This window comes from Pseudomonas sp. 3MA1, from assembly GCF_029237275.1.
Lineage (GTDB): Bacteria > Pseudomonadota > Gammaproteobacteria > Pseudomonadales > Pseudomonadaceae > Aquipseudomonas > Aquipseudomonas fluorescens_AP.
Genome location: NZ_JAACFX010000018.1, coordinates 1 through 56,245, shown reverse-complemented (window position 1 = coordinate 56,245; position 56,245 = coordinate 1). Strand labels below are relative to the sequence as shown.

At 64.7% G+C, this 56,245-nt stretch carries 48 protein-coding genes and 1 riboswitch (1 of these 49 cut by a window edge); of the genes, 33 read left to right on the top strand and 15 right to left on the bottom strand.

The features are described 5' to 3' along the window. Both GWQ44_RS29820 and GWQ44_RS29815 read left to right on the top strand, forming a co-directional pair. Nucleotides 1-1,451 carry the 3' portion of a NahK/ErcS family hybrid sensor histidine kinase/response regulator gene (locus tag GWQ44_RS29820; protein WP_275928987.1) on the top strand. 277 nt of this gene lie to the left of the window's left edge, so the window shows 1,451 of its 1,728 coding nt (coding positions 278-1,728); its start codon lies off the left edge, out of view; the stop codon is at nucleotides 1,449-1,451. A gap of 149 nt (nucleotides 1,452-1,600) precedes the next feature. Continuing rightward, on the top strand, nucleotides 1,601-2,452 hold the full coding sequence (locus tag GWQ44_RS29815) for a VanW family protein (RefSeq protein ID WP_016963530.1): 852 nt from the start codon (nucleotides 1,601-1,603) through the stop codon (nucleotides 2,450-2,452). Here the strand turns inward: GWQ44_RS29815 and GWQ44_RS29810 are convergent. Beyond that, nucleotides 2,426-3,007, bottom strand: a complete 582-nt coding sequence (locus GWQ44_RS29810; RefSeq protein WP_235436967.1) for a YniB family protein — start codon at nucleotides 3,005-3,007, stop codon at nucleotides 2,426-2,428. The genes GWQ44_RS29815 and GWQ44_RS29810 overlap by 27 nt on opposite strands. A gap of 83 nt (nucleotides 3,008-3,090) precedes the next feature. On the opposite strand from GWQ44_RS29810, the gene GWQ44_RS29805 reads away from it, so the two are divergent. The 3 genes from GWQ44_RS29805 to GWQ44_RS29795 are packed head-to-tail and all read left to right on the top strand — an operon-like array spanning nucleotide 3,091 to nucleotide 7,316. Continuing rightward, nucleotides 3,091-3,759, top strand: coding sequence for an ABC transporter ATP-binding protein (locus GWQ44_RS29805; protein WP_275928986.1), 669 nt, complete (start codon nucleotides 3,091-3,093; stop codon nucleotides 3,757-3,759). A 1-nt stretch (nucleotide 3,760) separates the two neighbouring features. Beyond that, entirely contained in the window at nucleotides 3,761-6,241 is a 2,481-nt protein-coding gene (locus GWQ44_RS29800; protein WP_275928985.1) for an FtsX-like permease family protein, read from the top strand. Next, complete coding sequence (locus GWQ44_RS29795) at nucleotides 6,231-7,316, top strand: lipocalin-like domain-containing protein (protein ID WP_179597082.1); 1,086 nt, start codon at nucleotides 6,231-6,233, stop codon at nucleotides 7,314-7,316. Before GWQ44_RS29800 ends, GWQ44_RS29795 begins: the two co-directional genes overlap by 11 nt. 235 nt (nucleotides 7,317-7,551) lie before the next feature. On the opposite strand, the gene GWQ44_RS29790 is transcribed toward GWQ44_RS29795, so the two are convergent. Then, on the bottom strand, nucleotides 7,552-7,938 hold the full coding sequence (locus GWQ44_RS29790) for a hypothetical protein (RefSeq protein ID WP_275928984.1): 387 nt from the start codon (nucleotides 7,936-7,938) through the stop codon (nucleotides 7,552-7,554). Between the two features lie 200 nt (nucleotides 7,939-8,138). Between GWQ44_RS29790 and GWQ44_RS29785 the strand changes: the two genes are divergently transcribed. The 27 genes from GWQ44_RS29785 to GWQ44_RS29655 all read left to right on the top strand — a co-directional run bounded on the left by GWQ44_RS29785 (nucleotide 8,139) and on the right by GWQ44_RS29655 (nucleotide 39,180). Continuing rightward, nucleotides 8,139-8,495, top strand: coding sequence for a hypothetical protein (locus GWQ44_RS29785; protein WP_275928983.1), 357 nt, complete (start codon nucleotides 8,139-8,141; stop codon nucleotides 8,493-8,495). Between the two features lie 315 nt (nucleotides 8,496-8,810). Further along, nucleotides 8,811-10,367: a type VI secretion system protein TssA gene (tssA, locus tag GWQ44_RS29780; RefSeq protein ID WP_275928982.1), complete on the top strand. Its 1,557-nt coding sequence runs from the start codon at nucleotides 8,811-8,813 to the stop codon at nucleotides 10,365-10,367. A gap of 32 nt (nucleotides 10,368-10,399) precedes the next feature. Continuing rightward, the gene (gene tssB, locus GWQ44_RS29775) at nucleotides 10,400-10,906 is read left to right on the top strand and encodes a type VI secretion system contractile sheath small subunit (protein ID WP_016965108.1); all 507 of its coding nucleotides are present in this window, start codon (nucleotides 10,400-10,402) and stop codon (nucleotides 10,904-10,906) included. Nucleotides 10,907-10,933: 27 nt separating this feature from the next. Next, nucleotides 10,934-12,409 carry a type VI secretion system contractile sheath large subunit gene (tssC, locus tag GWQ44_RS29770; protein WP_016965107.1) on the top strand — a complete coding sequence of 492 codons (1,476 nt, stop codon included), beginning with the start codon at nucleotides 10,934-10,936 and terminating at the stop codon, nucleotides 12,407-12,409. A gap of 15 nt (nucleotides 12,410-12,424) precedes the next feature. Then, the gene (gene tssE, locus GWQ44_RS29765; protein ID WP_016965106.1) at nucleotides 12,425-12,832 is read left to right on the top strand and encodes a type VI secretion system baseplate subunit TssE; all 408 of its coding nucleotides are present in this window, start codon (nucleotides 12,425-12,427) and stop codon (nucleotides 12,830-12,832) included. A 13-nt stretch (nucleotides 12,833-12,845) separates the two neighbouring features. Beyond that, complete coding sequence (locus tag GWQ44_RS29760) at nucleotides 12,846-13,370, top strand: PAAR domain-containing protein (protein WP_275928981.1); 525 nt, start codon at nucleotides 12,846-12,848, stop codon at nucleotides 13,368-13,370. Between the two features lie 85 nt (nucleotides 13,371-13,455). Further along, nucleotides 13,456-14,364, top strand: a complete 909-nt coding sequence (locus GWQ44_RS29755; protein WP_275928980.1) for a DUF6402 family protein — start codon at nucleotides 13,456-13,458, stop codon at nucleotides 14,362-14,364. 89 nt (nucleotides 14,365-14,453) lie between these two features. Further along, entirely contained in the window at nucleotides 14,454-14,873 is a 420-nt protein-coding gene (locus tag GWQ44_RS29750; protein ID WP_275928979.1) for a hypothetical protein, read from the top strand. Between the two features lie 188 nt (nucleotides 14,874-15,061). Continuing rightward, on the top strand, nucleotides 15,062-15,361 hold the full coding sequence (locus GWQ44_RS29745; RefSeq protein ID WP_275928978.1) for a hypothetical protein: 300 nt from the start codon (nucleotides 15,062-15,064) through the stop codon (nucleotides 15,359-15,361). 233 nt (nucleotides 15,362-15,594) lie between these two features. Next, nucleotides 15,595-17,382, top strand: a complete 1,788-nt coding sequence (gene tssF, locus GWQ44_RS29740; protein ID WP_275928977.1) for a type VI secretion system baseplate subunit TssF — start codon at nucleotides 15,595-15,597, stop codon at nucleotides 17,380-17,382. Beyond that, nucleotides 17,346-18,353: a type VI secretion system baseplate subunit TssG gene (tssG, locus tag GWQ44_RS29735; RefSeq protein WP_042941084.1), complete on the top strand. Its 1,008-nt coding sequence runs from the start codon at nucleotides 17,346-17,348 to the stop codon at nucleotides 18,351-18,353. The genes tssF and tssG overlap by 37 nt, the downstream gene beginning before the upstream one ends. Before the next feature lie 11 nt (nucleotides 18,354-18,364). Then, complete coding sequence (gene tssH, locus GWQ44_RS29730; protein WP_275928976.1) at nucleotides 18,365-20,980, top strand: type VI secretion system ATPase TssH; 2,616 nt, start codon at nucleotides 18,365-18,367, stop codon at nucleotides 20,978-20,980. Nucleotides 20,981-20,990: 10 nt separating this feature from the next. Further along, entirely contained in the window at nucleotides 20,991-22,517 is a 1,527-nt protein-coding gene (locus GWQ44_RS29725; protein WP_016965100.1) for a sigma-54-dependent Fis family transcriptional regulator, read from the top strand. An 85-nt stretch (nucleotides 22,518-22,602) separates the two neighbouring features. Then, nucleotides 22,603-22,743 carry a hypothetical protein gene (locus tag GWQ44_RS29720; protein ID WP_047303353.1) on the top strand — a complete coding sequence of 47 codons (141 nt, stop codon included), beginning with the start codon at nucleotides 22,603-22,605 and terminating at the stop codon, nucleotides 22,741-22,743. Nucleotides 22,744-22,760: 17 nt separating this feature from the next. Continuing rightward, the gene (gene tagH / locus GWQ44_RS29715; protein ID WP_275928975.1) at nucleotides 22,761-23,960 is read left to right on the top strand and encodes a type VI secretion system-associated FHA domain protein TagH; all 1,200 of its coding nucleotides are present in this window, start codon (nucleotides 22,761-22,763) and stop codon (nucleotides 23,958-23,960) included. A 5-nt stretch (nucleotides 23,961-23,965) separates the two neighbouring features. Then, complete coding sequence (gene tssJ, locus GWQ44_RS29710) at nucleotides 23,966-24,469, top strand: type VI secretion system lipoprotein TssJ (protein WP_253130881.1); 504 nt, start codon at nucleotides 23,966-23,968, stop codon at nucleotides 24,467-24,469. Then, a complete protein-coding gene (gene tssK, locus GWQ44_RS29705; protein ID WP_016964839.1) occupies nucleotides 24,466-25,797 on the top strand; it encodes a type VI secretion system baseplate subunit TssK in 1,332 nt (443 codons plus the stop codon). The genes tssJ and tssK overlap by 4 nt, the downstream gene beginning before the upstream one ends. A 5-nt stretch (nucleotides 25,798-25,802) precedes the next feature. Continuing rightward, a complete protein-coding gene (icmH, locus tag GWQ44_RS29700; protein ID WP_047303358.1) occupies nucleotides 25,803-26,687 on the top strand; it encodes a type IVB secretion system protein IcmH/DotU in 885 nt (294 codons plus the stop codon). After that, complete coding sequence (gene tssM, locus GWQ44_RS29695; protein ID WP_275928974.1) at nucleotides 26,687-30,211, top strand: type VI secretion system membrane subunit TssM; 3,525 nt, start codon at nucleotides 26,687-26,689, stop codon at nucleotides 30,209-30,211. Before icmH ends, tssM begins: the two co-directional genes overlap by 1 nt. After that, nucleotides 30,211-30,939 carry a PP2C family serine/threonine-protein phosphatase gene (locus tag GWQ44_RS29690; RefSeq protein WP_016964180.1) on the top strand — a complete coding sequence of 243 codons (729 nt, stop codon included), beginning with the start codon at nucleotides 30,211-30,213 and terminating at the stop codon, nucleotides 30,937-30,939. The genes tssM and GWQ44_RS29690 overlap by 1 nt, the downstream gene beginning before the upstream one ends. Beyond that, nucleotides 30,936-32,009 (top strand): serine/threonine-protein kinase, encoded by a 1,074-nt coding sequence (locus tag GWQ44_RS29685; RefSeq protein ID WP_275928973.1) that lies wholly within the window; start codon nucleotides 30,936-30,938, stop codon nucleotides 32,007-32,009. The genes GWQ44_RS29690 and GWQ44_RS29685 overlap by 4 nt, the downstream gene beginning before the upstream one ends. 21 nt (nucleotides 32,010-32,030) lie before the next feature. Further along, the gene (gene tssI / locus GWQ44_RS29680) at nucleotides 32,031-34,082 is read left to right on the top strand and encodes a type VI secretion system tip protein TssI/VgrG (protein WP_275928972.1); all 2,052 of its coding nucleotides are present in this window, start codon (nucleotides 32,031-32,033) and stop codon (nucleotides 34,080-34,082) included. Nucleotides 34,083-34,093: 11 nt separating this feature from the next. Next, a complete protein-coding gene (locus GWQ44_RS29675) occupies nucleotides 34,094-34,882 on the top strand; it encodes a DUF4123 domain-containing protein (RefSeq protein ID WP_275928971.1) in 789 nt (262 codons plus the stop codon). Between the two features lie 116 nt (nucleotides 34,883-34,998). Then, the gene (locus GWQ44_RS29670) at nucleotides 34,999-35,445 is read left to right on the top strand and encodes a DUF3304 domain-containing protein (protein WP_275928970.1); all 447 of its coding nucleotides are present in this window, start codon (nucleotides 34,999-35,001) and stop codon (nucleotides 35,443-35,445) included. A 110-nt stretch (nucleotides 35,446-35,555) separates the two neighbouring features. Beyond that, nucleotides 35,556-36,002 (top strand): DUF3304 domain-containing protein, encoded by a 447-nt coding sequence (locus tag GWQ44_RS29665; RefSeq protein WP_275929014.1) that lies wholly within the window; start codon nucleotides 35,556-35,558, stop codon nucleotides 36,000-36,002. 110 nt (nucleotides 36,003-36,112) lie between these two features. Next, nucleotides 36,113-36,559, top strand: a complete 447-nt coding sequence (locus tag GWQ44_RS29660) for a DUF3304 domain-containing protein (protein WP_275929013.1) — start codon at nucleotides 36,113-36,115, stop codon at nucleotides 36,557-36,559. Then, the gene (locus tag GWQ44_RS29655; protein ID WP_275928969.1) at nucleotides 36,547-39,180 is read left to right on the top strand and encodes a DUF2235 domain-containing protein; all 2,634 of its coding nucleotides are present in this window, start codon (nucleotides 36,547-36,549) and stop codon (nucleotides 39,178-39,180) included. Before GWQ44_RS29660 ends, GWQ44_RS29655 begins: the two co-directional genes overlap by 13 nt. A 66-nt stretch (nucleotides 39,181-39,246) precedes the next feature. Here GWQ44_RS29655 and GWQ44_RS29650 read toward each other — a convergent pair whose 3' ends face one another. The 3 genes from GWQ44_RS29650 to GWQ44_RS29640 all read right to left on the bottom strand — a co-directional run bounded on the left by GWQ44_RS29650 (nucleotide 39,247) and on the right by GWQ44_RS29640 (nucleotide 42,910). Next, nucleotides 39,247-39,522: a DUF3077 domain-containing protein gene (locus GWQ44_RS29650; protein WP_275928968.1), complete on the bottom strand. Its 276-nt coding sequence runs from the start codon at nucleotides 39,520-39,522 to the stop codon at nucleotides 39,247-39,249. Between the two features lie 448 nt (nucleotides 39,523-39,970). Next, nucleotides 39,971-41,374 (bottom strand): FAD-binding oxidoreductase, encoded by a 1,404-nt coding sequence (locus GWQ44_RS29645; RefSeq protein ID WP_275928967.1) that lies wholly within the window; start codon nucleotides 41,372-41,374, stop codon nucleotides 39,971-39,973. 141 nt (nucleotides 41,375-41,515) lie between these two features. Further along, nucleotides 41,516-42,910, bottom strand: a complete 1,395-nt coding sequence (locus GWQ44_RS29640) for a VOC family protein (RefSeq protein WP_275928966.1) — start codon at nucleotides 42,908-42,910, stop codon at nucleotides 41,516-41,518. A gap of 277 nt (nucleotides 42,911-43,187) precedes the next feature. Here GWQ44_RS29640 and GWQ44_RS29635 point away from each other — a divergent pair, with 277 nt between their 5' ends. Next, entirely contained in the window at nucleotides 43,188-44,270 is a 1,083-nt protein-coding gene (locus tag GWQ44_RS29635; protein ID WP_275928965.1) for a diguanylate cyclase, read from the top strand. An 87-nt stretch (nucleotides 44,271-44,357) separates the two neighbouring features. Here GWQ44_RS29635 and GWQ44_RS29630 read toward each other — a convergent pair whose 3' ends face one another. From GWQ44_RS29630 to GWQ44_RS29585, 10 genes are all read right to left on the bottom strand, one after another. After that, entirely contained in the window at nucleotides 44,358-45,281 is a 924-nt protein-coding gene (locus tag GWQ44_RS29630) for an ABC transporter substrate-binding protein (RefSeq protein WP_275928964.1), read from the bottom strand. Next, on the bottom strand, nucleotides 45,274-46,026 hold the full coding sequence (locus GWQ44_RS29625; RefSeq protein WP_275928963.1) for a (2Fe-2S) ferredoxin domain-containing protein: 753 nt from the start codon (nucleotides 46,024-46,026) through the stop codon (nucleotides 45,274-45,276). The genes GWQ44_RS29630 and GWQ44_RS29625 overlap by 8 nt, the downstream gene beginning before the upstream one ends. 11 nt (nucleotides 46,027-46,037) lie before the next feature. Next, nucleotides 46,038-47,960, bottom strand: a complete 1,923-nt coding sequence (locus GWQ44_RS29620; RefSeq protein ID WP_275928962.1) for a TonB-dependent receptor — start codon at nucleotides 47,958-47,960, stop codon at nucleotides 46,038-46,040. Between the two features lie 151 nt (nucleotides 47,961-48,111). Next, a riboswitch (cobalamin riboswitch) is annotated at nucleotides 48,112-48,315 on the bottom strand. Nucleotides 48,316-48,425: 110 nt separating this feature from the next. After that, nucleotides 48,426-49,499 (bottom strand): arginine N-succinyltransferase, encoded by a 1,074-nt coding sequence (locus GWQ44_RS29615; protein ID WP_047303379.1) that lies wholly within the window; start codon nucleotides 49,497-49,499, stop codon nucleotides 48,426-48,428. A gap of 49 nt (nucleotides 49,500-49,548) precedes the next feature. Beyond that, nucleotides 49,549-50,565: an arginine N-succinyltransferase gene (locus tag GWQ44_RS29610; protein ID WP_047303381.1), complete on the bottom strand. Its 1,017-nt coding sequence runs from the start codon at nucleotides 50,563-50,565 to the stop codon at nucleotides 49,549-49,551. Between the two features lie 168 nt (nucleotides 50,566-50,733). Then, on the bottom strand, nucleotides 50,734-52,083 hold the full coding sequence (locus GWQ44_RS29605) for an APC family permease (RefSeq protein WP_047303382.1): 1,350 nt from the start codon (nucleotides 52,081-52,083) through the stop codon (nucleotides 50,734-50,736). A 184-nt stretch (nucleotides 52,084-52,267) separates the two neighbouring features. Continuing rightward, the gene (locus GWQ44_RS29600; protein WP_016965618.1) at nucleotides 52,268-53,020 is read right to left on the bottom strand and encodes an N-formylglutamate amidohydrolase; all 753 of its coding nucleotides are present in this window, start codon (nucleotides 53,018-53,020) and stop codon (nucleotides 52,268-52,270) included. Beyond that, nucleotides 53,004-54,359, bottom strand: a complete 1,356-nt coding sequence (locus GWQ44_RS29595; protein WP_275928961.1) for a glutamine synthetase family protein — start codon at nucleotides 54,357-54,359, stop codon at nucleotides 53,004-53,006. Before GWQ44_RS29595 ends, GWQ44_RS29600 begins: the two co-directional genes overlap by 17 nt. After that, on the bottom strand, nucleotides 54,356-55,000 hold the full coding sequence (locus GWQ44_RS29590; RefSeq protein ID WP_179597036.1) for an isochorismatase family cysteine hydrolase: 645 nt from the start codon (nucleotides 54,998-55,000) through the stop codon (nucleotides 54,356-54,358). Before GWQ44_RS29590 ends, GWQ44_RS29595 begins: the two co-directional genes overlap by 4 nt. Nucleotides 55,001-55,002: 2 nt before the next feature. Beyond that, nucleotides 55,003-55,857 carry a MurR/RpiR family transcriptional regulator gene (locus GWQ44_RS29585; protein WP_275928960.1) on the bottom strand — a complete coding sequence of 285 codons (855 nt, stop codon included), beginning with the start codon at nucleotides 55,855-55,857 and terminating at the stop codon, nucleotides 55,003-55,005. Nucleotides 55,858-56,245 lie beyond the last annotated feature (388 nt).

The window sequence follows — 56,245 nt, the reverse complement described above, 5'->3', positions numbered from 1 at the left end:
GCAATCTGTTCGTCGGCGGCGCCGCGGAACTGGCGGCCATCGGTGAGCAGTTGCAGCGCCAGCGCAGCCTGCTGGGTTATGAAACCCAATTGCGACGCAAGGACGGCAGCAGCATCGACGTGCTGATGAACCTGCTGCTCAAGCCCGACCAGGACGGGCTGGTGGAAGGGTTCGTCGCCGACATCACCGAGCGCAAGCTGGCCCAGCAGCGCCTGGAGCAGCTCAACGACCAGTTGGAGCAGCGGGTGGCGGCGCGCACCGATGAACTGCTGGAGGCCAACCGCAACCTGCAACAGCAGATCGCCCGGCGCGAGCGCATCGAGCGCGACCTGCGCGAGGCCCGGGACGCCGCCGAGGCGGCCAACCGCAGCAAGGACAAGTACCTGGCCGCCGCCAGCCACGATCTGCTGCAACCCTTGAATGCCGCGCGCCTGTTGATCTCCACCTTGCGCGAGCGGCGCCTGCCGGCGGCCGAGCAACTGCTGGTGGAGCGCACCCACCAGGCCCTGGAAGGCGCCGAGGACCTGCTCACCGACCTGCTGGACATCTCCAAGCTCGATCAGGCGGCGGTCAAGCCGGACCCGGCGGTGTATCGCCTGGATGAATTGCTCGCGCCGCTGGTCTCGGAGTTCCAGTCGGTGGCCGAGGCCGCGGGCCTGGAGCTGCGGGTGCGCTTCGGCGACTTTGCCCTGTTCACCGACTTGCGCTTGATGACGCGGATCCTGCGTAACTTCCTCAGCAATGCCTGCCGCTACACCGAGCGCGGCAGCATCCTGCTGGCGGCGCGCCGTCGCGGCGATCAGCTGCGGCTGGAGGTGTGGGACACCGGGCGCGGCATTGCCGCCGACCGCCTGGAGTCGATCTTCCTTGAATTCAACCAGCTGGATGTGGGCCGCGCCGCCGACCGCAAAGGGGTGGGCCTGGGGCTGGCGATCGTCGAGCGCATCGCCAAGATCCTCGGCTATCGGGTGCAGGTGGAGTCGCGGCCGGGACGGGGTTCACGGTTCAGCATCGAGGTGCCCCTGGCGGCCCGGGTGCCGTTGCCCATCAGTTTGCAGGTGCCGCAGCCGGGCGCCGGCAACCCGCTGCCGGGGCGGCGTTTGCTGGTGCTGGACAACGAGCTGAGCATCCTTGAGAGCATGGCCGCGCTGCTCGGTCAGTGGGGCTGCGAAGTGCTCACCGCCACCGATCAGGCGGCCGCCCTGGCGGTGCTCCAGGGCCGGGCGCCGGAACTGATCCTGGCGGATTTTCACCTGGATCACGGGGTCACCGGGTGCCAGGTGGTGCAGCAGCTGCGTGAGCATTTCCAGCAGCCGCTGCCGGCGGTGATCATCACCGCCGACCGCAGCGACCAGTGCCGCCGGGCCTTGCAGCAACTGGGGGCGCCGCTGCTCAACAAACCGGTGAAACCGGGCAAGCTGCGGGCCGTGCTCAGCCAGTTGCTGGGCTAGGGCCGGGCCTGTTCCACGGGGTACAACAGTACCGGGCGCTCGGGGCGGGGCTTCTGGCATGGGCGCGGGCTAGCCGCTAAGATGCCGCTCTTTTTTCAAGGACGAAGCCGGTTCCTGCGCCAGCGCGCCGGGCCGCCGTTGACCCATCGATGAAACCCCTGTCCTCGTATCACCCGCTGCTGTACTGGCTGCGGGTGCGCCACAAGCGCCTGATGCGCCACCTGGCCTGGCGCTGCTCCGGGCGCCGTTACGCCCGGCCCGAGCCCGGCAGCCCGCGCTTGCCCCATCGGCTGATCAAGCACACCTCGAAACTGATCCGCACCCTGGGCGACAGCGACCTGGCGCTGCAGCACAACAAGGTGATCAACCTCAGGCTGGCGGTGGCCTGCATCGATGGCGTGCGCATTGCCCCCGGCGAATATTTTTCCTTCTGCAAACTGGTGGGCCGGCCCAGTCGCCAGCGCGGTTTTGTCGAGGGCATGGAGTTGTCGTTCGGCGAGGCGCGCAGCGGCATCGGCGGTGGCATCTGCCAGCTGAGCAACCTGATTCACTGGATGGCCATGCACTCGCCGCTGGAGGTGGTGGAGCGGGCCAACCACAGCTTCGACCCGTTCCCCGACGAGGGCCGGGTGCTGCCCTTCGGTTCCGGCGCGGCGATCTTCTACAACTACATCGATCTGGTGCTGTACAACCCCGGCCCGCAGACCTTGCAGCTCAAGTTGCAGGTCGGCGCGCAGCAACTGGAGGGCGAGCTGCTCTGCGAGCGGCCGCGCGAGTATCGCTATCACGTCTATCAGCGGGCGCATCGCTTTGTGCGCGAGGGCGCCCGGGTGTACCGCGAGAACCAGATCTGGCGCGACATTCGCAGCAAGGGCCAGGATTCCGAGCTGCTGCGCCAGGAATGCCTGTATCGCAACCGGGTGGTGGTCAAGTACCCGGTGGCCGAGGCGTTGCTCGATCCGCCGGCGCCGGGCTCAGATGATACGCAGCATCCACAGTAGGCCCAGGTACACCGCCGCGCCGCCCAGGGGCCAGACCACCAGCAGGCGGGTCTGGCTGAAGAACGACGGCGCGGCTTCCACCAGGGTCGAGTCCTCCAGCTGTTGCAGGGTCCTGGCCGGTACGCCGTCCTCGACCGGGGCGTTGAGCTGGGCCTCGATCAAGGGTTCCACGGCTTCGACCTTGCGCATCAGCGTCCGGCCCGAGGCGAACAGGGCGGCGCCGACGAAGATCAGCAGGTAGATCAGCAGGAACTTCCAGTGCGAGGCGTTGCTCAGGCGCAGGAAGTCGGGGGTCGGGCTGTTGTCCCAGAACCAGTCCAGGGCCCGGGTGTTTTCCGAGACCATCAGGGTGAACTGCTGAATTGGGCGGTTGATGGTGCTCGCCATGGCGGTGTAGCTGTCCAGGCGCCAGTGGAGCATTTTCAAGGTGGAAAACACCGTGGAAATCAGCGCGCCGGTGAACATCAATGTGCCTGCGCCGATCTGCAGCCGGTACTTCAATTGGGCCCGGGTGTAGTTCATCTGTGCGTCCTGCCAGGAAAAAAGTCGCGCCATACTATATTTCGCCGGCACGGGCCGATAGGGGCGCTGCTGCTCGGGCTATGCTTGGCTCCCTCTTTACTCGGACGAATCAGCCCATGCTGCAGGTGCAAGGCGTTTTCAAGAGTTACCCCACGCCCCAGGGCCCACTGGCGGTGCTGCAGGGCGTGGACCTGCAGCTGCAGCACGGTAGCAGTCTGGCGCTGATGGGCGAGTCGGGCAGCGGCAAGAGCACCTTGCTGCATCTGGTGGCGGGGCTCGACCGGGTCGACGCCGGCAGCATCCGCATCGGCGGGCAGCACCTGGAGCAGATGACCGAGGGCCAGCGCGCCGATTGGCGGCGCACTGAAGTGGGCCTGGTGTTCCAGCAGTTCAACCTGATCAGCAGTCTGCGGGTGGAGGACAACCTGAGTTTCCAGGCGCGCCTGGCCGGGCGCTTCGATCCGCGGTGGCAGGCGCAGTTGGTGCAGCGCCTGGGCCTGGGGGATTTGCTGCGGCGCTATCCGGAGCAGCTCTCCGGCGGCCAGCAGCAACGGGTCGCCCTGGGCCGGGCCCTGGCTGCGAAACCCGAGTTGCTGCTGGCGGACGAACCCACCGGCAGCCTCGACGAAGCCACCAGCGACGAGGTGCTGGATCTGCTGCTGGAGTTGCTGGCCGACAGCCCCACCAGCCTGCTGATGGTGACCCACAGCCAGCGCGTGGCCAGCCGCCTGCAACAGACGGTGGTGCTGCATCGCGGTCGTCTGGCCGACCCGGTCGGGGGTTGAGATGCGGGTCTTGGTGACGACGATGCAGGCGCTGCTGAGCCATTGGCGCCAGCATCCGGTGCAGTTCTTCAGTGTGCTCACCGGGTTGTGGCTGGCCACCAGCCTGCTGACCGGAGTCCTGGCGCTCAACAGCCAGGCCCGGGACAGCTATGCCCGGGCCAGCCAGCTGATTGGCGGTGAGCCCCAGGCCAGCCTGGGCACGGCCGATGGCGCAAGTTTTCCCCAGCAACGCTTTGTCGACCTGCGTCGTGCGGGTTGGCCGGTGTCGCCGGTGCTGCAAGGGCGTGTGCAGTTGCAGGGGCATGACGACTGGCGCCTGCAACTGATGGGCATCGAACCACTGTCGCTGCCCGCCGGTTCCGCCATCGCCGGCAAGGCCCTGGCGATGCAGCAGGTGGTGGAGTTCTTCAGTCCGCCGGGGCGCACCTGGATCGCCCCGCAAACCCTGGCCAGTCTGGGTTACCACGAGGGCCAGCAGCCGGTGGCCAGCAATGGTCGGCGGCTGCCGCCGTTGCAGGTGCAGGCGGACATGGCGCCGGGGCTGCTGCTGATGGACATCGGCTTTGCCCAGCAAGTGCTCGACCAGCCGGGGCAACTCAGCCGCCTGCTGCTGCCCAGGGACTTTGCCGCCCAGGCGCCGCCCTTGCCGGCGCCGCTGGCGGGGCAGTTGGTGCTGCACCCCGGCGATTCGGAGAACAACCTGGCGCGCCTGACCGAGAGTTTTCACCTCAACCTGAATGCCCTGGGGTTCCTGTCCTTCGTGGTCGGGCTGTTTATCGTGCATGCCGCCATCGGCCTGGCCCTGGAGCAGCGCCGCGGCCTGTTGCGCACCTTGCGCGCCTGTGGGGTCAGTGCGCGGCAGTTGATCTTCAGCCTGACCCTGGAGCTGGGGGCGCTGGCATTGCTGGGCGGGGTCGCCGGGGTGGTCAGCGGCTACTGGCTGGCCGGGCTGCTGCTGCCGGATGTCGCCGCCAGCCTGCGCGGCCTGTACGGCGCCGAGGTGGCGGGGCAGTTGAGCCTGAGCCCCTGGTGGTGGCTCAGCGGGATTGGCCTGAGCCTGTTGGGCGCCTTGCTGGCCTGCGGCGCCAGCCTGTTGCGGGCGGCGCGCCTGCCGCTGTTGGCCCTGGCCAACCCCCAGGCCTGGCATCAGGCCCATGCCCGCTGGTTGCGCCGTCAGGGCGTGGTGGCTGGCGGCGCAGTGCTGGTGGCCCTGGCGGCCTGGCAATGGGGCGATAGCTTGGCCAGCGGCTTCGTGCTGATGGCGGCCTTGCTGCTGGCGGCGGCCCTGGGCCTGCCGGTGTTGCTCGATGCGCTGCTGGGGGCCTTGCTGGGGCGTCGGCGTGGGGTGCTGGGGCAGTGGTTCCTGGCCGATTGCCGCCAGCAATTGCCGGCCCTGAGCCTGGCCTTGATGGCCCTGCTGCTGGCGCTGGCGGCGAATATCGGCGCCGGCAGCATGACCGCGGGTTTTCGCGAGACCTTCAACGACTGGCTGGAGCAGCGTCTGAGCGCCGAGCTGTACGTCAATCCGCAAAGCCCGGAGCAGGCCCGGCAGTTGCTGGCGTGGTTACCGCAACAGGCGCAAGTGACAGCCGTGCTCCCCAGTTGGCAGGTGGCGTTGCAGGTGCAAGGCTGGCCGGCGGACCTGTACGGGGTGATCGACCATCCCAGCTACCGCGCGCACTGGCCGCTGCTGGAAGCCGACGGCGCCGAGCCCTGGGCGCAACTGGCGAGCCAGGACACGCTGATGCTCAGTGAACAACTGGCCCGGCGCCTCAAGGTCCGCCCCGGCGACCGCTTGAGCCTGGCGGTGCCGACCGGCCAGTGGGCGCCCCGAGTGGTGGGGATCTACGCCGACTACGGCAACCCCAAGGGCCATGTGCTGGTGAACGCCGGGCACCTGCTGCGCCACTGGCCGGACTTGACGCCGAACCGTTTCAACCTGCGCCTGGCGCCGGCGGCGGTGCCGGCGCTGATCGGCGCCCTGCAACAGCAATTTCATCTGGATGACAGCCGGGTCATCGATCAGGCCCGGCTCAAGGGCTGGTCGCAACAGGTCTTCGAGCGCACCTTCGCCGCCACCGCGGCCCTCAACAGCCTGACCCTGGGAGTGTCCGGGGTGGCGCTGTTCATCAGCCTGCTGACCCAGAGCCAGAGCCGCCTGGGCCAGTTGGCGCCACTCTGGGCCCTGGGCGTGGGGCGGCGTCAATTGCTGCTGCTGAACCTGGCCCAGACCTGGCTGCTGGCCGTGCTGACCCTGGTCCTGGCGCTACCCCTGGGCATCGTCCTGGCCTGGTGCCTGGACAGCGTGATCAACGTCCAGGCCTTCGGTTGGCGTTTGCCGTTGCGGGTCTTCCCCGGGCAGCTCGTGCAACTGCTGGGGCTGGCGATGCTGGCGACCCTGCTGGCATCGGCCTGGCCGCTGCTGCGTTTGCAGCGTGCGCAACCGGCGGATCTGCTGAGGAGCTTTGCCCATGAAGATTGATCGCTTGAGCCGGGTGCTGGCGGCGCTGCTGCTGGCCTTGCTGGCCGGTTGCGAGCCTTCCGCCGAGCCGCCCCAGGGGTTTGCCGGGCTGGGCAGCGAGGCCGCGACCTTTACCCCGGTGCTGCCGGGGCGCAGCTTCAGCTTTCCCGCCGATCATGGTCCCCACGATGGTTTTCGCATCGAGTGGTGGTACCTGACCGCCGACCTCAAGGACGCTCAAGGCCGACGTTTCGGCGTGCAATGGACGCTGTTTCGCAGCGCCCTGCGCGCCGCACCCGAACAGCCCGGCTGGAGTGCGCCGCTGGTCTGGCTGGGGCACGCGGCGGCGACGTCCGCCAGCAGCCATCACGCCGCCGAGCGCTATGCCCGGGGCGGGGTGGGGCAGGCCGGGGTCACGGCGCAGCCGTTCCAGGCCTGGATCGATGACTGGCGCTTCACCAGCCTGTCCAGCGCGGACAATCCCCTGGCCCGGATGCAGGTGCAGGCCAGCGGACCGGGGTTTGCCTATCAGTTGCAACTGTCCAGCAGCCGGCCCCTGGTGCTGCAGGGGGAGGGTGGTTACAGCCGCAAATCCGATCAGGGGCAGGCGTCCTATTACTACAGCCAGCCGTTTTTCCAGGCCACGGGCCAGTTGCAGATCGACGGCCAGCGTTACCAGGTCAGCGGCCCGGCCTGGCTCGACCGTGAGTGGAGCAGCCAGCCCCTGGCCGCCGATCAGACCGGTTGGGACTGGTTTTCCCTGCACCTGGACAGCGGCGAGCGGCTGATGCTGTTCCGGGTCCGGGAGAGCACGCGCGCGCCCTACATCACCGGCACCTGGATCAATGCCGACGGCAGCACCCAGAGCCTGGGACGGGAGCAGATCCGCATGACAGCGCTGGACGCTGCCCAGGTCGAGGGACGGCGCCTGCCGATCGCCTGGCACTTGAGCATCCCCGACAAGGGGCTGGACATCAGAACCCGGGCCTTGAATCCCCAGTCGTGGATGAACCTGAGCATTCCCTACTGGGAAGGGCCGGTCACGCTGGAGGGCAGCCACAGCGGTAGCGGTTATCTGGAGATGACCGGGTATTGAGAGGCGCTGCGAGGGGCGGCGTCCAGCGTTGCAGTTTTATTCAGATTCGGCCCACGGACATTCCCTGGCCGTTGCACTAGAATGCCAAGCGTTCGCCCGGTGCAAGGGCTCTTTACCGGTGCATGGATTGCCAAGGCCAGAGCACTGGGCGAACACCCTTCCTAGTCGCGTTCGGCGATTTCCCAGCTTTACCCCTCCTTGGATTGCGCATGCCCCGGATCCGCCTGAGCGGCGCTTACAGCGCCAGCGGTTGCAGGCTCACCTGACGGGCCAGCAGGCTGACACAGGCGGGTAGTGGCCGGCTGTACCCGTGCACGCTCAGCAGGATGATGGAACCGCCGATGGCCAGGGCCGCGCCACCGTCCTCGTCCACCTGGAGCAACTGCCCGGTGATGTGCAGCCCGTCGCTGTCCCGAGCGATTCGCGGCTCAGGCCCGGTGCCGGGCCACAGGTTGTGCTGCCAGCGGAACTCATCTTCCAGACTCAGTTCCACGTCATGCTCCTGGGCAACCTGGGGCGGCGCTCCCAGCCATAGGCCCCGGCCTTGGCCGAAAGCGCAGTTGAAGTCGACCCACAAGGCAGACGACGGATCGCTGTGCAGGGCGGTGAGGGTGATGCGCATGTCAGGTGTTTCCGTTTTGGGGGGCAAGGGCGCCGCTGTCCGTGGACCGTTCAGGCGTCAAGGCTGCAGGGACCGGCCGCGCCTGGCAAGTTGCCCGGGGCTTTTTATTGCGCTGTTGCCCAGCAGGGGCACAGAATGCCGCCGGCCCGACCGGGCGGCCGCTGCACGGCCCAACTGCTGGAGATTAGGGATTGATCTGGTTGAAGCGTTTTCTGATGGTGATGGGCGGGTTGGCGCTGGCGCTGATTGCACTTTGGGTGGCCTTGACGGACTTCAACAAGGCTCCAGCCCATCGGCTGGCCGAGCACCCCAATGCCCAGTGGCAGGGCGCCGCTGACGGTGGGCATTACATTGAAATCACCCGCGCCGAGCCGCCTTATTACTTCATTCAAGTGCGTTATGAAAGTGGCCACTTGTGGGATGAAGGCTGGCTTAAATATGAGGGGCGCGACGCTGAAATCTTGACTGCCAATAAAGTGCTCGCATTCGATGGCGATGGGGTGATTTACCTGCAACTGCGCAAAGTGCTGAGCGCTGATAAGTCCGCGGCCCATTGACCACGCCCGTTGCGGGAGGTTTGAGCGAGCCAAGCGGGGCGGCGCGATTAATACCACTTGTTGCATAAATCCGAATACTACTGCGCAAGAAGTTGCGCATAAGAACTTAAACATATTTGTACTAGAGGTTTATCGGTCCATATAAGAAAAATCCTATATTTTTGCCTGGGGTGTTCCGTTAGGGTTTTGCCACCTGAATGGATATCCGGTAGTTCCAGTGCGCACTTTGTTTCCCACCTTTGTCAGATTTTTCAATAAAGAGCGTAATCAACGCCTTTATGCGAGCCGGGTGGCGGGCATGGAAAGTGGCCACCCATGAGCTACTCGCGCAAGCTGTATTCCCATCACCTCAAACTCGCCCAGTCCCCTGTGCACGAGCACAGCTTCGCTGGCGATGACGTCCGCTTCTCCAACGAATACGAAGCCCTGGAAAGCGAGCTGGGCAAAGCCCAGTCGCTGCATGCCAACGGTCAGATCGACTGGCTGAAGGTCCAGGAGCAAAGCGAAGCCCTGTTGCGTGATCAATCCAAGGATCTGCGGGTCGCCGCCTGGCTGACCTGGGCCTTGCATCAGCGTGAGTCTTTCCCTGGCCTGCTGGCGGGCCTGGGGTTGTTGCGCCACCTCTGCGAACACCATTGGGACCAGGTGTACCCGGCCAAGCCGCGCACCCGCGGCGCAGCGATCGCCTGGCTGGTGCCGCGCCTGCAGGACGCCCTCGACGACGATGTGCCGGTCAAGGACCAGTTGCCGCTGTTCCGCCGTCTGGTGGAGCAGATCCAGGGGCTGGACGGCATCCTGACCCGGCACCTGGGGGACGAAGCGCCGCTGCTGTTGCCCATCTGCCGGCGTCTGCAGGGCATGGTCACCCGGGCCGCGGATCAGCAGCCGGAACCCGGAGCCGTGGGCAGCGTGGTGGCCCAGGTCAAGCAGGCGGCGGCGCAGCTGTTCACCCCCGGTTCACCCATCGACAACGAAAAGGATGCGCACAAGGCCCTGCGCGCCCAGCAGGACAACGCCCGGCCGCTGTGCGCCTGGTGGCTGCGGCAGAAGGCCACCGATCAGCGTGCCCTGCGTCTCAATCGAACCCTGATGTGGCTGTCCATCGATGCGGTGCCCGAGCGCAATGCCGAGCAGGTCACCGCCTTGCGCGGGCTGCCGGCGGACAAGCTGCGTCACTACCAGGAACGTTTCGCCCAGGGCCAGTACGCCGACCTGCTGGTGGAGCTGGAGGCCAGTCTGGCTCGGGCGCCGTTCTGGTTCGACGGTCAGCGCATGGTCTGGGAGTGCCTGCAGGAGCTCAATGCCGAGTCGGCCATGCGTGAGGTGGAGTTCCATTTCGCCCTGCTGCTGCAACGCCTGCCCGGGCTGATCGAGCTGCGTTTCCATGACGGCGTGGCCTTTGCCGATCCGGCCACCCGCGCCTGGATCAGCGCCCAGGTCCTGCCCCATCTGCAAAGCGCCGACGTGCCGCGCAAGGTCGAAGCGGACAGCCACCTGCCGGCCTGGGAAGAGGCCCTGGAAGAGGTGCTGCCGATCCTGCGCAAGGACGGCCTCAAGGCCGCGGTGCAGGTGCTCAAGCAGGGCCTGCAGAACGCCCAGGGCGGGCGGGTGCGGTTCTTCTGGCAGTTGAGCCTGGCGCGCCTGTGTTTCACGGCCAAGAAGTACGAACTGGCCAAGACCCAGCTGGAGACTCTCGATCAGCAACTGCAGCACTCGGGCCTGCAGGCCTGGGAGCCGCAGTTGGCGCTGGAGGTACTGCAGCTGCTGCACAACTGCTGCGAGCTGTTGCCGCAAAACCACGCGGTGCGCGAACGCAAGGAAGAGGTTTATCGCAGGCTGTGCCATCTCGATCTCGAGGTGGTACTCGAATAGGCCCCAGGGCCAACAACCCAAGGAGAAGTGTCATGGCCAAAGAAGGCTCTGTAGCCCCCAAGGAACGGATCAACGTCACGTTCAAACCCGCCACCGGCGGCGCTCAGGAAGAGATAGAACTGCCGTTGAAACTACTGGCGATCGGCGATTACACCCAGCGCCTGGACGAGCGCAAGGTCGAGGATCGCAAACCCATCAGCATCGACAAGATGACCTTCGACGAGGTCCTGGCCAAGCAGGAACTGCGCCTGACCCTGAGCGTGCCCAATCGCCTGCAGGACGATGGCGGCAGCGACGAGCTGGCGGTGCAATTGCGGGTTGATTCGATGAAGGACTTCAACCCGGCCAGCCTGGTGGAGCAGGTTCCGGAACTGAAGAAACTCATGGAGCTGCGCGACGCCCTGGTGGCGCTCAAGGGGCCATTGGGCAACGCCCCGGCCTTTCGCAAAGCCATCGAAGGCGTGCTCGCCGATGACCAGTCCCGGGATCGGGTCCTGGGTGAACTGGGTCTGAACGCCGCCCCCGCCCTGCAAGACTGAGCCCTCAATCGCCAAGGAAGCTAGAACATGAGCAGCAGTGCCGCACAGCAGAAGCACCAGGACAGCAGTGAATACAGCATTCTCGACAGCATCATCGCCGAGACGCGCCTGACCCCGGATGACGAGGCTTATGACATCGCCAAGCGCGGAGTCTCGGCCTTTATCGAAGAGTTGCTGAAACCGCAGAACAGCGGCGAGCCGGTGAAGAAGGCCATGGTCGACCGGATGATCGCCGAGATCGACGCCAAGCTCAGCCAGCAGATGGACGAGATCCTCCACCATCCCGATTTTCAGTCGCTGGAGTCGGCCTGGCGTGGTTTGCAGTTGCTGGTGGACCGCACCAACTTCCGCGAGAACATCAAGATCGAGATCCTCAACGTCTCCAAGCAGGACCTGCTGGACGACTTCGAGGACTCTCCGGAAGTGATGCAGGCCGGCCTCTACAAACACATCTACACCGCTGAATACGGCCAGTTCGGTGGCCAGCCGGTGGGCGCCATCATCGCCAACTACTTCATGTCCCCCAGCTCGCCGGACGTGAAGCTGATGCAGTACGTGTCCAGCGTGGCGTGCATGTCCCACGCGCCGTTCATTGCCGCGGCGGGGCCGAAGTTCTTCGGCCTGGAAAGCTTTACCGGGCTACCGGACCTCAAGGACCTGAAGGACCACTTCGAAGGCCCGCAATTTGCCAAGTGGCAGAGCTTCCGCCAGTCCGAGGATGCCCGTTACATCGGCCTGACCCTGCCGCGCTTCCTGTTGCGCAACCCTTACGATCCGGAAGAAAACCCGGTGAAATCCTTCGTCTACAAGGAAAACGTTGCCAACAGCCACGAAGACTACCTGTGGGGCAACACCGCCTACGCCTTCGGCACCCGCCTGACCGACAGCTTCGCCAAGTTCCGCTGGTGCCCGAACATCATCGGCCCGCAGAGCGGCGGCGCGGTGGAGGACTTGCCCCTGCACCACTTCGAAAGCATGGGCGAGATCGAAACCAAGATCCCCACCGAGGTCCTGGTTTCCGACCGTCGCGAGTACGAGCTGGCGGAAGAGGGCTTTATCTCCCTGACCATGCGCAAGGGCAGCGACAACGCCGCGTTCTTCTCCGCCAGTTCGGTGCAGAAACCCAAGTTCTTCGGCATCAGCGCCGAGGGCAAGGCCGCGGAGCTCAACTACAAGCTCGGCACCCAGCTGCCCTACATGATGATCGTCAACCGCCTGGCCCATTACCTGAAGGTGCTGCAGCGCGAGCAACTGGGGTCCTGGAAGGAACGCACCGACCTGGAGCTGGAACTCAACAAGTGGATCCGGCAGTACGTGGCCGACCAGGAGAACCCCAGCAGCGAAGTGCGTGGCCGGCGTCCCCTGCGTGCCGCGCAGATCATCGTCAGCGACGTCGAGGGCGAGCCGGGCTGGTATCGGGTCAGCCTCAACGTGCGGCCGCACTTCAAGTACATGGGGGCGGACTTCACCCTGTCGCTGGTGGGCAAGCTGGACAAGGAATAGGGCAGGAGCTGAGCCATGCGTCGATACGGCAGCCTTTTCGAACGCCTGAGCGGCGAGGCTGAACAGCGCGTTGGCTGGAGTCGCGAAGTGGCCGCCATGGCATCGGTGGCTGCCCACCTGGCGAAGATGCTCAGCACCCGGGCGGGCAGTGTGCAGACACTGTCCGACTACGGGCTGCCGGATCTCAACGACATGCGCCTGAGCCTGCACGACGCGTTGAGTCAGGCGCGCGAGGCCATCGAAGGCTTTATCGAGACCTACGAACCCAGGCTGTCCAACGTGCGGGTCAAGCCACTGCCTCGGGACCACGATCCCCTCAAGCTGGCCTTCAGCATCGAAGGCCTGCTGGAGGTGGAAGGGGTCAGGCGCCAGGTGAGCTTCGCCGCACGCCTGGATGGCAGCGGGCAGGTACGGATCAAATAAGGAGTGCACAAGGATGTCTGGAAAACCTGCGGCACGGCTCAGCGACCCAACGGCCTGTCCGATTCCCGGGCATGGGGTCAATCCCATCGCCAGCGGCTCGGCAGATGTGCTGTTCGACGGCCTGCCGGCGGCTCGCCAAGGTGACGTGTCGGCCTGTGGCGGTGCCTTGAGCGGCGCCCTGAGCAGCAGCGTGTTCATCAATGGTCGGCCGGCCGCCACCCTGGGTTCGCTGGGCAGTCATGGCAACACGGTGATAGGTGGATCAGGGACGGTGATCATTGGCGATACCCATGTCCCGGCACCGTTTGTGGCGCCGTTGCCGGTGCAGATCAATTGGCCGTTCAGCGAACACTATGTGATTGAGTGCCAGGAGACTGGGAAGCCATTGGCGGGAATTGCCTACACCGTCAAAACGGCGTCTGGAAAGATCTTCAGTGGCGTGACTGGAGTAGATGGCAAGACCGAAAAAATATCATCTTCGGATGCCGAGACGTATGAACTGATTATTCAACGGCAGAGTGAAGTGGTGATTGCTTGATCATGGTCGAGTGCGTTGAAGAACAATCGGCGGCGGTCCTGCTCTTGCACGTAAATGGGGGTTCTAGGTGACGGAAATAGTAGCGATGTCTGGTTTGAGTCCTGCGAGTCAAAAGGCCGAAAAGACCTTGGCAATTCGTCTTTTCGGAGTGAGTGATATTCCAGCTGCCATGAGAAAAATGAATTGGAATGTCGCTGCCGACTTGATGCAGTACTGGTTTGATGGCAAGCCATGGTCGACGATAGATGGCGCAATGTCGAACACAGTCAAGGATCATGCTGCACTTGCTCCTGCACCCTATTTCAATAGTTCAATCGTCAAGATGACTTGGCTTGTCAAGTTTGAACGCGCCAATAGAGTGCTGAATATTCTGCGAACTGCGTGGAGGAATGGGCCAGCTCAAGATCAGATGCGGAAAAAAATATTGCCGAAATACAAGGGGCGAACTCTTGGTGTGTACCCGTTTAAGTTTGATGGGGAGGCGAGATCGGTAGAGAAGTTTGGTTACTGCAACACTCGATCGGTAAATTTTTCGTTGGGCGATGAGATAAACGAGCTAAGGGCGGCCTTGGCTGATTTTAATATCCGAGTTTTCCCGGAGGGAGAGGTTGTTGTCACCAAGGATAAGGTGCAGCTTTTAGTAAATCGCATAGGCTTTTATGTTGAAGATGCTTATGATTTTAATGACGCCCCCAACAGTCTTTTTAGTCAGCCGCTGGGATTTTGGAATTTTGATGGCATTGAAGCGGCACTCGCTGCAAATGTTGCCAATATCGGCCTGGCTGAAGAACAGGTTGCTCTAGCGATGCGAGCACCTGGAGACGCTGCTGCGGATCGTATGTACAAGGAAATTGCTGAAGCGCGTTATTTTTATATTAATAATTCGCATTTTGTTGCCTATAGACGAAAAACAGGCAAAGGCGGTGATTTTCAGGTTTTTTCGGATGTTTTATATGAAAGCGTTCCTCTTGTTGTTATTACATTATGGGAGTGAGCTTTCGTGTGCGGTAAAAAATAGCATGGATATTATTTTATTGTCCGCTTTTTGAATTGAGACGAATGCTGGAAGTCGGGTGGTGCACAATGATGAATATGCTCCGGAGTAAATGGCTTCGCCGAACAGTTTTAGTCGCTGTTGTGTTGGGTGTGGCCTTGGCATACACCGTCAATGTAATGCTCGGTTATCCCGCGAGTACTACGCAGGTAAGTCCGTCAGGCCGATTTGTAATGGAGAATGTGCGCGTTGATGGAATCTTTTTTCTCCGGGGAATGGCTTATCTTCGAGTAATTGATACGCAGGCGCCTGAAAAAGTCTACCGCACACCTTTGTATGATACGCAGTCTTTGGATATGCGGGTGTTTGAAAGTGATCATGAAGTAGGGGTTTATTGGATAAAATTTGATTGGCAGAAAAAGCTGTTTGTCATTTCCATGCCGGAATGGGAAGAGCACGGGATGAATATATTTGTAAGTAATACGCCTTATACCCATTTTAAAAATTAGGTTGGGTGCTTTTTTGGTTTCGGCCTAAGGCTGCGACAGCAGGCAAGGAGCTTGAAGGGAATGAATGTCCGTTCGGCAGTCAGAGTTTTTTTCTATGTTGAAATTGGCGTGTCATGTGTGCCGTTGCATGGCATGCTGGCTCGCTCTATTTCACAGCCTGATATAGATAAATATGGGGTTTGGAGTTAGTGAGTGTTTGGCAGGGTACTGGGTTGTTTGTTCATCTTTTATTTTGTTTGATGTATATACCTTTGCATGACTATCTTGTCGGTATTTATATTTCGATTTGTGGAGGGTTTACATCTCAAGGTATTGCTATCGCCATGACCAGTGGCTTGATGTTCTACCTGTTTGTCTTCATGAGTTTTGTGGTTTTTTTAATTTCAAGTTTCAAGTGGAAGGTTTTAGCAATTTTTTTGTTGATGATTTCGATATTTTTATTTTTATCCGCGTTATCCCGTGCGGGCGATCGTGTATTCGCAACTTGAGGGAGGGCTGATGATGTTGGCAGTTTTACTCAGGATCTGGCTGGAAAAGTGGTTGCTCAGAGTTGGGCGCTGAAATCGTCAGTCGTTTGGTAGTTGAACCTCTGCGCCATTGTCCGGTTGTAGAGCGCGGTGGTTTTTTACGGTTTCAAGTAACACGAATCGAATCTGAGCACTAATCCAAGTCAGGGTTTTCATGTGCTCGCCCTTTTAACAGTGACGCAGGCAGGTACGCCATGTCCTTCAACCACTACTACCAAAGCGAACTGACCGCGCTGCGCCAGTTGGGCCGGCGTTTCGCCGAGCGTAGTCCGGCGCTGGCTCCGTTTCTCGGGCAGGCCGGGCGGGACCCGGATGTGGAACGGCTGCTGGAAGGCTTTGCCTTTCTCACCGGGCGTCTGCGGCAGAAGCTCGATGACGAGCTGCCGGAGCTCAGCCATTCGTTGATGCATCTGCTGTGGCCCAACTACATGCGGCCGTTGCCGGCGTTCAGCATCCTGCAGTTCGATCCATTGCAACGTTCGGGGCCGGCGGTCGGCGTGCCTCGGGACACGCCGGTGGAGAGCCGGCCGATCAATGAGGTGCGCTGCCGGTTCCGCACCTGCTATCCCACCGAGGTGCTGCCCCTGGCGCTTAGCGGGCTGACCTATTCGGTCAAGGGCGACGGGGCCTTGCTCAGTTTGCGCCTGGAGATGACCTGCGACGGGCATCTGGGCGAGTTGGAGCTGGGGCGCCTGCGCCTGCATCTGGCCGGTGAGCGCTACATTAGCCAGATGCTCTACCTGAGCCTGTTGCGCAACCTGGCCGGGATCGAGCTGGTGCCGCTGCGCGCCAGTGGCGAGCCGTTGCGCGCAGCCAACGGTGATCCGCTGGCGTTGCAGATCCCGGGCAACAAGGTGCAGCCGGTGGGCTTTGCCGAAGAAGAGGCGTTGATTCCCTATCCGCTGAACACCTTCCGCGGCTATCGCTACCTGCAGGAATATTTTTCCTTTCAGGACAAGTTCCTGTTTGTCGACCTCGGCGGCCTGGAGGTGTTGCGGACGCTGCCGGAGGACAGCCTCAAGCAGGTGCGCGGCCTGGAGCTGCGCTTCGATATTCGCAAGAGCGGTATCCAGCGCCTGCGGCCGACCCTGGACAACGTCAAGCTGTACTGCACCCCCATCGTCAATCTGTTCAAGCACGATGCGCTGCCGATCCGCCTCGACGGCAAGCAGGACGAGTACCTGCTGCTGCCGGCGGAATACGACTTGGAAAACTGCGGGGTGTTCTCGGTGGATTCAGTCACCGGCTGGGCCCCGGGCGGGGTCGGTTACCAGGCCTATGTGCCGTTTGAATCCTTCGAACACGACCCCAGCTTCGACGTGCCCCAGAGCCGTCCGCACTACAGCATCCGCCAGCGTTCGTCCCTGCTCCACGATGGCCTGGACACCTACCTGAGCTTCGCCATCCGCCACACCGAGGCCCAGGAAACCCTGTCCATCGAGCTGACCTGCACCAACCAGAACCTGCCCCGTCAGCTCAAGCTCGGCGACATCGACCAGCCCTGCGAGAACACCCCGGATTTTCTGCGCTTTCGCAACATCACCGCGGCCACTGCCAGCTACGCGCCGCCCCTGAATCGCGATTTCCTGTGGAAGCTGATCAGCAACATGTCCCTCAACTACCTGTCCCTGGCCAACGTCGATGCGCTCAAGGTGATTCTCGAAACCTACGACCTGCCGCGCTACTACGACCAGCACGCCGAGCGGGTCAGCAAACGTTTGCTGGGAGGGCTCAAGTCGATCCGTCACGAACACGTCGATCGCCTGCACCGCGGCCTGCCGCTGCGGGGCCTGCGCACCGAGCTGACCATCGACCCGCAAGGCTACATCGGTGAAGGCGACCTGTTCATCTTCGCTTCCGTGCTCAACGAGTTTTTCGCTCTTTACGCCAGCCTCAATTCGTACCACGAGCTGCGGGTAAACAGTACACAAGGAGAGGTGTACCAATGGACGCCACGCATGGGGCTACAGCCCCTGCTTTAAGCGAGCTGTCCCGAGGCATACGGGAGTACTCGCTGTTCCAGGCGGTGATGCTGGTGGTCGATCGACTGCGCGACGCTCACCCACAGATGAACGACGACGAGCTCTACGATCAGCTGGAGTTCCAGGCCAACCCGAGCCTGGGGTTTCCCGGCAGCGACGTCGATCGCGTGGAGTTCTTCGAAGAGCAGGGGCTGTTGCATGCGCGCCTGCGCCTGAACCTTATCGGTCTGTTCGGCTCCGGCTCGCCGCTGCCGGCCTTCTATGGCGAGCAGGCCCTGGGCGACACCGAGGACGGCAACCCGACCCGGCATTTTCTCGATCTGTTCCACCATCGACTGCAACGGCTGATGCTGCCGATCTGGCGCAAGTACCGCTATCGCGCGAGTTTCTCCAGCGGGGCCCTGGACCCGTTTTCCAGCCAGTTGTTCGCCCTGATCGGCCTGGGCGGCGAGGAGATCCGCCAGGCCCGGGAGCTGAACTGGAAACGCCTGTTGCCCTACCTCGGCCTGCTCAGCCTGCGGGCCCACTCGGCGGCCCTGATCGAGGCGGTGCTGCGTTACTACTTCAAGCATGCGCAGCTGGTGATCGAGCAATGCATCGAGCGCCGGGTGCAGATTCTCACCGAGCAGCGCAACCGCCTGGGCCTGGGCAACAGCGTGCTCGGCGAGGACCTGGTGCTGGGGGAGCGGGTGCGCGATCGCAGCGGCAAGTTCCGCATCCACATCCGCGAGCTCGACTGGCAGCGCTTCCATGAGTTCCTGCCGATCGGCTTCGGCTATCAACCGCTCTGCGCCCTGGTGCGTTTCACCTTGCGCGACCCGTTGGACTACGACATCCGCCTGGTACTGCGCCAGGAAGAAATCCGTGAACTGTGCATCGGCGAGCAGAACGCTTGCCGCCTGGGCTGGACCAGCTGGCTGGGACGGGAACGCGCCGATGGCGTGGTGACCCTGGGCAGCCTCTCTCATTAAGGATGAGACCGATGATCAACGTCGATTTGCAACAACTGATCCAGGCACTGGATGCCGATACCCGGCGCGACCTGGAGCGCTGCGCCGAGCGTTGCGTGGCCCGTGGCGGCAGCAAGATCCTGGTCGAGGACCTGCTGCTGGAACTGCTGGAGCGGCCCCAGGGGCTGCTTGCCCGGGCCCTGCAGGATGCCGGGATCGAGGCCGCTGAGCTGGTGGCGGTGCTGCAGCCCGGGACCGAGCACAGCGCTTCACGCAACCCGGTGTTTGCGCCGGAGCTGGTGCAATGGCTGCAAGACGCCTTGCTGGTGGCCAGTCTGGAACTGGGGCAGACCCAGGTGCAGCAGGCGGCGTTGCTCCTGGCCCTGCTGCGCAACCCGCTGCGCTACGCCGGCAGCCGCTACCAGCCGTTGCTGGCGCGCTTGAACAGCCAGCGCCTGAAAGACTTCGCCCTGGCCCAGCAGGGTGATCCCGAGGCCCCGGGCCAGCCCCTGGCCGCTGGCGAATCGCTGTTGCAGCGCTTCACCCACAACCTCACCCAGCAGGCCCGGGACGGCCGGCTCGACCCGGTGCTGTGCCGCGATGAAGCGCTGCGCCAGATGGTGGATATCCTCGCCCGACGGCGCAAGAACAACCCGATCATTGTCGGCGAAGCCGGGGTCGGCAAGACCGCGGTGGTGGAGGGGCTGGCGTCGCGGATTGCCGCCGGTGAAGTGCCCCAGGCGCTGCTGGGCGTCGAGTTGCTGGTCCTGGACATGGGCTTGCTGCAGGCCGGGGCCAGCGTCAAGGGCGAGTTCGAGCGTCGCCTCAAGGGGGTGATCGACGAGGTCAAGGCCGCGCCGCGGCCGATCATCATGTTCATCGACGAGGCCCATACCCTGATCGGTGCCGGTGGCAACGCCGGCGGTGGCGACGCCGCCAACCTGCTCAAGCCGGCCCTGGCCCGGGGCGAGCTGCGCACCATCGCCGCCACCACCTGGAGCGAGTACAAGAAATACTTCGAGAAGGACCCGGCCCTGGCCCGGCGTTTCCAGCCGGTGCAGTTGCACGAGCCCAGCGTCGACGAGGCGGTGACCATTCTGCGCGGCCTGGCCCCGGTCTATGCACAGAGCCATGGCATTTACCTGCGCGACGATGCGGTGGTGGCAGCGGCGGAATTGTCGGCGCGCTACCTGGCGGGCCGCCAGTTGCCGGACAAGGCGGTGGATGTGCTGGACACCGCCTGTGCCCGGGTGCGCATCAGCCTGGCGGCGGCGCCGCAGAGCCTGGAACGGCTGCGGGCCGAGCTGGCCGAAGGTGGGCGCCAGTGCCAGGCCCTGCGGCGCGATGCCGAGGCCGGGCTGAGTATCGACCAGGCGGCCCTGGCCCAGCTGGAACAGCGCCTGATCGAGGCCGAGCAGGAACGCCAGGCCCTGGAGCAACGCTGGCTGGAGCAGCGCCGGCTGGCCGAGCGCTTGCTGGTCCTGCGCCAGGAACTGGCCCAGGCCCGCGCAGCCGCGAGCGCCAGCCCCCAGGACCCGGCGCAGACCCCGCCAACAGTGGACCTCGATGCCCGGCAGGCAGAACTGGAGGCGGTCCATGGCCTGTTGAGCAGCGCGCAAACCGCGGAGCGCCTGGTCAGCTTTGAAGTGTGTCCACGGCTGGTGGCCGAAGTCATCAGCGCCTGGACCGGTGTGCCCCTGGAGCAGCTGGCCCGCGAGCACAACGCCCGGGTGGCCAGTTTCGCCGACGATCTGCGGGCGCGGATCCGCGGCCAGGAACAAGCGGTGCAGGCCCTCGACCGTTCCATGCGCGCCGTCGCCGCCGGCCTGAACAAGCCCGACGCGCCGGTGGGGGTGTTCCTGCTGGTGGGCCCCAGCGGGGTCGGCAAGACCGAAACCGCCCTGGCCCTGGCGGACCTGCTGTACGGCGGCGAACGCTTCCTGACCACCATCAACATGTCCGAGTTCCAGGAGAAACACAGCGTCTCGCGGCTGATCGGCTCGCCGCCGGGTTACGTCGGTTATGGCGAGGGCGGCATGCTCACCGAAGCGGTGCGTCAGAAGCCCTATTCGGTGGTGCTGCTGGACGAGGTGGAGAAGGCCGATCCGGACGTGCTCAACCTGTTCTACCAGATCTTCGACAAGGGCCTGGCCAACGATGGCGAAGGGCGCGCGATCGACTTTCGCAACACCCTGATCCTGATGACCTCGAACCTCGCCAGCGAACGCATCGACGCCCTGTGCCAGGGCCCGCAGCGGCCCAGTGCCGAGGACCTGGAACAGGCGATCCGCCCGGTCCTCAGTGCCCACTTCAAGCCGGCGCTGCTGGCCCGCATGCGGGTGGTGCCGTTCTACCCGGTGGACGCTGCGGTGCTGCGGGAGCTGATCGAGATCAAGCTGCAGCGCCTGGGCCAGCGCCTGGCGCGCCGGCAACTGCAGTTCAGTCATTGCCCGGAACTGGTGACACAACTGGCCCGGCGCTGCGGGCAGAGCGACAGCGGTGCGCGGCTGATCGACCACCTGCTGGAGGCGCATCTGATGCCCCGGGTGGCCGATCGCCTGCTGCAGGCCATGGCCAGCGGCGAGTCCCTTGCGCAGGTGTACGCCACGGTGGATGCCGACGGCGGCGTGGTCTGCGAGTTTGCTTGAGGGCAGCCGGATGTTTACCCAGATTGCCCAACCACTGGCCTACGCCGAATCCCTGCTGGGGATGTACTGCGAGCTGGCCAGGAGTCGCGACGAGGCCAGCCTGCTGGCGGACTTCGTGGCTGCCGTCGCCCGGCTCAGTGGTTGCCAGCTGACCCAGCTGTACCTGCTGGACGCCACCCATACCCGCCTGGAGCTTTGTGCCGAGTGTTTGAGCGACGCCACGCGGCCGCGGCCGGTGGCCGAGCTGCCGGCGGACTACAACGGTGAGCAGCTGTTGCAGTTCTCGCTGTGCCAGGACCGCGTGCTGTTCCTCGCCGACCTGGGCTGCGGCCTGTACCAGACCGACTTCCTGCCGGAGGCCGGCGGTGCCTGGCGCTCGCTGCTGTGCGTGCCCCTGGCCAACCCCCAGGGTGCGGTGCAAGGGCTGCTGCTGTGCGCCAGCCGCGAGCCTGCCCGGTTGCAGGGGTTTGCCGGTTCGTTGCGCCTGTCGGGCAGTTTCCTGTTGGCCCAGCGCAGCCTGCGGCAACACTGGCGGCGCGCGGCGGTCACGCTGCCGACCGAGCCCGAGGCCCCGCGCCGGGCCGGCGACTACGGGCTGATCGGCAGCAGCCTGGCCATGCGCCAGACCTGCCAGCTGATCAGCAAGGTGCTGCACAGTCCCTACACGGTGCTGCTCCAGGGCGAGACCGGCACCGGCAAGGAAGTGGTGGCGCGGGCCATCCACGATTACGGACCGCGCCGCTTGCAGCCCTTTATCGTGCAGAACTGCGCGGCCTTGCCCGAGCACTTGCTGGAGAGCGAATTGTTCGGCTATCGCAAAGGCGCGTTCACCGGCGCCGACAGCGATCGCATCGGTCTGTTCGAGGCGGCGCAGGGCGGCACGCTGCTGCTGGATGAAATCGGCGACATGCCGCTGGTGCTGCAGGCCAAGTTGTTGCGGGTGTTGCAGGAAAGCGAAATCCGCCCCTTGGGCAGCAACGAGCCGCGCCAGATCGATGTGCGCATCATCGCTGCCACGCACCGCGACTTGCCGACCCTGGTCAGCAGCGGCGAGTTTCGCGAGGACCTCTATTACCGCCTTGGCCAGTTCCCCATCGAACTGCCGCCCCTGCGCCAGCGCGCGGGGGATGTCGCGCAACTGGCGCGCTACTTCTGCGACAAGACCTGCGCCTTCCTCCAGCGCGAAGCATTGCAGTGGTCCGACTCGGCGCTGCAACTGCTCGGCGGCTACGCCTTTCCCGGCAACGTGCGCGAGCTCAAGGGCCTGGTGGAGCGGGCGGTGCTGCTGTGCGAAGGCCGCGAGCTGCTGCCCGAGCACTTGCTGCTGCAACGCTCGGCGCCGGATGACTCGCCGACCCTGAACCTGCGGCTGCGCATGGAACAGATCGAACGCGGCCTGTTGCTGGAATGCCTGCACAAGCACGGCGGCAATCGTACCCACGCCGCCCGCGAGCTGGGCATGTCGCGGCGTGCCCTGCATTACCGCCTGGCGCGCTTGCAGATCCAGCCGCTGGAACCCGAGGCGTCCTGCTCATGAGCGCGCTGTGGCGGTGTTTGTCGCTGACCGGCGGCGCCCGATTGCTTGGGCGCCGCGCCCCTTACCTTGATCCGGAGAACCGCTGATGTCCGTTCGTCCCTGGCCCCTTGTCCTGCTGTTGCTGGTGGTTTTCGGCCACCTGGGCGCTTGCAGCGGCAATTACAAATTCAATGACCCCAGCTACCGCCCGCTAGGTGACCCGCAGACGGTCAACCGCGGCAAGTGAGCGCAAGGAGCAGCACCATGGAACTGGTTTTCGAAATGCTCGACAGCCCTCAGCGCCTGCCGGCCGCAAGCGCCAGCAAGACCTTCGGCCAGGGCGGGGGACGGATCGGCCGCGGCGCCGATTGCCACTGGGTGATTCCCGACCGCCAGCGGCACCTGTCCAATCACCACGCGCAGGTCAGCTATCGGGACGGCGCGTTCTTCCTCACCGATACCAGCAGCAACGGCATCATCCTCAAGGACAGCGGTGCGCGCCTGCCCAAGGGCACGCCGCTGCGCATCGAGCAGGGCAGCACCTATGTGCTGGGGGGCTTCGTGATGCGCGCGCGGCTGATGCCGACGAGCGCGTCCCTGGCGCTGGACGTCGGCCGGCCGCTGGCCGCGGGCAGCATCATTCCCGATGACGCCTTTCTCGACCCGGATCCGCTCAAGGCCCTGGCCATGGAGGAGCAGGGCGAGTTGACGGACGATCCGCTGGCGCTGCTCGACAGCCCGCCCCAGGCCCTTGAGCCCTTCGCCGACTACGCGCGGATCGACACCGAGCACCTGCTGGTCCCCGAACTGGTGGCGCCCGCGCCGGTCCCGCCAGCGAGCCCGGTGTCGCCGCCCAAGAGCCCTGGCGAGCCGTTCTGGGAACGCTTTGCCGAGGCCCTGGGCGTTGAGCTCAAGGACCTCGATCCGGCGGCCCGGGAAGCGCTGGCGATCAAGGCGGCGAGCCTGCTCAAGCAGAGTGTCGCCAGCCTGCAGCAGAGCCTGCGTACCCGTAGCGAATTGAAGAACGAACTGCGCCTGGGCCAGACCCAGGTCCAGAGCGTCGGCAAGAACCCACTGCGCTTTGCCCCGGACGCCGGCGAAGCCCTGGAGCGGCTGCTGCTGGACGACAAGCCCGGGCAGTTGTCCGGGCCCCAGGCCATTGCCCGGGCCTTCGGCGATTTGCAGGCGCACCAGGTGGCCTTGCTCGCCGCCAGCCGGGCAGCGCTGCGCAGCACCCTGGAGCACTTTTCGCCGCAGCAGTTGACCCTGCGCTTCGAGCGCGACGGCAAGCGCCCCTGGCTGGCCACCGCCGGGCGTCACTGGCGGGCCTACACCCGTTACCACCAGAACCTGCGTCTGGACGACGACTGGAGCGAACGCCTGCTGGCCCGGGACTTTGCCCAGGCCTACGAGGAGCAGCACCGGCTGATTTGTACCCTCAACACCCACGCCCACCAAGGATGATCCCCATGCTTCGCTGCAAGGTTTTGTTGATGCGCGCCGCGACCCTGCTGGCGCTGTCGCTGCTCGCCGCCTGCGCCTCGATGTCGCCGTATTCGAGCCTGACCAAGCTCGACCTCAGGCTCAGCGCCAGTGACCAGTTGAACCCCGATCTCAACGGCCGGCCGTCGCCCATCGTGGTGCGGCTGCTGGAGCTCAAGCACCCGGTGGCCTTTGAAAACGCCGATTTCTTCAGCCTCTACGAGCGGGCCAAGGAATCCCTGGCCCCGGACCTGGTGGCCAGCGAGGAGCTGGAGCTGCGGCCCGGGCAGAGCCTGGAGCTCAAGCTCAGCGTCGACCGTGACAGCCGTTATGTCGGGGTGCTGGCGGCCTACCGCGACCTGCCGGAAACCCGCTGGCGCTACGTGATTCCGATCACCGCGATGGAGGTCACCCGCAGTGAGCTGATCCTCGATCAGGCGGGCATTCGCAACCGTCTGCAACCTCTGGCCCGGGCGGATGAACAGCCATGAACGAACATAAAGTCATCTGGCAGGAAGGCATGTTGCTGCGGCCCCAGCACTTCCAGCACAACGACCGCTATTTCGATCATCAGCTCAAGACCCGCACCCAGTTGCTGGGCAGCTACACCTGGGGCTTTCTCGGTCTGGAGATCGACCTGCAGTACCTGAACATGGGCAAGCTGGTGATCAGCCGGGCCTCGGGGATCCTGCCGGACGGCAGTCTGTTCGCCCTCGGGGAGAGCAGCGAGCCCCTGGCCCTGGACGTGCCGGCCAACACCGGCAAGACCTCGGTGTACCTGGCGCTGCCCCTGGTCACTGGCAACCACATCGAAGCCCGGCGCGCCGAGCAGTCCGATGTGCTGGCGCGCTACATCACCTACGAAGCGCAGATCGCCGACTCCAATGCCGACGACGACTCCAGCAGCCAGATCAGCTGCGGACGCCCGGACTTCCGCCTGTTGCTGGGCGAGCAGCAAAGCGACCAGGCCTACGTCAAGCTCAAGGTCTGCGAGGTGCAGGGCAGCAACGCCGAAGGGGTGATCAACCTCGATCAGGAGTTCTTCCCGACCTTCATCCAGACCCACGCCTCGGCCTACCTGCTGTCGTGCCTGAAGGAGGTGATCAGCATGCTCGCCCACCGTGGCGACACCATCGCCGAGCGCATCCGCTCCAATGGCAAGGTCGGTGGCGCCGAGGTCGGCGATTTCATGATGCTGCAGCTGATCAACCGCAGCGAAGTGGTGCTGCGCCACTACCTGGACCTGGAGCAGGTGCACCCGGAGGAGCTGTACCGCACCTTGCTCGGCATGCTGGGCGACCTGTCGACCTTCTCCAGCGAGAGCAAGCGCCCGCGCCTGGACACCCGCTACCAGCACAGCGACCAGGGGGCGAGCTTTCGCAGCCTGATGGACGCCATTCGCCAGGTGCTGTCCATGGTCCTGGAGCAGCACGCCATGGAGCTGGCCTTGCAGGAGCGCCAGTACGGCATCCTGGTGGCGGCGCTGCACGATCACTCGCTGCTGGAGTCGGCCTCCTTCGTCCTGGCCGCCAGCGCCAACTGCGACGCCGAAGAGTTGCGTCATCGCTTGCCGGCGCACCTCAAGGTCGGCCCGGTGGAGAACATCCGCCAGCTGGTCAACCTGCACCTGCCGGGGATCAAGGTCAAACCGCTCTCGGTGGCGCCGCGACAGATCCCGTTCCACTCCAGCAAGACCTATTTCATCCTCGAATTCAGCCCCCAGGAGCTGACTCAACTGGAACGTTCCGGCGGCTTTGCCTTCCACGTTTCCGGGGAGTTCTCCGAGCTTGAGCTGAAATTCTGGGCCATCAGGAACTGACTGCCATGACCAAGGACAGTGAATACCCGCAGGACGACAAGACCGTCCTCGTCGACCGCCACGAGCCCCACGCCGACAGCGGCCCGCTGACGGACTCCGCCGCGCCGCCGCGTATCGAGCAACTGGAGCAGCGGATGATCTATGCCGCGCGCCTGCAACCGGCCCAGGCCTTCAACGTCAGCCTCAACGCCCTGGTGGCCGCGGCGTCCGAGCTGCTCTCGGAAGTGGTGCGGCTCAAGCACAGCGTGGTGCGCGAAGACCTGGGCGAGCTCAACCAGCAACTGAGCGCCGCCATCCGGCGGTTCGAGGCCCGGGCGCTGCATGACGGCGCCGAGCCCGGCCAGGTGCGCAGCGCCCGCTATGTGCTGTGCACGGTGGCGGACGAGGCGGTGGTGAGCACCCCCTGGGGCAATGAAAGCCAATGGTCGCAGATGAGCCTGCTGAGCAGCTTTCACAACGAGACGTTCGGCGGCGAAAAGGTCTTCCAGCTGCTGGAGCAACTGACCCGCAACCCGCTGCGCCACCTGCCGATGCTGGAGCTCATCTACCTGTGCCTGTCCCTGGGGTTCGAGGGCAAGTACCGGGTCGCGCCCCGCGGCATGCTGGAGCTGGAAGGCATCCGCGATGCCCTGTACCGGCAGATCCGCCAGTTGCGCGGCGACGTGCCCCGGGAGCTGTCGCCCCAGTGGCAGGGCTTTGGCGATCAGCGCCGGGACCTGGTGCGGATCGTGCCCTGGTGGACGGTGGCGTTGTTCACCCTGGTGAGCCTGGCGGTGATGTATTCGGGGTTTGCCTGGGTTCTGGCGCAGCAGCGCGAGAGCGTGCTGCAACCTTATCGTCAGCTTGATTCGGCGGTGTCCGTGAGTGCGCCGCAAGACGGGAAACTGTGATGAAGACTCTGTTGAAGAAAGTCGGCCTGTTCCTTGCCAGGACCTGGGTCTGGACCCTGCTGCTGGTGCTGTTGACGGCGTTGCTGGTGTGGTTCGTCGGGCCCTTGCTGGCGGTGGATGACTATCGGTTCTGGGCCAGCACCACCGCGCGGCTGTTGACCATCAGCGGCTTGTGCCTGATCTGGGGCTTGAGCATCGTGTTTGTCAGCTGGCGCGCCGGGGTGCGCAAGAGCGCCCTGGAGGACAGCGAGGAAGGCCGGCAAAGCCTGGAGCGCGAACAACGCATGGATGACGAGGAGAGAGAGCTGCGCAGTCGCTTCAAGGAAGCGCTGCGCACCCTCAAGACCTCCAGCCTGTATCGCGGCCGCAGCGAGCGCTGGCGCCAGGACCTGCCCTGGTACCTGCTGCTCGGGCCCCAGGGCGGTGGCAAGACCAGCCTGCTGGATTTTTCCGGGCTGGAATTTCCCCTCAATCGCATCGACCGCAAGCTGACCCGCGACACCCAGGGCAGCGTCCACTGCGACTGGTACTTCGCTGAACACGGGGTGCTGATCGATACGGCCGGGCGTTACCTGACCCAGCCCGATCCCGAGGCCGACAGCCACGCCTGGAGCACCTTGCTCGGCCTGCTGCGCAGCCGTCGGCGCAATCGCCCGCTCAATGGCGTGCTCCTGGCGCTGCCGGTGGAAGTCTTGCAGGGCGGCGACGAGCAGGCCCTGGAACTGTTGGCGCGCCAGGTGCGCAGTCGCCTGCAGGACGTGCGGCAAAAACTGCATGTGGACGTGCCGGTGTACCTGTTGCTGAGCAAGGCCGACCAACTGCTGGGGTTCGACGAGTTCTTCGATCAGCTGAGCCGCGAAGAGAGCGAGCAGGTGCTGGGTGTCAGCTTCCGGCGCGAGCAGGACGGCACCGATGTGGCGGTGCTGCGCGACGAGTTCGAAGACCTGCTGCGGCGCCTCAACAGCCAGATGATCATGCGCATGCACCAGGAGCGCGACACCCAGCGTCGCGGGCGGATACTCGATTTTCCCCACCAGCTGGGACTGATCGGCGAGCGCCTGTGCCTGTTCGTCGACATGGCCTTCACCGGTAACCGCTACCAGCGCGCCAGCCTGTTGCGCGGCTTCTACCTCACCAGCGCGCCGCACCTGAGCCAGTCACTGGACCCCGACACGGCCGGGATCGGCGCCAACCTGGGCCTGCAGAGCAGCCTGCTGCCGAACCTGCACAGCGGGCGGGCGCGATTCATTCATCACCTGCTCAGTCAGGTGATTTTCCCCGAAGCCGAACTGGCTGGCCTGGAGAAGGGCGAGCGCCGGCGCATCGACTGGGGCCAGCGCGCTCTCTATCTGGGGGCGCTGGGTTCCCTGGGGCTGTTCGGGCTGGTATGGGCCAGTGGTTTTTCCGCCAACCATGCGCGCCTGGAGCAATTGCGCGAGCTGGCCCGGGAGTGGACCCAGCAACGCGCCACCCTGAGTGACCGGAGCGACGCCATGGCGGCGCTCAAGACCCTGGACCTGAGCGACCAGGCGACCCGGGTGTTCCCGCCCAAGGGCGAGGTGTCGCTGCATGAGCGCGTCGGCCTGTACCAGGGTGAGGCCAGCAACCCGGTGCTGCGCGCAACCTATGAGCGCGAGCTGCAAGCCCAGTTGCTGCCACGGGTGGCGCAGATGCTCGAAGGGCAGATCCGCAGCAACCTCAAGGACCGGGAGCGCCTGCTCAACAGCCTGCGCGCCTACCTGATGCTCAACCTCAAGGAACGTCGCGACCCCAGTTGGCTGCGCGACTGGGTGGCGGCCGACTGGTCGCGGCGCTACCCCGGCAACAGCCCGGTGCAGAACGGCCTCAACCGCCACTTCGAGCGCCTGTTGCAGCAACCCTTCAGCTACCCGCTCAATGAGCCGCTGGTGGCCCAGGCGCGCCAGGTGCTGCGCAGCGAGTCGCTGGCCGACGTGATCTACCGGGTGTTGCGCGAGCAGGCTCGCACGCTGCCGGACTATCGCCTGAGCCAGCACCTGGGGCCCCAGGGCCACCTGCTGCTGGGCGCCGATTATGTGATCCCGGGCTTCTACACCCAGCAGGGCTACCAGCAGTATTTCTCGGTCCAGGGCGCCAGCCTGGTGAGCGACATCCTTCAGGATAACTGGGTGCTGGGGGAGGGCAGCGACATCAGCGGCATGGACCTGCGCCAATTGATGGTCAAGCTGGAGCAGCTGTACTTTCGCGACTACGCCAACCACTGGGGCGAGGCCGTGGGCCGGGTGGCCTTGCAGCCGATCAACGATGCCGGCGAAGGGGCCGAGCAAGTGGCCGGCCTGACCTCGGCCAACTCGCCGATCCTGCAACTGCTGGTGGAAGTGCGCGAGAACACCCGTTTCCCGGTGCTGGTCGAGCCCGGCGATGAGCTGAGCGAGGCCGCTGACAAGCTGGCCGGTGGCGGCGCCCTGGGCAAGGTCGCGGCGGCGGCCGCGGGCAAGGCCAAGGACGGGTTGCTGAAAAAACTCCCGGACACCGCGCGCAAATCCCTGCAAAGCCGCTTCGAGCCGCTGCACCGCTTGCTCGACGACAACAACGGCCCCACCGCGGACCTGGCCCCGGCCCTGCAGGCGCTCAACGAACTGCAGTTGCAACTGGCGTTTCTGGCCCGCTCCGGCAACCCCGAGCAGGCGGCCTTTGAAATGGCCAAGACCCGCATGAGCGGCCAGCGCGATGCCCTGAGCACCCTGCGCACCAGTTCCGGACGCCTGCCGCGACCGGTCAGCGCCTGGTTCAACCTGCTGGCCGAGGACACCTGGCGCCTGGTGCTCAACGACGCCTACCAGTACCTCAACCAGCGTTATCAGGGCGAGCTCTACGGCTTCTACGGCAAGGCCATCCACAAGCGCTACCCGTTCGATGCCCACAGCAGCAGCGAGGTGGCGATCGGCGACTTCCGCGAGTTCTTCAAGGCCCAGGGCCTGGCCGAGCGCTTCTTCGACACCTACTTGCGGCCCTTCGTGGTGGGCGATCCGGGCAATTACCGGCTGCGCAACGTCGACGGCTACAGCCTGCCGGTGTCCCGGGTCTACCTGGACCAGATGGCCGCGGCCCAGGTCATCCGCCAGAGCTTCTTCGCCGAGAACCCCGCCGAGCCCCAGGTGCAGTTCCGCCTGGAACCCTACACCCTGGACCCCAGCGTCAGCCGCGCCGAGTTCCGCTTTGGCAACCAGCAGTTCGAGTACCGCCACGGTCCGATCGTGCCCATGGCCTTCAAATGGCCCACCGATGCGGAAAACGGCCGCACCAGCCTGGTCCTGGAAAAACTCGCCGGGCGGCCCATCGGCATCGAGAAGAACAGCGGGCCCTGGTCACTGTTCCGCCTGTTCGACCTGATGCAGAACGAATACCTGAGCGGACGCGACGTGATGGTGATCAAGGCCGACCTGGGCGGGCTGCGGGCCAACTACCTGCTGCACAGCCAGCGCACCCCCAACCCCTTCGACATGGGCGTGCTGCGCAGCTTCCGCCTGCCGGTGCAGCTCTGATGAGCGCTGCCGGGAGCTGGCGCAGCGCGGCCCGTACCGACCCGGGCAAGGTGCGCCGGCGCAACGAGGACGCCTTCCTCGACTGCCCGGAGCGCGGGCTGTGGGTGGTGGCCGACGGCATGGGCGGGCACCAGGGCGGCGACATCGCCAGCCGGTTGATCGTCAGCAGCCTCGCCGAGCTGCCGGCCGAGGAGGGCTTCGAGGCCCGCCTGGCCAGCGTGCGCCAGTGCCTGCACTGGCTCAACCGGCGCCTGGGCCAGGAGCTGACGGTCACCGCCGGACGGCGCGACAGCATCATGGGCAGCACCGTGGTCGCGCTGTTGCTGCAGGGCGATCGCGCCGCCTGCATCTGGGCCGGAGACAGCCGCTGCTACTTATGGCGCGAGCAGCGCCTGTACCAGCTGTCGCGGGATCATTCGCTGATGCAGAAGCTCATCGACGAGCAGCAGATGAGTGTCGAACAGGCCCGCTCGCACCCGGCCGCCAACGCCCTGACCCGGGCGGTGGGCGCCAGCGAGCGCCTGAGCCTGGAAGTGCTGGAACTGCAGGTCTATCCCGGCGACGTGTTCCTGCTGTGCAGCGACGGCCTGTACCAGGAGCTGACCCGCAACGCCTTGTGCCGGGCCTTGAGCCTGGCGGCGCCGCAGGTGGCCTTGCAGCGTCTGTTCGAGGACGCCCTGGACGGCGAGGCGCGGGACAACCTGACCGCCGTGGTGGTGCGCCAATGAACCTGCCGCTGTTGCACCCGCATTCACCCTCGCCGGCGCCGGGCGAACTGACCCGGGTGGTCGCGGCTGCGGCAACGCAGCCGCGGCCGGTCAAGGGCCGTGGCAAAGGCTCCAAGGGGCGCGGCAAGGCCCGGGGCGGCGGCAAGCGGCGCTTGCCGACAGGGCCGCCGCTCAAGGTGCTCGATCCCCTGGGCGGGCTGCCCCAGGTGCTGGCCGGCCGTTACCGCCTGGAGCGCTTGCTCGGTGCCGGCGGCATGGGCGTGGTGTACCGCGCCCGGGACCTGCTGCATGAACAGTTCGGCGACCCCGAACCCTATGTGGCCGTGAAGCTGCTCAGCGAAGCCTTCGCCGACGCGCCGGATGCCAGCGCCTTGCTCTACAGCGAGTTCGCCCTGACCCGGCGCCTGCACCATCGGCACATCGTGCGCATGCACAGCTTCGACGTGGACACCGGACACGCCTGCGCCTTCATCACCATGGAACAGCTGCGCGGCATGCCCCTGGACCAACTGCTCTGCCAGTGGCCCCTGGGTTTGCCCTGGGCGCAGGCGCGGGAGGTGATTCTGGCCTTGCTGGATGCCCTCGCTTACTGCCACGGCCTCGGGGTGCTGCACGGCGACCTCAAGCCCGGCAACCTGATGCTCGGCGACGACGGCCTGCGGCTGTTCGACTTCGGCCTGAGCCGCGCCGCCCAGGGCCTGTTGCCGGGCCTGCCAGGGCTCAACCGCCAGCGTTTCGACGCCTGGACCCCCAGCTACGCCGCGCCGGAGCTGCTGCAAGGCGCGGCCCTGTCGACGGCGGCCGATCTGTTCGCCGTGGCCTGCGTGATCCATGAACTGGTCAGCGGCAAGCACCCTTATCGCCGCCTGCCCTCGACCCAGGCCCGGGACCAGCAGCTGGACCTGCAACTGCAACGCCCGCGCCAGTTGCCGGAGTACTGCTGGCCGGCGCTGCGCACGGCCCTGGCGCTGAATGCCGCGGAGCGAGCCATCGGCGTCGAGGAACTGCGGCATGCCTTTACCCCCAGGGGCGGCTGGCTGGGCGGCTGGTTGCAGCGGCGTGAACCATGAACAGCGAACAAGGAGCAGCACATGTTCAACTCGGCCAGTGAGACCCACTTCAGCCTGAGCGTCGAAGACTTTGCCAATGACTTGCAGGTGCTGGGATTCAAGGGCACCGAAGGCATCAGCCAACCCTTTTGCTTCGACCTGCAACTGGTCAGCGACAACCCGGCCCTGGACCTGGAAGGGCTGCTGCACAAACAGGCCTTTCTCGCCTTCGACCCCCAGGGCCATGGCATTCATGGCCAGATCCAGCGCGTGGCCCAGGGTGACTCCGGGCAGCGCCTGACCCATTACCAACTGTCCCTGGTGCCGCGCCTGGATTACCTGCGCCATCGCACCAACCAGCGGATCTTCCAGCAGCGATCGGTGCCGACCATCATCGCCGCGATTCTCGAAGAGCACGGCATCCTCGCCGATGCCTATCGGTTCCAGATCGAGCATCCGTGTCCGGCACGCGACTACTGCGTGCAGTACGACGAGAGCGACCTGCACTTCATCCAGCGCCTGTGCGAAGAAGAGGGCCTGCATTACCACTTCCAGCACAGTCGTGGCGGCCACCTGCTGGTGTTTGGCGACAATCAGACCGCGTTCCCCAAGCTCGGCCGCCCCACCGCCTATGTGCGCGGCAGCGGGCTTGTGGCCGACGAGCCGGTGATCAAGGGCCTGGAAGTGCGTCTGGAGTCGCGCACCAGTCGCACCAGCCGCCGCGATTACGACTTCGAGAAACCGCGCCTGCAGCTGGAGGCCGCCTACCGGCCCGAGGCCGCAAGCCCGGAACCGGACCTGGAGGACTATGACTACCCCGGACGCTTCACTGACCGTGAGCGTGGCAGGTTGCTCAGCCAGCGCGCCCTGGAGCGCCACCGCGCCGACTATCGGCAGGCCGAGGGCTGGGGCGATGAGCCACGGCTGGTCAGCGGGCATTTTCTGCAATTGTCCGAGCACCCGCGCAGGCAATGGAACGACCTCTGGCTGCTGACCCAGGTGACCCACGAAGGCAAGCAGCCCCAGGTGCTGGAAGAGTCCATCACCAGCGATACCCGGGCCGAGGACGGCTTCCAGCAGGGCTACCGCAACCGCTTTCTGGCCACCCCCTGGGACGTGTTCTACCGCGCGCCGCTCAAGCACCCCAAGCCCCAGGTACTGGGCAGCCAGACTGCAGTGGTTACAGGCCCGGCAGGAGAGGAAATCCACACCGATCCATACGGCCGGGTCAAGGTGCAGTTCCACTGGGACCGCGAAGGCCAGGGCGACGACAAGAGCAGTTGCTGGCTGCGGGTGGCCTCCGGCTGGGCCGGCGACCGCTACGGCGCCCTGGTCATCCCGCGCATCGGCATGGAAGTGCTGGTGAGCTTTCTCGAAGGCGACCCCGACCAGCCCCTGGTCAGCGGCTGCCTGTACCACAAGGAACACGAAGTGCCCTACGCGCTGCCAGCGCACAAGACCCGCAGCGTATTCAAGAGCCTGAGCTCGCCGGGCGGCGGCGGTTTCAACGAACTGCGCATCGAAGACAAAAAGGGCGCCGAACAGATCTTCGTCCACGCCCAGCGCGACTGGGACCAGAACATCCAGCACGATCAGAAGCTCCGCATCGGCCACGAGCGCCACGACACGGTCGAGCACAACGTCTACAGCGAATTCAAGGCCGAGGAACACCGCACCACCCACGGCGCGCGCAAGACCGAACTCCGCGCCGACGACCACCTCACCGTGGCCGACACCCAGCACATCAAGCTCGGCGTGGCGCAACTGACCCAGGCCGGCCAGGAAATCCACCTCAAGGCCGGGGACAAGATCGTCATCGAGGCGGCCCTGGAAATGACCCTCAAGGCCGGCGGCAGCTTTATCAAGCTCGACCCCGGCGGCGTGACGATCGTCGGGCCGCTGGTGAAACAGAACGCCGGCGGCGCCCCGGGCAGTGGCAGCGGGATCGCCATCAAACCGCCGTTGCAGCCGGGGGCGGCGGATCGGGATGTACCGGGAGCCTTGCCCCAGGTCGCCGCGCCCAACCCGCCGCCGGTGTGCAAAGAGTGCCTGGCCCGGGCCAAGGCCAACAACCAAGCGCTGGAAGCACGCTAGAGGAGCCCGCCATGTATACGAGCAACCCGCAGTGGCACGAGCTGCTGTGGCAACAGGTACAGCGGCTGGAGCACGAGCACCTCGACCTGCTGATCGACGCCACCGGCCTCGACTACCCGCTGCTGCAAGAACTGGCGACCCTGGCCGACGGCCCGCCACTGGCCAAGCTGTTCGACAGCACCCCGGAAGCCGCCATCGCCGATGCCGGGCCATTGCTGCTGCGGCTGAAGCTGCGTCATCAAACCTGGCTGAAGGCCTTTTTCAGCGCGGTCGACTGCACCCAGCACGTACTGGCGCTGCTCAGCCCCTGGCCCTTCGAGGCCCTGGCCGCTCACCTCAGCCGCTGCACCCAGGCGCAGTGGAACCAGGGCCGCGAACAAGGGGTGCTGCGCTACTACGACCCGCGCCTGTTCCTGCCGGTGAGCGAAGCCCTGACCCCGGCCCAGGGCCGCGTCCTGCATGGCCCGGTGATCGCCTGGCACTGGCTCGACCGCGACCACCGGGCACAGCAGCTGCTGGGGCACTACTCCCGACACAGCGACGCCCCAACGGCGGAAGGCTTCCTGTTCGACCCCGCGCAGGTCGCCAGCCTGAAGGCCTGGGCCGACGCCGACTGGCACCGCCGCGAGCACAGCGCCACCCCGCAGCACTACGGCCTGAGCCGCGAGGAAGGCCTGATGCGCCACCTGTTCCACAGCCAGATGGCGGCCTGCCAGCAAGGCCTGCAAGAACCCGGAGAACGACAGGCGTTTATTCGCCAGTGGCTGTTGGATAACTCGCCGTTCGTGATGGATGAGTAGGGGAGGGGGATGCCATGAAGTGGATGTGCAAAACGCGGAACTGGAAGACCGCAGTGTCATTGACCGGGTGGTTGAGTGCCGTGTTGCTGGTCACAGCCTGTCGGAGCCAGTCGCCGATGCTGAGCGCCCCGGTGACGGGGTACAACCATACTTCGGCGGCGATCAATCGGTTTTCGGTTAATGGGGCGGGTGGGCCGAACTTGGGGCCGCATCAGGGTGGGGGTAAGCAAAGTTGTTGTGGGGTTGTTCCTCGTTATTGGGTTCCAGGATTAAGAGCTGTTGTTGAATGGGAGAAGGATCCTGATCCATATACTTATGGGGATTGGCCAGAGCGTCAGTTTTCAGATGCTTGGACTAAACGTATGGCGGAGCATAAAAAAGGATATTCACGACATAAGGTTATTGTAGAGATCCCACGATACGATATTCCAGGTGTATTGAAAGTTCATTTTTTACCTTGCGATCAGGTACGTGTAACCGCTGCTGGAACATCTCCGGGCTACCCTGGTTATCCTTACAACTATCCAATGGAAATGGAGGAGTCTGAAGTATGTCAGGGTTGATTATGAAAAACTTTTTAACGAATGGTCAATTTGGTTTGTTGAATGTTTTTCGTGTGTGCTCATTGGCCGCCGGAGTGTTGACTGCAAGCGCTTGTCAGTCTGAGTCGAAGATGTTGTCGGCGCCGGTGACGGGATATAACCATACTTCGGCAGCGATCAATCGGTTTTCGGTGAATGGGGCGGGCGGGCCGAACTTAGGGCCACATCAAGGCGGAGGAAAGCAAAGTTGTTGTGGTGTTGTTCCTCGTCATTGGGTTCCAGGATTAAGAGCTATTGTTGAGTGGGAAAAGGATCCTGATCCTTACTCTTCAAGTAAGTGGGAGGAGCGACCTTACTCAGAGGCTTGGACTAAACGTATGGAGGCACAAAAGCAAGAGTACTCACGTCATAAAGTTACTGTTGAAATTCCCCAGTACTCCATCGCTGGAACGTTAAAGGTTCATTTTCTGCCTTGTGATCAGGTACGCGTTTCTGCAGAAAATATCAAACCTGGGGATCCACGTTATCCCTACAACTATCCAATGGAAATGGAGGAGCCTGAAGTATGTCAGGACTAATTATGGAAAAGCTTTTTGCGAGCAGTTTATTTGGTGTCTTGAATATTGCTCGTGTGTGCTTGTTGGCCGCCGGCGTTTTGACAGCAAGCGCTTGCCAGTCTGAGTCGAAGATGTTGTCTGCTCCAGTGACTGGGTATAACCATACTTCGGCGGCGATCAATCGGTTTTCGGTGAATGGGGCGGGTGGGCCGAACTTGGGGGCGTATCAAGGTGGGGGTAGCCAAGTTTGCTGTGGTGTTGTTCCTCGTTATTGGGTTCCAGGATTAAAAGCTATTGTTGAGTGGGAAAAAGATCCCGATCCATATTCTTATGGGAAATGGCCGGAGCGACCATATTCTGATGCTTGGAATAAGCGAATGGCAAGGGAGAAACAAGGGTATTCACGTCACAAAGCTATTGTTGAAATTCCACAGTACGATAGTCCGGGTGATTTGAAAGTTCACTTTTTACCTTGCGATCAGGTACGTGTAACAGCTGCTGGAACGTCTCCAGGCTACCCTGGGTATCCTTACAACTATCCAATGAAAATGAAGGAGCCGAAGGTATGTCCGAAATAATAGAAAGAAATATAAAAAACCATTCAGTTGGTACACCAATTGCTCCGGTTTTTCCTTTGGATAGATGTTTGCCTAAAACCCCAAAGGAGCTTTCTGGGAATATTAAGAGCCAAAAGCGTGATGAAATTGAGTTTGATGATCAACAACGTAAAATTGTCCAGTCTAGAGGAGGCGCATACAGCGGAGCACCTTGCTGTAAGACTTTGCATGTTACATTGGCATTCGATGGGACCAATAATAACGACGAGGCTGACAGCGCTTCGAGCCCATCTTCATGTAGTAATATGGCTCGGCTTTATCATGCGAGTCTAGGGTCGGATGATACTACTCAGGAGAATGGCTATTTTAGGTATTACAGTCCGGGCGTGGGTACAGTGTTTCCGGATATTAAGGAAATGGTACCTACCGATATGGGGCTGATAGCTGCCAGTGGTGGTGAAAATCGAATCAACTGGGGCCTTACTCGATTAATCGATGCGCTCAAAAAAACCTTAACACCAGTAACTCCACTGTTACTTTTAGAGACCCAAGCTCTAGTGGAGGACATGGCTACTTGTTGGTATGGCAACGTAGCAACTTTAGGTCTATTGGAAAATGGCGAAAAAAAACGTGAAGCCGCCATGCGTCCGTATATGAATGACCTGAAAAAGCTATTAGATCAGCGAAGAGAAGTCGGGGAAAAACCCCATATCTTGGCCATGCGCCTATATGTCTATGGCTTCTCCAGAGGCGCTGCACAAGCCCGAACCTTTGCCAACTGGCTGCAAACCCTGACTCGCTGTAAAGGCAGCGATGGCGCAGTGGAGTATCGTTTTGCCGGGCTGCCGATCTCCATTGAGTTCCTTGGTATCTGCGACACGGTGGCGGCGGTGGGTATCGCCGACAGTTTTCCCTTTACCGCCGGGCATATGGATTGGGCGGACGGCACCATGCGTTTGCCTGATGAAGAGTCTGCAACTTGCATGGACACCTCCATTCCTGAGGACTGCCACTTTCTCAAGCGTTGCGTGCACTTGGTATCAGCCCATGAGCAGCGTGCCAGCTTCCCATTGGACTCGATCCGTCGTCGACCGAAAAACGCCAGTGGCCAGCGCGATACGACTCAGCCCTCCAGTTACCGTAGTGGCACCGTCGAATATCTTTACCCCGGCGTGCACTCGGATGTAGGCGGGGGTTATGCCCCTGGGGATCAGGGTAAGGCGCTTGCTGGTACCGAGCATTTGTTATCGCAGATTCCGCTGCAGCATCTTTACGCAGAGGCGTTTAAAGCGGGTGCTCCTTTACAAGTTCCAGAATTTGCATGGCGTGAGGGCATGCATGAAGAGTGGCGGAAGATGAGTAAAGACACCTTTGCTGAATTCAACGTCTCCGACCAACTCATCAAACGCTTCAACGCCTGGCAAGCCGACGCCGCTCAACACACCGGCACCCTGGAAGACATGATCGAGTGGCAACAGGCGCTGATCACCGGTTGGCGCATCGACCGTTATGCCGGAGGGGTGGAAAGGCAGCCGTTCTATCAGAATGCTCCGCCGGATATGCCCAAGGCCGAGATCGAGGCCTGGGAGGCGATCCAGGCGCGCAATGATGCCGAAACCAAGGCCGCCGCCAAAGGCAAACCGGTACCGACTTATACCGAGGCACAGGAGAAGGAGTACCAGCGCCATGTGCAGATCGTCGGTGGTGAGGAAAAGGCCAACGGCATGCGCAGGGAAAAGGTCTTCGACCCGCCCCTGGATCACCAGCAACTCAAAGGCGCCGCCGACGAGTTTCGTCATGACTACAAGCAAGAGTGGGGACTGCTCGACGACAGCATGAAGGTCGGCGGCGTTCTGGATTTGCTGCTGGGCGGTACGGTGTTCCTGGTCAACGAGGAAGACGAGGCCAAGGAGTATGCCTACCTGCACGATAAAGGCACCGAGCTTTACCGGGAGTTGTTCAGTGCACCCAATACGCCCAAATCGGGCAAGGAAGACCTGGTGGCGCTGTTCGACGAGCAGATCCACGACTCCCGCGCCTGGTTCATGAACACCTCCTGGCTGGGCCCTCGCGAGCCGTTCACTGATTACTTCCGCATTCGCCTGGTGCATTTTGACAACGAGTCGAACAAGGAGCTGTCGCTGCTGGCCACCGCCGGCCGGGTGGTGGGGGTGGCGCTGGCGCTGGCCAGTGTCGGCCTGAGCATCAAGAAGAAGGACCCGCGCATGTTGCTCGGTCTGTTCCTGCCGTCTTTGGCGCGGCCGGTGCTGGCGGGCAAGGTCGGGGTGCCGGGTTCGCCGCAAGTCAGCGCTTTCGACCCGCTGACCGGTCTGGCCTTGCCGATGCTGAGCAATCTGGATGGGCTGCGGGCCTTCACTCAATCCCCGGGGGATGTGGTCGCCCTGGTCGCGGCAATGCCGCCTCCGCCACCCTTGAACGCCAGCACCGCCACCACCCCGCAGTTGCAGAAAATCCTCGTGGCCCACCAAGCGCTGGAAGCCGCACAGGCGGCGCAGGACAAGGAGGACGCCCGCCTTGCCGGGCTATTGGCGAGCACCAACGATCAGGGCCAGCCGGCTGGCTGGCAAGACCTGCTGGCCGAGCAGGTGGGCAATCTGAAATCGTCCGGGAAGCAGGTATAGCGATGGATAACCTGAAGGGGCGGCACTCCCGGGGCCGCCCTTCGGGGGAGGAATCAGGCGCGTGCCTTACCGGGGGTTGGCCTCGGGCAACAGTGCCTGGGACAGATCATCCACCACTGCCTTGCCCATTTCGCACAGGTAGTAGGCCGGCCAGGCGTAGCGCTCGCCCTGGGGTTCCATGGCCGCGTCCAGCATGAGTTTCTTGGCGTAATAGAACAGGTTGGACGCATGTTCCAGGGCTTCGCCCACGGGTATGTCCGGGTTGACCTTGAACAGGCTTTGGTCTTTGTCGCCGCAGGGGGCGAAGGTGACGATGCCGAGGGTTTTGACGGAGGCGGTCATTGGGCACCTCCGGCGGTTTGCTGCGGGTGCTGAGGTTGGTGTCGATGGAATACGTACATGGCGTGGCTCCTTTTGCTAGAAGACGCTGCCGTTTTCGTTTCCAGGCGAAAGGGTGGCAGCTGTACGCGGGCTGGAAAACCGAGGCAAAAGGAACCCGGCAGACCCGAAGGTCTCCCACGTACAGCCGCCATGACACAAGAACGCAGGCACAAAAAAAGCGCCTGCAGTTGATGGTCTGGGCGCTGCTGTAGCGCCTTTTGCACTTGCGGGTTTCCAGGCCCGGCCGCTGATTATGCAGCGGCGGGCGAAGGATAGCGGGCAGGGTGATCGGCTGCAACGGCGTTGGCGCGCTATTGTATGACGCCTTGTGTGTGCAGGCGTTTACCGCCGACGCGGGTGCTGGCTCTTCAACCAATTTCCATCGAACCCTGTCCTGGCACTCAAAAGCTCAAGGCCGCGCGCCCACCCCATACGCATCCCACAACTTGTTGCGGAACTTGTTCTGCGGATCGACCCGGGCCTTCAGCGCGAGAAATTCCCCGGCCCGGGGATAGGCCGCGTGAAACTGCTGCGCCGTGGCGTGGATCTGGTACGGCAGGTAGTAGCTGCCGCCGTGCTGGATGGCGCTGTCCACCAGGGCGCGGGTCCATTCGCCGACTTTCTCCCGTTCCTCTGGCGCGGTGCTCTGCTGGTAGTACAGCACCAGGGCGAAGACTTCGGTCTTGGCCCAGGCCAGCAGGGTGCCAGGGTCGGCCTTGGCGTGGCGGATCGACAGGTTGATCACGTTGACGTTATGCGCCCTTAAGGTCGCGCCCATTTCCTGGATGAAACTTTCCAGCTGGTCGGGGGGCACGAAGTATTCCTGCAGCACGTAGGTGCGCTGGGCCCGGGACTCGGGTTCCAGTTCGCGCACGTCGAGGCTGGCTTCGTGGTTGCGCCAGGACACTTGCGGTTTCTTCAGCACCAGGGGGTCGATCACTTCCTGGCGCAGGGTCTTGCCGCCGGGCCACTGGCTTACCACTTTCAGGGCCTTCTGTTCTTTCCAGTAGTTCTGGTCCAGGGGCGTGAGGCGCTCCTTGACCGTGACCGGCAGCTCGGTCTGGCTGTAGGACACCGCGCGCAGGGTCTGGTACTGGTCGGGGTAGAGCACGGCGTTGTGCAGGATGACCTTGGGGTTGTTGTGGATCCGGGCCTGGAAGTAGGGGCGGTAGTCGCCGAGGGGCATTTCGTCGACGCTGCGCAGCAGACGCACGTTATCGCTCAGTTGCAGGGTGGCCTGGACGATCACCCCCAAGCCGCCGTAGCCGCCGATGGCGCCGTAGAACAGCTCGCGGTTGTGCTGCGGGCTGGCCTCCACCACTTGGCCGTCGGCCAGCACCAGCTTGATGGCTTTCACCGAGCTCACCAGCGGGCCGTAGCCGATGTAGCGGCCATGGGCGTTGACGCTCAGGGCGCCGCCGACGGTGAAGTTGGCGTAGCTCTGCATGATGCTCGCGGACAGGTCGTGGGGGTCGATGTAGTCCTGCACGGCGCGCCAGGTAATGCCCGGCTGCACGGTGATTTCCTTGCGCTCTTTGGAGAAGTCGAGCACTTGGTTGAAGCCGCGCATGTCGATCTGCAGGGCGTGCTCGGTGGCGGTCTGGCCGCCCATGCTGTAGCGCCCGCCGCCTATGGCGATGGGCCCGGGGTGTTCGGCCACCTGCTGGACGATCTGCTCCAGGGTGGTGGGGCGCACCACCCGATCGACCACGATGGGGTTGAGCTGGGTGATGTCGTTGACGGTTTCTGCGGCGTGGGTGGTGAGTGCGTTGCTGAGTGCCGCGCATAAAAACAGGCCGATCGCGAATCTCATTCGCCGTGTCCATCCCTGGTGGTGGCGCGCCGCCGAAGGGGCGCAAATGGCGGCAGAATACCGCCGCGGCGGGTCCATGACCATGGGCGAACGCACCGGGAGGAGGGCGGCATCGACCCCTGGGTCGATGCCGGGCGCGGCTTACAGCGTCGGCAGGCCGAGGGTCGCGGCGCACTGCTCCAGGGAGCGCTGCTGGGTCTGGGCGTACAGCTGCAGCTCGTCGAGGGTGGCCCGACCCAGGGCGTTTTCGAAGGCCTGGCGGTTGGAGTGTTCGGCGTAGTGGCTCTGGCTGTCGTCACCCAGGTTGGACTGGAAGATCCCGGCGGCGCTCACCGGCAGGAAATCCTCATAGACCAGGGGCTCGAAACCCAGGTGTCCGGCTGCCAAGAGGGCCGGTAGGGTGGTGGGGCGCTGGGGCTCGGCGCGGGCCGCGAGCCCGGCTTCGCTGACGAAGTAGCGAAAGTACGCCAGGCCCTGTTCGCGCATGGCCGAGTGGCTGTCGGGAAATTCCCCGAAGTGCTCTTGCATCAGTTGGTTGTAGCGCTGGGCGTTGGCCTCGTTGGGGAAGTCGCCGAGGGCGTCGCGGGCGGCGTTCAGCAGGCGGTCGTAGAGTTCGCGGCCCTTGGGGGTCAGCGCCGCGCCGCGCTGTTCGATTTCGCCAAAACGCGCGCTGTGGCTGCCCTGGCTGTCGGCCTGGTCGGTGAAGGCCACGGATTCCTCCAGGGCCTTGAAGCTGGTCTGGCGCAGCAGGATCGGGCAGTCGCGGCGCGGCGGGCCTTCGATCACCGCCTTGGGGGTGATGCCGCGCGCGGGCATCAGCCGTTGCACTGCATCAATGTCCAGGGTGCGCGGGGTCAGGTGGTTGATGTGCGGGCCCTTGAACGCCACCACGTCGGCGATCAGCCGGTGCTGGGCGCTGAGGCTGGCGTACTGGGCAGCGGTCACCGTGGCGTGGTGGTGCCAGCGGAAGGTTTCCAGGGCTTCCTGGATAAAGCGCTGGGCGTCGTCTTCATCCAGCCCGCCCTCGGCCTGGGCCTGTTCAATCAGCTCCAGCACCTTGGGGGTAAAGATCTGGCGCTGGGCCAGCACCTGTTGGGCAAAGCCTCGCAGTTCGAGGTTGTCGATCAGTTCCAGGCGCAGCAGCGAGGTGAAGACCCGGAACGGGCTGACCTGCAGGGCCTGTTCATGCACCGCGCGAAAGGCCGTGGAATGCACCGGCACCCCGGCCGGGGTCAGGTCGTAGTAGCCCACCGGCTGCATGCCCATCACCGCGAACAGCCGGGCCAGGGTCGCCAGCTCGGCGGCGCTGCCGACGCGGATCGCGCCGTGGCGCTCCAGGTCCAGGCGCTGCAGTTCGCCGCTGCGCTGCAGGTGTTGGGCAAGCGCCGGCTGCTGCTCCAGGACCTGGGCATTGACCTGGGCCACCAGGGCCATCAGGGCGCCGTAGAGGGGCACCTCCTCGCGGTACATATCCGACATCGCCCGGGAAAATCCCTGGCGGATCAGGTCAGGACTGACGAAGCGCTGGTTGCTCATGGACAGGGTTCCCGTGGCAGTGGATATCGAAGCGAGAGAGGTTCGGATCGGCCCCGATTCTGCTGGCCGGTGCCGGGGCTGACAAACGAAGTTTCCTCTGAACTTCATTCTGCAAATGAATGCATGGGGCCGGCGGGCAGATTCCCGCTCAGCGGGCCCGTCTTGAGCGGGCAGGCTGTGTACACTGATGGCGTTTTGCATCCGCGTGGCTAGACTTGCAACGGTTCAAGCTCACCTATCGCTCGCTGCATCTTTCCCATCGCTGGACGGAGGCAACTTGGCCCCTGCGCAGTACACCAGAGGCAAGGGACTGTCATTGGCCAGGAGGCTGTATAAATCGCGGATTCTGGGCCTTGGCCTGGGCTTGTTGTGCGTGGCCGCCGGGATGTGGCCGCTGCAACCGGCGCCCTGGGTCTGGGGGCTGATGCTGGGCAACGCCCTGGTCTGGCCGCACCTGGCCTATCAGTGGGCGCGCTGGTCGCGGGTGCCGTTTCGCGCCGAGTACCGCAACCTGCTGGTGGACTCCTTGCTCGGCGGGTTCTGGGTCGCGGCCATGCACTTCAATCCGCTGCCGCTGGCCACCACCCTGGGGATGATGGCGATGAACAACATCGCCCTGGGCGGGGTGCGCTTCTTTCTCGCCGGCAGCCTGGCCCAGGCCCTGGGCATCGGCCTGGGCCTTTGGCTGTTCGGCTCGTCGTTCATCGCCCAGACCACGCCGTTGCAGCTGTACGCCTGTCTGCCGATGCTGACCCTGTACCCCATGACCCTGGGCTACATCTGTTACCGGCAGGCGGCCACCCTGGGCCGGCACAAGCGTGAGCTGCTGGCCCTGAGTCGTACCGACAGCCTGACCGGGCTGCTCAATCACGGGGCCTGGAAGGACCAGCTGGAGATCGAGTTCCAGCGCTGCAAGCGCCAGGGCCGAGGCGGCGCCATCGCCCTGATCGACATTGATCACTTCAAGGCCATCAACGACACCTATGGCCATGTCGCCGGGGATGGGGTGCTGCGCCAGTTGAGCAAGATCCTCAGGCAGAACCTGCGGGCCAGCGATCAGGCCGGGCGTTATGGCGGCGATGAGTTCTGCGTGATTCTGCCGGACGTGCCCCTGGAGCAGGCCGCCGAGCGGATGGAAGCCTTGCGCGGGCGTTTTGCGAGCCTGGGGGATGAACAGAGCCCGGCCTTTCAGGTCAGCCTGAGCATTGGCCTGGCGGCCTTCAGTCCCGAGCATGGCGAAGCCATGGACTGGCTCAACGATGCCGATCAGGCCTTGTACGTGGCCAAGAGCGGCGGTCGCAACAACGTCAACTGCCATCGGCCGGAACAGCCATCGCGCAGGGTGTTGAATCCTCTGTAGTACCTGCCTCTTGTCGGGCTTGCCCGCGAAGGCGTCGGCATGTGCGCCGTGTGATTGGCGCTGTTCCGTTCGCCGGCAAGCCGGCGCCTACGGGGTGGGGTGCAGGCGCCGGGCCAGCTCCAGGGCGCTGCGGCCGCTGGCGATGCCCGGCACCAGTTGGCTGAAGGGGATGTCGATCAGCCGGTCCTCGCGCACCGCCCGCAGCCGCGACAGCACCGGGTCACGCTGCAGCAGCTGGCGTTTGCGCGTGGCCGGTGACCACAGGGCGTCCGCCAGGAGCAGCACGTCCGGGTCGTTGCTCAGCAGGGTTTCGCTGTCGACCGTCAGGCGTGGGCGGTCGATGGCAGCGAAGCTGTTGCGCGCGCCGGCGGCCTGCAGCAATACCCCGACAAAACCGCGCTGGCCCTGGCTGGCCAGGCCGTTGACCTCGCTGTCGAGGTAGAACACCGCAGGCCTGTCGCGCCCCTGATACAGGGCCGCCGCCGCGTCGAGGTCGGCCTGCTGCTCGGCGATCAGTTGCGCCGCCCGGGCGTCCTGGCGCAGCAGCCGGCCCAGGGTCAGCAGGTCGTGGCGGATATGCCCGAAGTAGTCCTCGTTGTGCCCGGCGCAGGCCGACTCCAGCAGGTAGCTGGCCACGCCAATGCCCCTCAGGCGCTGCCGGGAACTGAAGGACTCGGGGAACGCCGAGGCAAAGCCGCCCACCACCAGATCGGGCTTGAGGCTGTAGAGCACCTCCGCCGACGGGTATTGCCGGGCGATCACCGGTACGCCGTGGTAGTGCCCGTCGGCGCCGGCATCGTCGTCCAGGTAGGCCACGCCGATCAGCGACGGCCCGGCGCCCAGGGCCAGCAGCAGGTCGGCGCTGTGCTGGTTGAGGGCGACGATGCGTTGCGGCGGCGCGGCGACCTCCCAGCGCTGGCCGCAGTTTTCATAGGTGCTGGCCTGTGCTGGCGTGCCGGCCAGACCGAGCAGGAGGCCGAGCAGCGGGGCGATGGGGGTCGTTCTAGGCATCTGTCGCGCCTGCGTAAGGCGAGGGAATCAGCAGATCGGCCACCGGCGCGCCTGCCACTAGGTGTTGCTGCACCAGGCGCAGCACCTGGGCGTCGTCGCCGACCCGGTACCAGCAGCCATCCGGGTGCACCGTCAACACCGGCCCCAGGTTGCAGGGGAACTGGCAGGCGGTGCGGGTCAGCAGCACGCCACCGGGTGTCTCCATGTGCTCCAGGCGCAGCAGCTCGCGGCGCAGGGTCTTCCACAGCGCCAGGGCGCCGCGCCGCACGCAGCGCGGGCCGGTACAGAGGAACATCTGGCGGGCGTGGGGCGGCACCCGCGCCCAGTCCGGGTCGCAGGCCACCGCGTTGACCTTGTCGCAGGGCAGGTGGCGCTCGTGCTGGTCGATGCTGGCGCAGGCCAGGGCCGCGTCCAGGCCGCGGCGGCCCAGGGCCTGGGCGGTGATCCAGGGTTGCGGCGCTTGCGGGTGAGCCCGGGCCAGGCGCCCCAGTTCGTCGCGCAGCCAGTCCAGGTAGGCGCTGTCGGAGCTGGGCTCCAGGTCCACCACCAGCAGCGCCGCGCCGTTCTCGGGCAAGGGTTCGTCGAGGGCGGCCCAGAGGCTGTCGAAGCCGTCCAGGGTGTCGATCACCCGGGTGCTGGCGTCGTTGCCCCGCAGCCGATGAAGCTCGCGGCGAAACGCCTCGCCCAGGGCGCCGCTGTTCAGGCCGGGGCCGACGAACAGCACCCGTTGATAATCCTTGTGCATGGCAGTCGTCCTCAGAAGCGGTAGGTGTAGCGCACCTCGGTGGTGAAGGGGCGCCCCAGGTTGTCCACCCGCGGGTTGTTGCTGGCGATGCTGGTGCTGTAGTCGCGGTCGAAGAGGTTTTCCACCAGCAGGCTCAGGCGATGCTGCTGGGCCGTGTCGAGGTAGCGATAGGCATCGGCGTCGACCACCGAATAGTGGCCGTAGTCGATCTTCTTCGGGCTGTCGATCTGGCCGATGTAGCGGATTGCCCCGCCCACGCCCCACTGGCGGTCCACGGACTCGTAGCCCAGCCGCGTGCGGGCGAGGAAGCCGGGGATGTTGCTCAGGGTCACGCCGTTGCGCGACTCCACCAGGTTGCGGGTCATGTCCGCCTGCAGGGTCCATTGCGGGCTGAACTGCCAGCGCCCGTCGATCTCCAGGCCACGTACCTTGATCCGTCCTTGGCCATTGACCCAGTCGATGCCGTCGAGGGCGATCAGGTCGTCGATCTTGCGCTGGAACAGCGTGCCGCTGGCGTTGAAGTCGCCGGCCAGCAGGTGGCCCTGGTAGTCCAGGCCCAGCTCGGCATTCACGCTCTTTTCCGGCTTGAGGTGGCGGTTGCCTCGTTCATCCTCCTCGTTGGCGAACAGTTGCTCGGCGTTGGGCAGCTTGAAGGCGCTGCCGAACTGGCCGCGCAGTTGCCAGTGGGGCGAGAGGTCATACAGCGAGGTGAGCATGCCCACCGTGGCGCTTTCGCCGCCGCTGATCTTCTCGTGACGCACGCCGATGCTCGGGTGCCAGTCGGGCAGGGCTGCCAATACCGGGCGCAATTGAGCGTAGAGGGCGTTGGCCTGGGCGCTGTTGTCATCGATCTTGAGCACATCGTCCTGGCCCTTGAACCACTGGTTGTCGCTGCCGAACACCAGCACATGGCCGCCGTCCAGCTCGGCCTTGCCCTCGGCCTGCAGGCCCCAGTCGGTAAAGCCCCAGTAGTCGTTGTGGTTGATCACCTTGAGGCCCCCGCCTTCGGTGGTGTTGATGCGGGTGTAGCGGGTGTCCCAGTCGTTGACATGGCCTTTGACGAAGTAGCTGAAGCGCTCGCCCAGGCGCTGCTCGAAGGTCGCGGTGGCGATCTGCTGGATGCGGTCGTTGGTGGTTTTATGGTTGTTCACCGGGCGGGCGAAATCCAGGTTGGCGTCGCTGTACTGGTAGAACAGTTCCAGCCGCGAGTCGTCGGCAAAGCCCTGGATCGCCTTGGCGCCGAAGGTGGTCACGGCATAGCCGCGTTTCTTGTCCCGGGTGTTGGGGCTGTAGGCGCTGTTGCGATAGGGCTGGTAACCGTCGGAGACGTTATGGCTGACATAGGCCAGCAGGCCCAGGTCGCCCAGGCCGTTGCTGAGGATCTGCTCGGCGCGGGCATCGCCGCTCTGGCCCCGGAAGCTGTCCAGGCCCAGGTTGACCTCGCCGGAGACGTCGCGGGTCTGCGGGCTGCGGGTGACGATGTTGATCACCCCGGACACCGCCTGGGTGCCGAACAGCAGGCTCTGGCCGCCCTTGAGCACCTCGATGCGCTCGATGGCGTTGGCTGGCAGGGTGTCCAGGTACAGGCCGCCGTACAGGCGGTTGTTCAGGCGCACGCCGTCCAGCAGGATCAGGGTGTCGTCGTTGCGCCCGCCCAGCAGGGAATAGGTGCCGTAGTCGAAGGGGCCGTTTTTCGGTGCGACGTAGAGGCCCGGCACGTACATCTGCAGGACCCGGGTGATGTCGCTGCTGGGGCCGGCACGCTCGATCTGCTGGCGATCGATGATCTCCACCTTGCTGCCGTACCTGGCCATTTCGGCCACCGTGGTGGACTCCACCGAAGGGGCGGAAACCCATTGCTGCTCCAGTTTCAGCGGCGTGTCGTCCGCCAGCAGCAGGGGGCTGAACAGGCAGCCGAACAGGGCGCCGCTCATGCTGCGGCGCGGTGCACGCCAGTCGCGTGCAAGGAAAGTCTCAGGTGTTGTCATTCTTGGTCTTCTCGAAAGTGTCTTCGGGAAGCACGCAGGAGAAGGTATCGGCCACAGGCACGCGACCATACCGGCCCATGCCCGCCCACCGCAGGATTGCCAAACACAGGTTCCAGGCCGGTCTCCGGGCTGACGAGTGTGGCGGCATTCGCCTTCCCATACCTTGGGTACAGTGGCGTGTTGAATGCAGCACTCGCTTACCGTTGCGGGGGCAGCACCGGACTAGCCCTGAAGGGGCGCACCGGTTTCCCGTTTCACCTCATGCACGGCGGCATGAGGCACCTGAAACTGGGCGGCATCTGAACACTCGCACCGGCGTTCGTCAACGTCGGGCCTGGCGCCGGGTGCTTGCGGTTCAAGGGCGATGGCGGATCTGCAGCGAGTCGTGCCTGGTAACGGGCAAGGCGGTGGCTACGGCAGCGCGGCGGTTTCCGGGGTCAGGTGCCGCTGTGAGCGCCGTGTCGGCGGGGACTCGCAGGCCAGCAGCGGCACGGCGCGCACCGAGTCGCCGGGCTGCAGTTGCAGGCGCTTGGCGGTCAGGCGGTCCACCAGCAGGCAGCCGGACACCAGGCGCCCGGGCGCGGCGGTGATGCGGCAGTTCTCCAGGCGCCGGTTGTGAATCAGCCACACCGGGGCCTGCGCGTCCGGAGTGCCCACCAGCAGGGGCAGGGTCTGGCTTTCACGCACGCTGCGGATCTTCGTCACCTCGGCCTCGATCAGCGGCCCGCCGTCGAAGATGTCGATGCAGCCCTGATGGTTGAAGCCTTCGCCCCGCAGGATGTGCACCGCCTGCTCGGTGCTGTGGTGGGCCTGGCCGATGGCGGCCTGGGCGGCGGGGCTGAGCAGGCAGGTGTACAGCGGCTGGCGCGGCATGAGTTCGGCGATGAAGGGCTTGCTGCCCTGGCTGGACAGGCGATTGGCCTGCTGGAAGTCCATCTTGAAGAAGTGGCGCCCCAGGCTGTCCCAGAACGGCGACCGGCCCTGGCTGTCGAGCTGGCCCCGCAGCTCGGCCACCAGCTTGTCGCCGAACAGCTTCGGGTATTCGGCGACGAACAGCAGGCGCGCGGTGGACAGCAGGCGCCCGGCGTAGCCCTGGCGCTGGTCGTGGCGCAGGTACAGCGAGCAGAGCAGGGATTGCCCGGTCATCTCGTTGCACAGGAACAGGGTCGGGATCTGTTTTTCGATGCCCAGCTCCGGGGCGCGGCCGCGGGTGATGCCCACTCGGTAGTGGTAGCAGGGCTCGCGCAGGCCGATGGCGCCGCTCAGGCCGCAGACGCCGATCACTTGCTGGTCGTCGTCCTCCAGTACGAACAGGTAGTCGGCGTCGGCCCGTTCCACCTGATTGGCGAAGGTGCGCTGGGCCCAGCGCAGCCGATGAGCCAGGCGCTCGGGGTCGGTGGAGAGGTTGTTCAACTCGCGACCGTTGCCTTGCAGCAGCCTCAGCAGCGCCGGCAGATCGGTGACGCGGATCGGACGGACGATCATGGCACAGCTCCTTGACGCTGCCCGGGGCAGCGGTAAAACCGCGGCTGGCTCATAACGCCACCGCCCGCACCGGCTCGCCCGGTGTCAATTGCAGGGCCTGGAACATCGAGTGGTCCAGGCCGATCACGTCCCCCGGGGCTTCATCCAGGGGCACGACAATCGCGCGAAAGCCCTGCAGCCGGTCATTGCTCAGCAGCCAGTGGCGGCCCTGGCCGCTCTGCGGGCTCAGGTAGCTGGTCGCGACCCGGCTCTGAATGATCGAGCGTAGCTGGTTATGGCGTGCCTGCAGGGTCGGGCCGGCATCGAACAGGTCAACGTACTGGGTCGGCGCAAAGCCCTCGTCGACGAGGATGTCGCAGGCTTCCCGGGCCGCCGGGTGAATGCGTCCGATGCAGTCCTGGGCCGGCTGCGGCAGCATCGGGATGTACAGCGGGTACTGGGGCATCAGTTCGGCGAGAAAGCCGCGGCCCTGCAAGGCGCACAGGCGTTCGGCCTCGACATAGGGCAGGTCGAAGAAGTGCTGGCCCACCGCCGCCCAGAAGGGCGATTGGCCGGCGTCGTCGCTGTAGCCGACGATCTCGCTGATGCAACTGTCGGCAAAGCGCCAGGGGTGCGCGGCGATGAACAGCAGGCGCGCGCGGGAGGTCAGTTGCGCCTGGGGCGTGCCCGCCAATGCCGGATCGACATGGAAGCTGCGCAGCAGGGTCTGTTCGCTGAGGTCCTGGCACAGCGACAGGGTCGGCACCGCCTGCTCGATGTTCAGCTCGCGCGAGCTGCTGATGAAGGGGCGGTTGCGCAGGCTGTAGAAGGGGGTGGCAAAGCCGGCGGTGGCGAGAATGTCCGAGCAGCCGTGGAGTTGGCCGCTGTCCTGGTCCTCGAGCACCATAAAATAGTTTTCCGGACCCTGGCGGGCCTCGACCTTGGCGAAGGACGCCAGGGAGTCGAGGATCTTTTCCCGCAGGCAGGTTTCGTCATCCACCAGCGAAGTCACGCCCAGCAGGCGTGCGCCGGCCAGTCGCAGCAGTTGAGGCAGATCGGATAACGCCACCGGACGCAAGGCCAGCATGGGGGTACTCCTGTATCAAGGGCCGTTCGCCCGGGGCGAACATCGGCCAGACATCACTGTCGGTGACCACGCAGTTGCACGGCCGCGGCATCCGGCGGCCAGTCCCCGGGCGGCTCTTGGCGGCTGCGCGCGGGGTGCGCGCGACGCCATCCGGCGCCGCGCGGCAGGTTATTGCTTGAGCGGATCGGGCAGGGCGGCGCCGCTGCCCAGCTTGTTCAGCAGGAACAGGTAGACCAGCCCGGCGAGGATCCAGATGGCGCCGAGTTTCTGCGCGTCCACGCCCATGTTGTACATGATGGCGCTGACGATCACGAAGCCGATCACCGGGCAGATCAGGTGACGGATCACCTGGCCGGACTTCTGCCGGCGCCAGTAGAAATTGATCACGGTGATGTGCAGCAGCATGAAGCCGCTCAGGGCGCCGAAGTTGACCAGGGAGGTCAGGGTGTCCACCGAGTTGATGAACAGGTAGCAGATCAGCAGCGACAGCACCGCCACCAGGTAGATGCTGATGTGCGGGGTGTTGTGTTTCGGGTGGACCTTGGCCAGCACCTTGGGCAGCTTGCCGTCGCGGGCCATGCCGAACAGCAGGCGCGACACCGCGGCTTGCGAGGTGATGGCCACGGCCACGCCCCAGGCCAGCGCCGTGGCCACCCCGGTGAGGGTCGCCAGCCAGCTGCCGGCGGCCAGTTCGGCGATCTCGTAGAAGGCGGTGTCGGCGGACTTGAAGCCCATGCCGGCGGCCAGGTCGGTGGCGATCCAGGTCTGCACCACGAAGATCGCCCCCATCACCACCAGGGTGATCAGCGCGGCGCGACCGACGCTGCGGCCCGGGTCGCCCTTGACCTCTTCGGCCAGGGTCGAGATGGCGTCAAAGCCGAGGAACGACAGCACCGCGATCGACACGCCCTGCATCAGCAGGCCGAAGTGGAAGTTCTCCGGGCTGTACAGCGGCGCCAGGGTCAGCTGGCCGTTGCCGGCGCCCCCGTGCAGGGCGTTCCAGGCGTAGAACAGGAAAATCCCCAGGACCACCAGCTGCGCCAGCAGGAACAGGATGTTCATCCGCGCGGTGAAGGTGATGCCCCGCAGGTTGACGAAGGTGGCGCTGACCAGGAACGCCAGGATGAAGCCGACCTTGGGCACTTCCGGGTACAGGTGGTTGAGCGCCATGGCGGCGTAGACGTAGAGCAGCGGCGGAATCAGCAGGTAATCCAGCAGCATCAGCCAGCCGGCGAGAAAGCCCACATGCGGGTTGAGGCCGCGCTGGGCATAGGAGTAGACCGAGCCGGCGATGGGGAAGGCGCGGGCCATGGCGCCGTAGCTCAGGGCGGTGAAGACCATCGCCACCATGCCGATGATGTAGGCCAGGGGCACCATGCCCGGGGCTTCCTGGTTGACGTAACCGTAGACCCCGAACGGGGCGATGGGGATCATGAAAATCATCCCGTAGACCACCAGGTCACGCAGGCTCAGCCCGCGCTTGAGTTCCTGTTTGTAGCCGAATTCTTCAATCTCCATGAAGCGGTTCTCCTTGTAGCCAATATAAGTGGACGAAGGCGGCGCCGAGGGTCGTCATGGACTCCTCGGGCGCCGGCCTGTGTTTGAACCTGGCAGGGTTAAAGACACACCACAGCGTGTTTTCTTGTTGTCGTTGCAGTCCTGCAAATCGTCTTGTTCGCGTTCAATCCTCTTGCTATCCGGGTTACAGCAGCGGCGCCAGGCGTTCGCTCCAGCACTGCACGGCTTCGGGGCTGCGCAGCAGATCGTTGCGCACCTCGATCAGCACCGATTCCAGGCCCCGGGCATCACCGTGCACCGGCACGGTCATGTCGCTCAAGGGGTCGATTTCATAAGGCTGGTTGCCCGCCACCTTTATCGGCAGGGCCCACAAACCTTCCAGTATCCGCGCGGCGTAGGCCGTGGCGTTGCCATACAGCACGCCGACTTCCAGCGAGCGTGGCTGGCTGTAGTAGATCGGCGTGAAGCTGTGGATCCCCACCACCCGCACTTCGCGGCCGGCGGCCAGGCGCCGGTCGATGATGCGCTGCAGACGCTGGTGAAACGGCGTGAACAGCTGCTGGCGGCGGTATTCGCGGGTCGCCTCGTCCAGGTGCTGGTTGCCCGGCACCTGATAGATCTCGCTCTGCAGCGGGATGCTGTCGGGGGCGTGGCGCGGCCGGTTGAGGTCGATCAGCAGGCGCGAATAGTTGGCCGCGATCAGGGTCGCGCCCAGGGCCTGGGACAGGCTCTCGGCCAGTTCCAGGGCGCCCGGGTCCCAGGCGATGTGCTCGCGGGCCGCGACCTTGTCCAGGCCCAGGTCGTGCAGGGCCGGTGGAATGTAGTGGCTGGCGTGCTCGCACACCAGGATCAGCGGATGCTCGGAGTCTTCCCGCAGCAGGCGATAGGCCGGTTCGGTATAGAAACCGTGCTCGGCGGATTTAGTACAGGTGTCCATAGTGCTCACAGAGTTCGGCAGCGGTCAGGTGCTCGGTCAGGGACACTTCCTTTTGTTTGACGGCCAAATAGGTGCTCAGCAGTGGTTCCGGCAGAGCCTGCAGCAACTCCGTGTTGCTGCGCAGGTAATCCAGGGCCTGGGGCAGGCTGCCCGGCAGGGGCACGATGCCGCTGGCCAGGCGCTGTTCGGCGCTCAGTTCATCGGGGACCTTGTCGGTCACCGCGTTCAGCGGCAGCGTCTGTTCAATGCCCAGGCGTCCGGCGATCAGGATCACCGCCATGGCCAGGTGTGGCGAGGCGGTGGCGTCCAGGGCGCGGAACTCCAGGTTGTACTGCGGCGCCAGGGGCTTGCCGCCGATGTCCACGGTGGGGCAGATGCGCAGCGAGGCTTCGCGGTTGCGCAGGCCCAGGCAGGCGTAGGAGGCGCTCCAGTGATGGGGCTGCAGGCGCTCGTAGGACAGCGGCGTGGGCGCGGTGAAGGCGCACAGCGCCGGCAGATGCTTGAGCACCCCGGCGGCCCAGTGCTGGCCCAGGCGCGACAGGTCGTCGCCGCTGACGGCCTGGGGATCGTAGAGCAGTGGGGTGCCGTCCAGGTCCTGCAGGCTCAGGTGCAGGTGCACGCCGTTGCACACCGCGTCGGCGGCGGTCTTGGGCGCGAAGCTGATCCGCTGCCCCAGCTGCCGGGCGATTTCCCGGGTGATCTCGCGCACGTTCACCGCGCGGTCGGCGGCCGCCAGGCCCTGGGTCGGGCGGCAGGTGATTTCGTACTGCCGCTTGCCGTATTCGGGGAGGAACATTTCCGGTTCGGCGTCGGCGGCCCGCAGCGCCGCCAGCAGCCAGCCGCCAAAGGCCGCGCCCTGGCGCTGGGCTTCCAGGGAGAAGGCCAGGTGCTGGCGCTGGCCGGCGCCGGTGTCGAGGTTGAATTCATGTTCGAAGGCCGCGGTGATCTGGATGCCCAGCTCGCGGTAGCGCTCGATTTCGTTGCGCAGCAGGGTGCGCGGGCACGCGGCCCAGGGCCGGCCATCGGTTTCGCGGATATCGGCGTGGATGAAGTCCAGGGGCGGCGCCGCCGCATCCGGCCCGGGCCCGACGCTGACCCGGCTGTCCAGGTCGGGGATCAGCCGCAGGTCGCCGTAAGCGCCCCAGGGGTTGTCCTCGGCGATCAGGTCCTGGGGCGTCAGGGCGCTGTTGGCCGGCACCCAGCCGCAGCCGCCGAGCCGGTAGCGTTCCAGTTCGTCGCTGGGAAAGGAACGGCCCCGGGTCACGCCGATCAGGTCGGTGGTGACGATGCTGGTCATCGCCACCGGGGTCAGGGCCTCGATGCCCTGGCCGCGGCTCATCCGCGGATCTCCCGCAGGCGGCCGAGCACGGTGTCGGTGTCGGTGATCCAGCAGTAACCCTTGATCGCGTTGAGGCAGGCCTGGTGCCGGGCGTCGCCGTAGGTGGCGCAGGCGTCTTCCACCAGGGTCACCAGGTAGCCGCGGTCGGCGGCGTCGCGCACCGCCATGTCCACGCACTGGTCGGTGACGATCCCGGCGACGATCAGGTGGCGGGTTTCCAGGTTGCGCAGCACATAGTCGATGTTGGTGGAGTTGAACACCCCGGAAGAGGTCTTGGGCAGCACGATCTCGTTTTCCACCGGGGTCAGCTCGTCGATGATCGCCGCCTGGGGGCTGCCCTTGGGCAGGTGCATGTTCGACAGCTTGTGGTCCAGGGAGCGGTCACGGCCGTCGGCGGTCAGGCTTTCGATAAGGGTGTGCAGCACGTTTTGCCGCGCCTCGCGCACCGCGGCCAGCAGCCGTTGCTGGTTGGGGATCACCCGCTCCCGGACCCGCTTGAGAAAGGCCTCGCCCTCGGGGCCTTGCAGGTGCGGGTCGAACTGCGGTTCCAGCCAGGCGCGCTGCATGTCCACCAGCAGCAGGGCGGTGTGATCGACAACGAAGGGCAGGTCGCGGGGCGAACGGTGGGGCAGGCTGAACATCCTTATTTTTCCTCCAGCACATGGGTATCGAATTGCGCCCGCAGGGCATCGATGCCCTCCAGGCGTTGACCAAGATGGGCGCTGCGCAGCGTCAGGCAGGCGATCAGCGCCTCGACCTGGGCCAGCGCTGGCACCAGGGTGTCGAAGGGCGACAGCGATTCCACCGGGGCACTGATGATCAAGTCCGCCAGCTCCCGCAGCGGCGAGGCATAGATATCGGTGAACAGCACGACCCGGGCGTGACGCGCCTTGGCTGCGCTGGCCACCCGCAGGGCCTGGGACTGATAGCGGCGGTAGTCGAACAGCAGCACCAGGTCCTGGCGCTGGATATCGAACAGGCGATCCGGCAGCTGCGCATTGTCTTCCAGCAACAGGCAGCCGGGGCGCATCAGGCGCAGGTGGTTGAGCAGGTAGTGGGCGAGGAAACTGCTGAAGCGTCCGCCAAAGCAGTACACCTCGTGGCGATTGTCCTGCAGCCAGTCCACGAGCACGCGCACGTCTTCGGGCTGGGTCAGGGCCTGGGTGTCCTGCAGCGCGCGCTGGCTGTCCGCCAGGTAGCGGCCCCAGGTGTCGCCCTGAGCCACTTGCGCCCGGGGGCGGAGCAGGGTGCTGGGGGACCGCAGGCGGTCGTCCATGTCGCTGAGCAAGGCTTCCTGGAATTCGCCGTAGCCACTGAAACCGAGCTTTTTCACCAGCCGCACGATGGTCGGATCACTGACCCCGGCGTGTTCCGCCAGGCGCGACATCGGCCCCAGGCCGTTGCGCGGGTAGTGGTCGAGCAGCGCGCGCACCACCTTGCGTTCCGCGGGCGTCAGGTCGAGGACCGAGTCGGTGATCAGGTCTTTGAGAGAGGGCATCGGGTGCCTTGGACAGTGATGTCGGTTTTGTTTCATGAAAAGGCGAAATTGATATTTATGTAATGGACGCTACATGTCTAGTGAAAAATTGGTTGATATCGAAATGCTCTGAAATGGGGCGGGGTTGGGGTTGGGGTTTGGGTTTGGGTTTGGGTTTGGGTTGGGGATTGGGTACATATCCGTTGCTGCGGTCACGGCCACTTAGGGTTTCGCCCTTACGGCGAGTCACTTTTACCAAACGCCGTAAAAGTAACCAAAAGGGCTTGCCCCTCCATACGGCCCCTCGCTGGGGCTCGGGGTGCCCGAGCTCCGGCATTGCTCCGGGGGCCCGCCGCCAACCGGCCATCCATGGCCGGGTGGCGGCTAGCTCGGCATCCATGCCGAGCTG

What these genes read in the sequence shown, in the direction of transcription:
- GWQ44_RS29725 (WP_016965100.1), top strand. Translation starts at nt 20,991, where the DNA reads ATGTTTACCCAGATTGCCCAACCACTGGCCTACGCCGAATCCCTGCTG.
- tssA (WP_275928982.1), top strand. Translation starts at nt 8,811, where the DNA reads ATGAGCTACTCGCGCAAGCTGTATTCCCATCACCTCAAACTCGCCCAG.
- GWQ44_RS29795 (WP_179597082.1), top strand. Translation starts at nt 6,231, where the DNA reads ATGAAGATTGATCGCTTGAGCCGGGTGCTGGCGGCGCTGCTGCTGGCC.
- tssE (WP_016965106.1), top strand. Translation starts at nt 12,425, where the DNA reads ATGCGTCGATACGGCAGCCTTTTCGAACGCCTGAGCGGCGAGGCTGAA.
- GWQ44_RS29805 (WP_275928986.1), top strand. Translation starts at nt 3,091, where the DNA reads ATGCTGCAGGTGCAAGGCGTTTTCAAGAGTTACCCCACGCCCCAGGGC.
- GWQ44_RS29815 (WP_016963530.1), top strand. Translation starts at nt 1,601, where the DNA reads ATGAAACCCCTGTCCTCGTATCACCCGCTGCTGTACTGGCTGCGGGTG.
- GWQ44_RS29660 (WP_275929013.1), top strand. Translation starts at nt 36,113, where the DNA reads ATGTTGTCTGCTCCAGTGACTGGGTATAACCATACTTCGGCGGCGATC.
- GWQ44_RS29810 (WP_235436967.1), bottom strand. Translation starts at nt 3,007, where the DNA reads ATGGCGCGACTTTTTTCCTGGCAGGACGCACAGATGAACTACACCCGG.
- GWQ44_RS29630 (WP_275928964.1), bottom strand. Translation starts at nt 45,281, where the DNA reads ATGCCTAGAACGACCCCCATCGCCCCGCTGCTCGGCCTCCTGCTCGGT.
- tssJ (WP_253130881.1), top strand. Translation starts at nt 23,966, where the DNA reads ATGCTTCGCTGCAAGGTTTTGTTGATGCGCGCCGCGACCCTGCTGGCG.
- tssF (WP_275928977.1), top strand. Translation starts at nt 15,595, where the DNA reads ATGTCCTTCAACCACTACTACCAAAGCGAACTGACCGCGCTGCGCCAG.
- GWQ44_RS29655 (WP_275928969.1), top strand. Translation starts at nt 36,547, where the DNA reads ATGTCCGAAATAATAGAAAGAAATATAAAAAACCATTCAGTTGGTACA.
- GWQ44_RS29610 (WP_047303381.1), bottom strand. Translation starts at nt 50,565, where the DNA reads ATGCTGGCCTTGCGTCCGGTGGCGTTATCCGATCTGCCTCAACTGCTG.
- GWQ44_RS29670 (WP_275928970.1), top strand. Translation starts at nt 34,999, where the DNA reads ATGCTGAGCGCCCCGGTGACGGGGTACAACCATACTTCGGCGGCGATC.
- tssB (WP_016965108.1), top strand. Translation starts at nt 10,400, where the DNA reads ATGGCCAAAGAAGGCTCTGTAGCCCCCAAGGAACGGATCAACGTCACG.
- GWQ44_RS29620 (WP_275928962.1), bottom strand. Translation starts at nt 47,960, where the DNA reads ATGAGCGGCGCCCTGTTCGGCTGCCTGTTCAGCCCCCTGCTGCTGGCG.
- GWQ44_RS29685 (WP_275928973.1), top strand. Translation starts at nt 30,936, where the DNA reads ATGAACCTGCCGCTGTTGCACCCGCATTCACCCTCGCCGGCGCCGGGC.
- GWQ44_RS29755 (WP_275928980.1), top strand. Translation starts at nt 13,456, where the DNA reads ATGTCTGGTTTGAGTCCTGCGAGTCAAAAGGCCGAAAAGACCTTGGCA.
- GWQ44_RS29625 (WP_275928963.1), bottom strand. Translation starts at nt 46,026, where the DNA reads ATGCACAAGGATTATCAACGGGTGCTGTTCGTCGGCCCCGGCCTGAAC.
- GWQ44_RS29595 (WP_275928961.1), bottom strand. Translation starts at nt 54,359, where the DNA reads ATGAGCCGCGGCCAGGGCATCGAGGCCCTGACCCCGGTGGCGATGACC.
- icmH (WP_047303358.1), top strand. Translation starts at nt 25,803, where the DNA reads ATGACCAAGGACAGTGAATACCCGCAGGACGACAAGACCGTCCTCGTC.
- GWQ44_RS29650 (WP_275928968.1), bottom strand. Translation starts at nt 39,522, where the DNA reads ATGACCGCCTCCGTCAAAACCCTCGGCATCGTCACCTTCGCCCCCTGC.
- GWQ44_RS29665 (WP_275929014.1), top strand. Translation starts at nt 35,556, where the DNA reads ATGTTGTCGGCGCCGGTGACGGGATATAACCATACTTCGGCAGCGATC.
- GWQ44_RS29585 (WP_275928960.1), bottom strand. Translation starts at nt 55,857, where the DNA reads ATGCCCTCTCTCAAAGACCTGATCACCGACTCGGTCCTCGACCTGACG.
- tssG (WP_042941084.1), top strand. Translation starts at nt 17,346, where the DNA reads ATGGACGCCACGCATGGGGCTACAGCCCCTGCTTTAAGCGAGCTGTCC.
- tssH (WP_275928976.1), top strand. Translation starts at nt 18,365, where the DNA reads ATGATCAACGTCGATTTGCAACAACTGATCCAGGCACTGGATGCCGAT.
- GWQ44_RS29720 (WP_047303353.1), top strand. Translation starts at nt 22,603, where the DNA reads ATGTCCGTTCGTCCCTGGCCCCTTGTCCTGCTGTTGCTGGTGGTTTTC.
- GWQ44_RS29605 (WP_047303382.1), bottom strand. Translation starts at nt 52,083, where the DNA reads ATGGAGATTGAAGAATTCGGCTACAAACAGGAACTCAAGCGCGGGCTG.
- GWQ44_RS29640 (WP_275928966.1), bottom strand. Translation starts at nt 42,910, where the DNA reads ATGAGCAACCAGCGCTTCGTCAGTCCTGACCTGATCCGCCAGGGATTT.
- GWQ44_RS29760 (WP_275928981.1), top strand. Translation starts at nt 12,846, where the DNA reads ATGTCTGGAAAACCTGCGGCACGGCTCAGCGACCCAACGGCCTGTCCG.
- GWQ44_RS29615 (WP_047303379.1), bottom strand. Translation starts at nt 49,499, where the DNA reads ATGATCGTCCGTCCGATCCGCGTCACCGATCTGCCGGCGCTGCTGAGG.
- GWQ44_RS29690 (WP_016964180.1), top strand. Translation starts at nt 30,211, where the DNA reads ATGAGCGCTGCCGGGAGCTGGCGCAGCGCGGCCCGTACCGACCCGGGC.
- GWQ44_RS29790 (WP_275928984.1), bottom strand. Translation starts at nt 7,938, where the DNA reads ATGCGCATCACCCTCACCGCCCTGCACAGCGATCCGTCGTCTGCCTTG.
- GWQ44_RS29590 (WP_179597036.1), bottom strand. Translation starts at nt 55,000, where the DNA reads ATGTTCAGCCTGCCCCACCGTTCGCCCCGCGACCTGCCCTTCGTTGTC.
- GWQ44_RS29750 (WP_275928979.1), top strand. Translation starts at nt 14,454, where the DNA reads ATGATGAATATGCTCCGGAGTAAATGGCTTCGCCGAACAGTTTTAGTC.
- GWQ44_RS29645 (WP_275928967.1), bottom strand. Translation starts at nt 41,374, where the DNA reads ATGAGATTCGCGATCGGCCTGTTTTTATGCGCGGCACTCAGCAACGCA.
- tssC (WP_016965107.1), top strand. Translation starts at nt 10,934, where the DNA reads ATGAGCAGCAGTGCCGCACAGCAGAAGCACCAGGACAGCAGTGAATAC.
- tagH (WP_275928975.1), top strand. Translation starts at nt 22,761, where the DNA reads ATGGAACTGGTTTTCGAAATGCTCGACAGCCCTCAGCGCCTGCCGGCC.
- GWQ44_RS29675 (WP_275928971.1), top strand. Translation starts at nt 34,094, where the DNA reads ATGTATACGAGCAACCCGCAGTGGCACGAGCTGCTGTGGCAACAGGTA.
- GWQ44_RS29600 (WP_016965618.1), bottom strand. Translation starts at nt 53,020, where the DNA reads ATGGACACCTGTACTAAATCCGCCGAGCACGGTTTCTATACCGAACCG.
- tssM (WP_275928974.1), top strand. Translation starts at nt 26,687, where the DNA reads ATGAAGACTCTGTTGAAGAAAGTCGGCCTGTTCCTTGCCAGGACCTGG.
- tssI (WP_275928972.1), top strand. Translation starts at nt 32,031, where the DNA reads ATGTTCAACTCGGCCAGTGAGACCCACTTCAGCCTGAGCGTCGAAGAC.
- GWQ44_RS29800 (WP_275928985.1), top strand. Translation starts at nt 3,761, where the DNA reads ATGCGGGTCTTGGTGACGACGATGCAGGCGCTGCTGAGCCATTGGCGC.
- tssK (WP_016964839.1), top strand. Translation starts at nt 24,466, where the DNA reads ATGAACGAACATAAAGTCATCTGGCAGGAAGGCATGTTGCTGCGGCCC.